At 65.8% G+C, this 57,210-nt stretch carries 50 protein-coding genes (2 of these 50 cut by a window edge); 24 read left to right on the top strand and 26 right to left on the bottom strand.

Going from position 1 to position 57,210, the window contains the following annotated elements:
- The 6 genes from U8330_RS02165 to U8330_RS02140 form a co-directional block, all read left to right on the top strand.
- On the top strand, positions 1–363 hold the 3' portion of the coding sequence (locus U8330_RS02165; RefSeq protein WP_323103527.1) for a CYTH domain-containing protein. It extends 111 nt beyond the left edge of the window; the window shows 363 of its 474 coding nt (coding positions 112–474); its start codon lies beyond the left edge, outside the window; its stop codon occupies positions 361–363.
- Positions 364–378: 15 nt separating this feature from the next.
- The gene (locus U8330_RS02160) at positions 379–1,278 is read left to right on the top strand and encodes a CHAD domain-containing protein (protein WP_323103526.1); all 900 of its coding nucleotides are present in this window, start codon (positions 379–381) and stop codon (positions 1,276–1,278) included.
- A 107-nt stretch (positions 1,279–1,385) separates the two neighbouring features.
- On the top strand, positions 1,386–2,075 hold the full coding sequence (locus U8330_RS02155) for a YafY family protein (RefSeq protein WP_323103524.1): 690 nt from the start codon (positions 1,386–1,388) through the stop codon (positions 2,073–2,075).
- 67 nt (positions 2,076–2,142) lie between these two features.
- Complete coding sequence (locus tag U8330_RS02150; RefSeq protein ID WP_323103523.1) at positions 2,143–2,511, top strand: VOC family protein; 369 nt, start codon at positions 2,143–2,145, stop codon at positions 2,509–2,511.
- A 72-nt stretch (positions 2,512–2,583) separates the two neighbouring features.
- Positions 2,584–3,525, top strand: a complete 942-nt coding sequence (locus U8330_RS02145) for a rhodanese-related sulfurtransferase (protein WP_323107095.1) — start codon at positions 2,584–2,586, stop codon at positions 3,523–3,525.
- 5 nt (positions 3,526–3,530) lie between these two features.
- A complete protein-coding gene (locus U8330_RS02140; RefSeq protein ID WP_323103522.1) occupies positions 3,531–4,007 on the top strand; it encodes a GNAT family N-acetyltransferase in 477 nt (158 codons plus the stop codon).
- Between the two features lie 9 nt (positions 4,008–4,016).
- Here U8330_RS02140 and U8330_RS02135 read toward each other — a convergent pair whose 3' ends face one another.
- The 15 genes from U8330_RS02135 to U8330_RS02065 all read right to left on the bottom strand — a co-directional run bounded on the left by U8330_RS02135 (position 4,017) and on the right by U8330_RS02065 (position 24,069).
- On the bottom strand, positions 4,017–4,796 hold the full coding sequence (locus tag U8330_RS02135) for an ArsR/SmtB family transcription factor (RefSeq protein WP_323103520.1): 780 nt from the start codon (positions 4,794–4,796) through the stop codon (positions 4,017–4,019).
- A 42-nt stretch (positions 4,797–4,838) separates the two neighbouring features.
- Entirely contained in the window at positions 4,839–5,696 is an 858-nt protein-coding gene (locus U8330_RS02130) for a CPBP family intramembrane glutamic endopeptidase (RefSeq protein ID WP_323103519.1), read from the bottom strand.
- Positions 5,697–5,822: 126 nt separating this feature from the next.
- The gene (locus tag U8330_RS02125; protein WP_323103518.1) at positions 5,823–7,232 is read right to left on the bottom strand and encodes a GH1 family beta-glucosidase; all 1,410 of its coding nucleotides are present in this window, start codon (positions 7,230–7,232) and stop codon (positions 5,823–5,825) included.
- Positions 7,233–7,721: 489 nt separating this feature from the next.
- Complete coding sequence (locus tag U8330_RS02120) at positions 7,722–8,906, bottom strand: Gfo/Idh/MocA family oxidoreductase (RefSeq protein WP_323103517.1); 1,185 nt, start codon at positions 8,904–8,906, stop codon at positions 7,722–7,724.
- 208 nt (positions 8,907–9,114) lie between these two features.
- On the bottom strand, positions 9,115–10,170 hold the full coding sequence (locus U8330_RS02115) for a sugar phosphate isomerase/epimerase (RefSeq protein ID WP_323103515.1): 1,056 nt from the start codon (positions 10,168–10,170) through the stop codon (positions 9,115–9,117).
- Positions 10,171–10,319: 149 nt separating this feature from the next.
- Positions 10,320–11,261: a substrate-binding domain-containing protein gene (locus U8330_RS02110; RefSeq protein ID WP_323103514.1), complete on the bottom strand. Its 942-nt coding sequence runs from the start codon at positions 11,259–11,261 to the stop codon at positions 10,320–10,322.
- A 78-nt stretch (positions 11,262–11,339) separates the two neighbouring features.
- Positions 11,340–12,344: an ABC transporter permease gene (locus U8330_RS02105; RefSeq protein ID WP_323103513.1), complete on the bottom strand. Its 1,005-nt coding sequence runs from the start codon at positions 12,342–12,344 to the stop codon at positions 11,340–11,342.
- Positions 12,341–13,876 carry a sugar ABC transporter ATP-binding protein gene (locus U8330_RS02100; protein WP_323103511.1) on the bottom strand — a complete coding sequence of 512 codons (1,536 nt, stop codon included), beginning with the start codon at positions 13,874–13,876 and terminating at the stop codon, positions 12,341–12,343. Before U8330_RS02100 ends, U8330_RS02105 begins: the two co-directional genes overlap by 4 nt.
- 223 nt (positions 13,877–14,099) lie before the next feature.
- Positions 14,100–15,602 carry a globin-coupled sensor protein gene (locus U8330_RS02095; RefSeq protein ID WP_323103509.1) on the bottom strand — a complete coding sequence of 501 codons (1,503 nt, stop codon included), beginning with the start codon at positions 15,600–15,602 and terminating at the stop codon, positions 14,100–14,102.
- Positions 15,603–15,853: 251 nt separating this feature from the next.
- On the bottom strand, positions 15,854–17,161 hold the full coding sequence (gene xylA, locus U8330_RS02090; RefSeq protein ID WP_323103508.1) for a xylose isomerase: 1,308 nt from the start codon (positions 17,159–17,161) through the stop codon (positions 15,854–15,856).
- Positions 17,162–17,205: 44 nt separating this feature from the next.
- Positions 17,206–18,663, bottom strand: coding sequence for a xylulokinase (xylB, locus tag U8330_RS02085; RefSeq protein ID WP_323103507.1), 1,458 nt, complete (start codon positions 18,661–18,663; stop codon positions 17,206–17,208).
- Between the two features lie 12 nt (positions 18,664–18,675).
- Complete coding sequence (locus tag U8330_RS02080) at positions 18,676–19,743, bottom strand: LacI family DNA-binding transcriptional regulator (protein WP_323103506.1); 1,068 nt, start codon at positions 19,741–19,743, stop codon at positions 18,676–18,678.
- 94 nt (positions 19,744–19,837) lie between these two features.
- On the bottom strand, positions 19,838–20,995 hold the full coding sequence (locus tag U8330_RS02075) for a Fic family protein (RefSeq protein ID WP_323103505.1): 1,158 nt from the start codon (positions 20,993–20,995) through the stop codon (positions 19,838–19,840).
- Positions 20,996–21,106: 111 nt separating this feature from the next.
- Positions 21,107–22,714: a DHA2 family efflux MFS transporter permease subunit gene (locus U8330_RS02070; RefSeq protein ID WP_323103504.1), complete on the bottom strand. Its 1,608-nt coding sequence runs from the start codon at positions 22,712–22,714 to the stop codon at positions 21,107–21,109.
- 113 nt (positions 22,715–22,827) lie between these two features.
- Positions 22,828–24,069, bottom strand: coding sequence for an HlyD family secretion protein (locus U8330_RS02065; RefSeq protein ID WP_323103503.1), 1,242 nt, complete (start codon positions 24,067–24,069; stop codon positions 22,828–22,830).
- A 145-nt stretch (positions 24,070–24,214) separates the two neighbouring features.
- Here U8330_RS02065 and U8330_RS02060 point away from each other — a divergent pair, with 145 nt between their 5' ends.
- The 4 genes from U8330_RS02060 (at position 24,215) to lysS (ending at position 29,068) form a co-directional block, all read left to right on the top strand.
- A complete protein-coding gene (locus U8330_RS02060; protein ID WP_323103502.1) occupies positions 24,215–24,922 on the top strand; it encodes a TetR/AcrR family transcriptional regulator in 708 nt (235 codons plus the stop codon).
- Positions 24,923–25,105: 183 nt separating this feature from the next.
- Entirely contained in the window at positions 25,106–25,885 is a 780-nt protein-coding gene (locus U8330_RS02055; protein WP_323103501.1) for a TerC family protein, read from the top strand.
- Positions 25,886–26,100: 215 nt separating this feature from the next.
- Entirely contained in the window at positions 26,101–27,558 is a 1,458-nt protein-coding gene (gene gltX / locus U8330_RS02050; protein WP_323103500.1) for a glutamate--tRNA ligase, read from the top strand.
- 16 nt (positions 27,559–27,574) lie between these two features.
- Positions 27,575–29,068: a lysine--tRNA ligase gene (gene lysS / locus U8330_RS02045; protein WP_323103499.1), complete on the top strand. Its 1,494-nt coding sequence runs from the start codon at positions 27,575–27,577 to the stop codon at positions 29,066–29,068.
- Between the two features lie 142 nt (positions 29,069–29,210).
- Here lysS and U8330_RS02040 read toward each other — a convergent pair whose 3' ends face one another.
- A complete protein-coding gene (locus U8330_RS02040) occupies positions 29,211–30,704 on the bottom strand; it encodes a hypothetical protein (RefSeq protein ID WP_323103498.1) in 1,494 nt (497 codons plus the stop codon).
- Between the two features lie 162 nt (positions 30,705–30,866).
- Between U8330_RS02040 and U8330_RS02035 the strand changes: the two genes are divergently transcribed.
- The 6 genes from U8330_RS02035 to U8330_RS02010 all read left to right on the top strand — a co-directional run bounded on the left by U8330_RS02035 (position 30,867) and on the right by U8330_RS02010 (position 40,194).
- Positions 30,867–32,117, top strand: coding sequence for an FAD-binding oxidoreductase (locus U8330_RS02035; RefSeq protein ID WP_323103497.1), 1,251 nt, complete (start codon positions 30,867–30,869; stop codon positions 32,115–32,117).
- Positions 32,118–32,133: 16 nt separating this feature from the next.
- Positions 32,134–33,090 (top strand): nucleoside hydrolase, encoded by a 957-nt coding sequence (locus U8330_RS02030; protein WP_323103496.1) that lies wholly within the window; start codon positions 32,134–32,136, stop codon positions 33,088–33,090.
- A 94-nt stretch (positions 33,091–33,184) separates the two neighbouring features.
- Positions 33,185–34,195, top strand: a complete 1,011-nt coding sequence (locus tag U8330_RS02025) for a ligase-associated DNA damage response exonuclease (protein ID WP_323103495.1) — start codon at positions 33,185–33,187, stop codon at positions 34,193–34,195.
- Positions 34,196–34,198: 3 nt separating this feature from the next.
- Positions 34,199–35,827 (top strand): cisplatin damage response ATP-dependent DNA ligase, encoded by a 1,629-nt coding sequence (locus tag U8330_RS02020; protein ID WP_323103494.1) that lies wholly within the window; start codon positions 34,199–34,201, stop codon positions 35,825–35,827.
- Positions 35,828–35,900: 73 nt separating this feature from the next.
- Positions 35,901–38,546 carry an EAL domain-containing protein gene (locus tag U8330_RS02015; protein ID WP_416236798.1) on the top strand — a complete coding sequence of 882 codons (2,646 nt, stop codon included), beginning with the start codon at positions 35,901–35,903 and terminating at the stop codon, positions 38,544–38,546.
- A gap of 235 nt (positions 38,547–38,781) precedes the next feature.
- On the top strand, positions 38,782–40,194 hold the full coding sequence (locus U8330_RS02010; protein ID WP_323103492.1) for an efflux transporter outer membrane subunit: 1,413 nt from the start codon (positions 38,782–38,784) through the stop codon (positions 40,192–40,194).
- Positions 40,195–40,285: 91 nt separating this feature from the next.
- Here the strand turns inward: U8330_RS02010 and U8330_RS02005 are convergent, their stop codons facing one another.
- From U8330_RS02005 to U8330_RS01995, 3 genes are all read right to left on the bottom strand, one after another.
- Positions 40,286–40,702: a DUF3830 family protein gene (locus U8330_RS02005; protein ID WP_323103491.1), complete on the bottom strand. Its 417-nt coding sequence runs from the start codon at positions 40,700–40,702 to the stop codon at positions 40,286–40,288.
- 198 nt (positions 40,703–40,900) lie between these two features.
- Positions 40,901–42,163 carry an ATP-binding protein gene (locus U8330_RS02000; RefSeq protein WP_323103490.1) on the bottom strand — a complete coding sequence of 421 codons (1,263 nt, stop codon included), beginning with the start codon at positions 42,161–42,163 and terminating at the stop codon, positions 40,901–40,903.
- A 1-nt stretch (position 42,164) separates the two neighbouring features.
- Entirely contained in the window at positions 42,165–42,878 is a 714-nt protein-coding gene (locus U8330_RS01995; RefSeq protein WP_323103489.1) for a response regulator transcription factor, read from the bottom strand.
- A 300-nt stretch (positions 42,879–43,178) separates the two neighbouring features.
- On the opposite strand from U8330_RS01995, the gene U8330_RS01990 reads away from it, so the two are divergent.
- The 6 genes from U8330_RS01990 to mnhG are packed head-to-tail and all read left to right on the top strand — an operon-like array spanning position 43,179 to position 49,203.
- Entirely contained in the window at positions 43,179–46,100 is a 2,922-nt protein-coding gene (locus tag U8330_RS01990; RefSeq protein ID WP_323107093.1) for a monovalent cation/H+ antiporter subunit A, read from the top strand.
- On the top strand, positions 46,100–46,441 hold the full coding sequence (locus tag U8330_RS01985) for a Na+/H+ antiporter subunit C (protein ID WP_323103488.1): 342 nt from the start codon (positions 46,100–46,102) through the stop codon (positions 46,439–46,441). The genes U8330_RS01990 and U8330_RS01985 overlap by 1 nt, the downstream gene beginning before the upstream one ends.
- Positions 46,438–48,051: a monovalent cation/H+ antiporter subunit D gene (locus U8330_RS01980; protein ID WP_323103487.1), complete on the top strand. Its 1,614-nt coding sequence runs from the start codon at positions 46,438–46,440 to the stop codon at positions 48,049–48,051. Before U8330_RS01985 ends, U8330_RS01980 begins: the two co-directional genes overlap by 4 nt.
- Complete coding sequence (locus U8330_RS01975) at positions 48,051–48,539, top strand: Na+/H+ antiporter subunit E (RefSeq protein WP_323103485.1); 489 nt, start codon at positions 48,051–48,053, stop codon at positions 48,537–48,539. Before U8330_RS01980 ends, U8330_RS01975 begins: the two co-directional genes overlap by 1 nt.
- The gene (locus U8330_RS01970; protein ID WP_323103484.1) at positions 48,536–48,817 is read left to right on the top strand and encodes a K+/H+ antiporter subunit F; all 282 of its coding nucleotides are present in this window, start codon (positions 48,536–48,538) and stop codon (positions 48,815–48,817) included. Before U8330_RS01975 ends, U8330_RS01970 begins: the two co-directional genes overlap by 4 nt.
- Positions 48,814–49,203, top strand: a complete 390-nt coding sequence (mnhG, locus tag U8330_RS01965; protein ID WP_323103483.1) for a monovalent cation/H(+) antiporter subunit G — start codon at positions 48,814–48,816, stop codon at positions 49,201–49,203. The genes U8330_RS01970 and mnhG overlap by 4 nt, the downstream gene beginning before the upstream one ends.
- Before the next feature lie 20 nt (positions 49,204–49,223).
- Here mnhG and cobM read toward each other — a convergent pair whose 3' ends face one another.
- Positions 49,224–49,988 carry a precorrin-4 C(11)-methyltransferase gene (cobM, locus tag U8330_RS01960; RefSeq protein WP_323103482.1) on the bottom strand — a complete coding sequence of 255 codons (765 nt, stop codon included), beginning with the start codon at positions 49,986–49,988 and terminating at the stop codon, positions 49,224–49,226.
- Positions 49,985–51,241: a precorrin-6y C5,15-methyltransferase (decarboxylating) subunit CbiE gene (gene cbiE, locus U8330_RS01955; protein WP_323103480.1), complete on the bottom strand. Its 1,257-nt coding sequence runs from the start codon at positions 51,239–51,241 to the stop codon at positions 49,985–49,987. Before cbiE ends, cobM begins: the two co-directional genes overlap by 4 nt.
- Between cbiE and U8330_RS01950 the strand changes: the two genes are divergently transcribed.
- Positions 51,240–51,995, top strand: coding sequence for a cobalt-precorrin-6A reductase (locus U8330_RS01950; RefSeq protein ID WP_323103479.1), 756 nt, complete (start codon positions 51,240–51,242; stop codon positions 51,993–51,995). The two genes, cbiE and U8330_RS01950, sit on opposite strands and share 2 nt — an antisense overlap.
- Here the strand turns inward: U8330_RS01950 and U8330_RS01945 are convergent.
- The 5 genes from U8330_RS01945 to cobF all read right to left on the bottom strand — a co-directional run bounded on the left by U8330_RS01945 (position 51,974) and on the right by cobF (position 56,513).
- The gene (locus tag U8330_RS01945; protein ID WP_323103477.1) at positions 51,974–52,750 is read right to left on the bottom strand and encodes a precorrin-3B C(17)-methyltransferase; all 777 of its coding nucleotides are present in this window, start codon (positions 52,748–52,750) and stop codon (positions 51,974–51,976) included. The genes U8330_RS01950 and U8330_RS01945 overlap by 22 nt on opposite strands.
- Entirely contained in the window at positions 52,747–53,604 is an 858-nt protein-coding gene (locus tag U8330_RS01940; protein WP_323103476.1) for a precorrin-2 C(20)-methyltransferase, read from the bottom strand. The genes U8330_RS01945 and U8330_RS01940 overlap by 4 nt, the downstream gene beginning before the upstream one ends.
- Entirely contained in the window at positions 53,601–54,248 is a 648-nt protein-coding gene (locus U8330_RS01935; RefSeq protein WP_323103475.1) for a precorrin-8X methylmutase, read from the bottom strand. Before U8330_RS01935 ends, U8330_RS01940 begins: the two co-directional genes overlap by 4 nt.
- Positions 54,249–54,250: 2 nt before the next feature.
- A complete protein-coding gene (gene cobG, locus U8330_RS01930) occupies positions 54,251–55,657 on the bottom strand; it encodes a precorrin-3B synthase (RefSeq protein WP_323103473.1) in 1,407 nt (468 codons plus the stop codon).
- 79 nt (positions 55,658–55,736) lie between these two features.
- The gene (gene cobF, locus U8330_RS01925; RefSeq protein WP_323103472.1) at positions 55,737–56,513 is read right to left on the bottom strand and encodes a precorrin-6A synthase (deacetylating); all 777 of its coding nucleotides are present in this window, start codon (positions 56,511–56,513) and stop codon (positions 55,737–55,739) included.
- A 304-nt stretch (positions 56,514–56,817) separates the two neighbouring features.
- On the opposite strand from cobF, the gene U8330_RS01920 reads away from it, so the two are divergent.
- On the top strand, positions 56,818–57,210 hold the start of the coding sequence (locus tag U8330_RS01920) for a type I secretion system permease/ATPase (protein ID WP_323103471.1). The gene runs 1,377 nt beyond the window's last position; only the first 393 of its 1,770 coding nucleotides appear in the window; its start codon is at positions 56,818–56,820; its stop codon lies beyond the right edge, outside the window.

Raw genomic sequence — 57,210 nt, 5'->3', positions numbered from 1 at the left:
AGCGTGCGCCTGCGCATTCTCGACGGCACGAGCGCCCGGCTGACGATCAAGGTCGGCACGGGCATGCTGGTGCGCGACGAGTTCGAGTTCGAGGTGCCGCTGTCGGAGGCGGAGGACATGCTGTCTGCCGCGCTCGGAACGGTGATCGAGAAGACCCGCTATCGCGTGCCCGGCGGCGCCCATGTCTGGGAAGTCGATGTCTTTTCCGGTGCCCATGCCGGGCTGATCGTCGCCGAAGTGGAGATGCGCAGCGAGGCGGACGAGCCGGAACTGCCGGATTGGCTGGGCGTGGAGGTGACCGAGGACGGGCGCTATTCCAACTTCGCCCTTTCCACCCACGGGCAGCCGCCCGAAGAGGCATGAACAGCGAGCAGGCGCATGGCTTTCAAACTTTCGACCAGACGATCCTTCACCGCCGAGTTCCACCGGCTGGCAACAGCGCAGCTCGATCGGGCGATCGACCAGCTGGAGCAGCGGCCGGGCGGGCCGATGGAGGCGATCCATAGGGCCCGAAAGGCGGTGAAGAAGGTGCGGGGCCTCTACCGCTTCGCAGGCAGCGCGGCGGGCAAGGCGCGCACGGCGGAGAACAGACGGCTGCGCGACGCCTCGAGGCAGGTGGCACAGCTGCGCGACGCCGAGGCGCTGGTGGACACGGCCGAGCTGTTGCGTGCACGTCTGGCGGACGAGGAAGAGGATGCGGCCCTGCGCGCCGTGGATGCGTTGAAAGCGCGGCGCGGCTGGATGATCGAGGCCGCGACCGATCTCGACGGTCGCCTTGCGCAGTTTGCCGAAGCGCTGAAGGACGCCCGCACGGCCGCCACGAGCCTTGCCTTCGACGATAGAAGCAAGGCGACGCGGCGGCTCGTCGAGAAAGCCTGGCGCAAGAGCCTCGGGCGCGTGAAAGCGGCGCTTGAGGAGGCCCGCGCCAGCCGCACGCCGGAGGCCTTCCATACACTGCGCAAACGCTGCCAGGACGACCGTTTCCACCACCTCCTCATGATGCGGCTTTGGCCGTCATTGCTCCAGGAGCGCGAGCGGACCATCAAGGCGCTGATCGACCGGCTGGGCGTGCTGCATGATTTTGCGGTGCTGCTCGCGGTGCTGGAGGCGGAACCGGAACTCATTTCGCCCGAGGATCAGGTGATCCTGCGCCATGCGCTCGAGGTGGAGATCGGCGCGGAGGGGCGGCGGGCTCTGGATGAGGCCGATGCGCTCTACCGGATCGACCCCGGGCAGGAAGCCCGGCGCATCGCCTGCCTTTGGAAACTCGCGACATAGCACAGGCAGCAGGGATGCACGGAGCGGCGCAGCCGCGGACGGAGCAATGGCCGGACTGCGGCGGACCACCGTTTTCTTTCCGCTGGTAATCCCTATGCTCATGCGCCATGTCCCGCTCCGCCCGCCTTCTCGACCTCATCCAGCTTCTGCGCGCCCATCGGCGCCCCGTTTCGGGGGCGGCGCTTGCAGGCGCCTTGGGCGTCAGCCTGCGCACGCTGTATCGCGACATCGCCACGCTGCAGGCCCAGGGGGCCGATATCGATGGTGCACCGGGGGTCGGCTACAAGCTGAAACCGGGCTTCCTGCTGCCGCCGATCATGCTGCGGGAGGAGGAGATCGAGGCGCTGGTGCTCGGCATGCGCTGGGTAGCGTCCCGCACGGATCCGACCCTGGAAGCGGCGGCGAGCCATGCCCTTGCCAAGATCGCTGCCGTGCTGCCGCCGGAGCTGCGCCGCGAGCTGGAGCGCACCGCTCTCCTCGTTCCCCGCCCCCTGCCCGGCCAGAGCCGGCCGCCGGACCTGACCCCCTTGCGCGCTGCCATCCGCGCCGGGCTGAAACTGGATCTGACCTATCGCGATCAGACGGGCGCCACCACGATGCGGCGGGTCTGGCCCTTTGCGCTCGGCTATTTCGAGGATGTCCGCGTGCTGATTGCCTGGTGCGAACTGCGCAACGGCCATCGGCATTTCCGGGTCGACCGGATCGTCGCCCTGCAGCCGACGGAGGAGCGCAGCCCACGGCGGCCGGAGGTTCTGATGGCCGAATGGAAGCGGGACCAGGGGCTGCCGGCCGGCTGACAGCATGCTGACGGAAACTGGCAGCATGTCCGGCTAAACCGTCTCCGGCCAACACAGGAGACCCGCCATGAATGCCCAGTTCATCATCCTCACCGTCAGCGATCCACTGGCGAGTGCCGATTTCTACGAGCGTCTGCTCGGTCGCCCGGCGATCGACCGCGCCCCGACCTTCTCGCTCTTCGCACTCAACGATGCCACTCGCCTCGGGCTCTGGTCGTCGAAAACGATCAAGCCTCCGGCAACCGGGGCGCCGGGCAGCGCGGAGTTGACCTTCGTCCTGCCGGATCGCTCCGCCGTCGATGCCTGCCATGCCGACTGGCAGGAGAAAGGCATCACGATCCTGCAGGCGCCGGAGCAGGCCGATTTCGGCTATACCGTTTGCGGCACCGATCCGGACGGGCACCGGCTGCGCGCCTTCGTGCCGAACCCGCACTGAGAGCAGGCCCTGCGGAGGACGTGCCTGCCGCAGGGCGTTGCATGGGAGCGGCGAAGCCTGTATTTGACGGGCATGACCGACAGCGCCACCGCCGTGTCGCCGGAAACCGCGCCGTTTCTGGTGGCAGCCCTTTATCACTTCACCCCCTTTTCGCGGGCCGCCGAGTTCCGGCAGCCGCTGCAGGCGGCCTGCGAGGCCGAAGGCGTCAAGGGCACGCTGCTGCTTGCGCATGAAGGCATTAATGGCACGATCGCGGGGCCCGATGCCGGCATCCACGCCGTGCTGTCGCTGCTGCGCGCTCAGCCGGAATTCGCCACGCTGACGCACAAGGAAAGCCGCGCCTCGGCGATGCCGTTCCTGCGCATGAAGGTGCGGCTGAAGAAAGAGATCGTGACCATGGGGGTCGAGGATATCGACCCCTTGCGCTCGGTCGGCACCTATGTCGATCCGCAGGATTGGAACGCGCTGATTTCGGACCCGAACACGGTGGTGATCGACACGCGCAACGATTACGAGACCGCAATCGGCACCTTCCGCGGCGCTCTCGACCCGAAGACGAAAACCTTCCGCGAATTCCCCGACTGGGTGAAGGCCAACCCCGCGCTGCACGACAAGCCGAAGATCGCCATGTACTGCACCGGCGGCATCCGCTGCGAAAAGGCGACGGCCTTCATGAAGGCCCAGGGGTTCGAGGAGGTCTACCACCTCAAGGGCGGCATCCTCAAATATCTCGAGGAGACGCCGGCCGAGGAGAGCCTGTGGGATGGCGCCTGCTTCGTCTTCGACGACCGCGTGTCGGTGACCCATGGGCTGGCGGAGGGAGATCATACGCTCTGCCATGCCTGCCGCCAGCCGCTGACGGCCGAGGACCGCGCCTCGCCGCTGCATGAAGAGGGCGTCGCCTGCGTCCACTGCCACGACAGCCGCAGCGAGGAGGATCGCCTGCGCTATCGCCAGAGGCAGCATCAGATGCAGCTTGCCCGCGCCCGCGGCACCCGCCATCTCGGAAGCTGACCGGCATGGATGCCGTCACCATCTCGCCGCTCGCCGTGGTGGCGCAGTTTCGTCCGATCGTCACCGATCGGATCTTCACGGCCTGGGGAGAGGCGGAAGGCTTCACCCTCGACGAGCTCGACCGGGACATGGCCCGCAACATGCTCTGCGAAGCCATCCCCTTTACCCTTGTCGCGCATGAGGGCGAGGCCTTTCTCGGCACGGTCTCGGTGATCGATGACGACCTGCCGCTGCGCCCGGCCATCTGGCCCTGGCTCGCCTCGCTCTGGGTGGAGCCGGAGGCCAGAGCCCGGGGCATCGGCGCCCGGCTGATTGCGGCCGCACTGTCCCGCGCGGCGCCGCATGCGAGCGATCTCCACCTCCACGCGGTGCCGGACGTTGCCGGCTTCTACGAGTCGCGTGGCTGGACCGCGGTCGAGCGCGATGTATCCGGCGTCACGATCTTCCGGCACCCGACCCGGCAGGGACCGGCCGGGGCCTGAACGGCCCGATCAGGCCGCCGCCGGACCGGGCAGCAGGAAGGGAACACCGGTTTCCGCCAGCGTCTTCAACCGGGACAGAGCCTCCGGCCAACCACCGACGACCGCCTTGCTCGTCTCGGTCTCGCCGCCGAAATCATCGTGGATCAGCGTCAGCTTGCAGGCTGCATCGCCCACCGGCTCCAGAAGCCAGGTAACGCGCGAAGCCGGGTCGGCCGCCACCGCCGGCGACCATTGCGCGCGGAAGGTGTGCACAAAGCGATGCGGCGGCTCCACGGCCAGAACCTCGCCCACGATCATCGCCGCGTCGCCGACGCGATAGGTGATGGCGCCGCCGACGGCCCAGTCGGTCACGGAGCTCATGTTGAAATGTTGCCAGAGCGGCGTCTTCTCGTCATCGGTCAGAATTGTCCACACCGCAAGCGGCGTGGCGCGAATGAAGAGTTCCCAGACATGCTGCGGTGCTGCGGGGGCCATGGCGGCGTCCTTTCCTTCGACAGCGGTTTTGAGGTCGCTCATCGTCCGCAGAAAAGGCTGGGCATAGCGCGCGATCCAGCGATCCGCGATTTCCTGAATGGGGAGCGGATTGAGATAGTGGCGCTTCTCCCGGCCGATCCGGCGCGTGACGATCAGATGGGCGTTCTCCAGCACGCCAAGGTGCTTCATCACCCCAAAGCGGGTGATGGGCTGGCTCCGCTCGAGCTCGCTCAAGGTTTGCCCGTCCTGTGCGTGCAGGCGGTCCAGGAGCGCGCGCCGGAGCGGATGGGCCAAGGCGGCGAAGACATCGTCCATGAGCAGAGTTTTATATTCAGAATCATGCATGTGTCAAGGTGGTCACGTGACGTATTCGTCACCTATCGCCATCGCCCGCCCGCGCTTCACGAGGAGCGCGAAGACAACAAGGCCCGCGACCGTGACGAGCGCCCCCACCCGCATGGCAACCGCCGGCGGCCCCAGGAAGGCGATGTCCATCGTGGCATGGAAGATCGCCACGACAAGCACGCTGCCGCCGCTGGCGTTGAAGAGAAAGGTGAGAAGGAAGGCACCGGTGACAAGGCTTGCGAACCACCCGGCCATCCCCGTCGGATCGAGCACGGAAAGCCCGGGGGAAAACAGGAAGAGCGGCCAGTGCCAGACGGCCCAGATGAGTGAGAGCAGCAGCGTAGCGACGACGGGGTGAAAGCGGGACTGGAGCAAAGGCAAAGCGAAGCCGCGCCAGCCGATCTCCTCGCCGAACCCGTAGAAGACCAGCACGGCCAGCCAATAGAGCCAGACCGGCAGTCCGGGAAACTCATCGCTTGGGGAGAGAACGCCGGGCTGAACCGCCGCACCCGCCTCCTGGGCAAGAACCTGCGCGACGAAGAGCACCACAAACGGCCCAAGCCAGGCAATGCCATGCCAGACGACCGCGCCGGGCCCGCCACCGGCCTGCCAATCGAACACCCGCTCCAGCAACCGGCGCAGGCCAGCGCGACCGCCGGCCGCGGTCGCCATGCACAGCCCCGCCACCGCCGGCCCGAGACTTCCCAGAAGATGCAGCAGGCCGAGCCGAGGGTCGTTGGGGAACGCGTCCCGCATCAGCACCTGGAGCAGCCAGAAGGACCAGGAGACGGCATAGGCCATGACGACAAAGCCCACGAGGCGGATCAGCGGCGAAGGCCGCTTCTTCGAACCGAACTCCATGACCATCATGATCCCCATCGCAGCCCGAACACCAGCGCCCGGGCAGGCAAGAACATGAAGAGTACCTAATATGAATTCATGCCGTCCGCCAGAGAGAAGGATGATCGGTATGGAAATGACATCTGGGGCGTCGGATCAGGATGAGCGGTCCTCCGCGCCGACAGAACCACCGTGATTGCCCTTGGGAAAGCTGCGCGCCAGCGACTGGTACCAGAGACCGCTCTTCTTGATCGTGCGCGCCTGCGTGTCGTAATCGACGTGGACGATGCCGAAGCGCATGCGATAGCCCTCCGCCCATTCGAAATTGTCCATCAGGCTCCAGGCGAAATAGCCGCGCATCGGGTAGCCTTCGGCAATCAGGTCGGCCGTGACCGACAAGTGATCGGCGATGTAGTCCAGCCGCGGCTGGTCATCGACCGCCCCGTCCTCGACGCCCATATTGTAGCAGGCGCCGTTCTCGGTGATGTAGCAGTCGGGCAGCGTGTAGCGGGCATTCACAGTGCGGATCAGATCGCCCAGCGCCTGCGGAAAGATCTCCCAGCCGATATCCGTCGTCTCCTGATTGACGAAGGGGGCCGGCTTCGTTGCCGGAAACTCCGCGCCCTCGGTCGGATCATCCGCCACGCGCATCGGGGTGTAGTAGTTGACGCCCCACCAGTCGAGCGGTTGGCTGATCAGCGCAAGGTCGCCGTCCTCGATCGGAGGCATCCGCTCTCCGAGCGCGGAGAGGACGGTGTCCGGATAGGCGCCCTTGAAGATCGGTCCGAAGAAGACGCCGTTGTGGAAGTCGAAGGCGCGTTCGGCGGCGGCCTGATCGGCCGGGGTATCGCTGCCGGCATAGACATGCATGGGATTGATGACGATGCCGACGGGCAGCTTCGGCCGCTCTTCGCGAATGGCGGACACGGCAAGGCCATGGGCGAGGTTGGTGGTGTGCAGCGCATGGAGCGCTGCCTCCATGTTCCGCTCGCCGGGCGCGTGAATGCCGTAGAGATGGCTGAGCCAGACGGAGCACCAAGGCTCGTTGAAGGTCGCCACCGCATCCAGCCGGTCGCCGAGGCGGGCGATCGTGGTGCGGGCATAGCGCTGGAAGGCATAGGCCGTGGAGCGCGCCGTCCAGCCGCCGTCGCCGGCCAGCATCAGCGGCAGGTCCCAATGGTAGAGCGTGGCGAAGGCCTTGATGCCGCGGGCCTGCAGCCCGTCGACCAGACGATCGTAGAAATCCAGGCCCTTCTCGTTGATCGGCCCCGTTCCATCCGGATAGACGCGTGGCCAGGCGATCGAAAACCGGTAGGCCTGGACGCCGAGCGAGGCGATCAGGTCGAGGTCCTGTTCGAGCCGGTGATAGTGATCGCAGGCGACATCGCCATTGTGCCGGCCGAAAACCCGGCCCGGCATGTTCGAAAAGGCATCCCAGATCGAGGGCTTGCGGCCGTCCGCCTTGGCCGCTCCCTCGATCTGGAAGGCGGCTGTCGCGACACCGAACAGGAAATCGCCCGGAAAGCGATCGGCAAGCAGCGCGGGATCGGGGATGCGGTCGGTCATGGCTCAGGTCCTGGTTCGTGGAACTGAAACGTTGCAGTAAATCCACCAGCGGAAAAGTCAACGTGCCGCCTGCAGATGAGAGGAATGTGGGCTGCAGGACGAGAGCGAGAGCCTGGCTCGAAACCGGAGAAGAAGCGCGGCTGATCAGGCTCTTCCCGGCAACAACCGCGTCTGCCGCGCTTGGCAGAACCCCGACGGGCCCGAGGGCACCATCGCCGGGATCCTTGCGACGAGCCATTGCTGTGCGCCGATCCGCCCGAGAGGAGGGCGATGCAACGCCGCAGGGACGCCCATCCGCCGGGCACCGCAGCGCCGACCGCAGCGGCAAATGATGGATGGTTTACCTCAGCGTCGCAAACACAACGAGGATCTGCGCCTGGTTGCCCCCAGACGCAGACCGGCTCGTCATGAACCATTTACCTAAAAATACCTTTAGGCATCTCTACTTTAGGTGATTCGACTTTAGGATCAAGTTGTTTTTCGATCTGTTTAGACTTTCACCCAGCCGCCGTTCTTCTTGGACGAACGAACGCAGGCATCGACAAAAATCATGCCCTTCATCCCGTCGTCCACCGTCGGATAGGTGACGGCCGGATCGAGCGCGGCGCCCGATTGCTTGGCGCGGATCGCCTCTGCAGCTTCGGTGTAGATGGTGGCGAAACCCTCAAGATAGCCCTCCGGATGGCCGGGCGGAATGCGCGAGACGCGGTTGGCCTCGGCGAGTGCGCCGGCGCCCATGCGGGTGATCAACTGCTTGGGCTCTCCATGGCGGGTATACCAGAGATAGTTCGGGTCCTTCTGCGTCCATTCCAGTCCGCCCTTGGTGCCGTAGACCCGCACCTGCAGGCCGTTTTCATGGCCTGGCGCCACCTGGCTGCACCAGAGCATGCCCTTGGCCCGCACACCGTCCTTTTCCTTGAAGCGCAGCAGGACATGGGCGTTGTCGTCCAGCGCCCGGCCTTCGACGAAGCTGTCGAGATCGGCGGCGAGCTCGTCGAGTTCGAGGCCTGAAACGAAGGCGCCGAGATTGTAGCCATGGGTGCCGATGTCGCCGGTGGAGCCGCCGGCGCCGGAGCGCGCCGGGTCGGTGCGCCACTCGGCCTGCTTGGAGCCGGTCTTCTCCACCGCATCGGTCAGCCAGTCCTGCGGATATTCGATCTGCACCAGCCGCACCGTGCCGATATCGCCGCGGGCCACCATGGCACGCGCCTGACGCACCATCGGATAGCCGGTATAATTGTGGGTGAGGATGAAGAGCGCGTCGCTCTCGGCCGCCAGCGCCTGCAGCTTGCGGGCGTCGCTCAAGGTCGAGGTCAGCGGCTTGTCGCAGATCACATGGATGCCGCGCTTGAGGAACTCACGCGCCGCTTCGAAATGGACATGGTTGGGCGTGACGATCGCCACCGCCTCGATGCCGTCCTTCAGCTTGGCCTCGCGGATCGCCATCTGGCGATAATCGGAATAGATGCGCGCGGGGTCGAGGCCCAGATCGCGCCCCGAGGCCTGCGCCTTTTCAGGCGTCGAGGACAGCGCCCCGGCCACCAGCGTGAAGCGATCGTCGAGCCGCGCCGCCATGCGGTGGACCGCGCCGATAAAGGCGCCCGCGCCACCGCCCACCATGCCGAGCCGGATCCGCCCGTGCTTGACCCCATCCGCCTTGCCTTCGATTGCCATCCTGCTCTCCCTTGTTCCTGTCTCGGCCCGCCGCGGCCTCGACCGCTGGCCTAGAGCATTTCCGGCGATGACGGGATCACCTCCAATGCTCTATGTCTTTGTTTTGGCCGCATTGTCCGACGCCGAAGCGATCACGCTTCGGCTGGAAATGCTCTAGTGGCCTGCGCTCCCCTTCGGCAAGGGCGCAGGCCAGTCTTCGTCCGTCTGCTCAGGAAATCCCCAGCATGCGGCGGTTGGCAGCCTCGTCCGTGCCGCCGCCGGCAAAATCGTCGAAGGCCTTTTCGGTCACGCGAATGATGTGATGCTTGACGAATTCGGCGCCCTCGACCGCACCGTCTTCCGGGTGCTTGAGCGCGCATTCCCATTCCACGACCGCCCAGCCGTCGAAATCATTGGCGGTGAGCTTGGAGAAGACGGCGCCGAAATCCACCTGGCCGTCGCCCGGAGAGCGGAAGCGGCCTGCCCGGTTCACCCAGCTCTGGAAGCCGCCATAGACGCCCTGGCGCCCGGTCGGATTGAACTCCGCATCCTTGACGTGGAACATGCGGATCCTGTCCTTGTAGATGTCGAGGTTCTCCAGATAGTCGAGGCACTGGAGGATGTAGTGCGACGGATCGTAGAGCATGCAGGCGCGGGCATGATTGCCGGTGCGCTCCAGGAACATCTCATAGGTGATGCCATCGTGCAGATCTTCGCCGGGATGGATCTCGTAGCAGATATCGACGCCGCACTCTTCGGCATGGTCGAGGATCGGCATCCAGCGGCGGGCGAGTTCGTCGAAGGCGGTTTCCACTAGGCCGGCGGGGCGCTGCGGCCAGGGATAGAGGAAAGGCCAGGCCAGTGCGCCGGAGAAGCTTGCCATGGCATTCAGGCCGAGATTCTTGGACGCGGTCAGCGCCAGCTTGACCTGCTCGACCGCCCATTCCTGCCGCGCCTTCGGGTTGCCGCGCACCTCCGGCGCCGCAAAGCCATCAAAGCCTTCGTCATAGGCCGGATGAACGGCAACCAGCTGGCCCTGCAGATGGGTCGAAAGCTCGGTAATGACGACGCCATTGTCGCGGGCCTTGCCGGCCAGCTCGTCGCAATAGGTCTTGGACGTCGCGGCCTGCTTGAGGTCGATCAGCCGGGAGTCCCAGGTTGGCAGCTGAACGCCGATATAGCCGCAATCGGCGGCCCATTTGGTGATGGAATCCCAGGAATTGAAGGGGGCGGCATCGCCGGCGAATTGCGCGAGAAACAGGCCCGGTCCCTTGATCGTCTTCATCTGTCGTCTCCTTCAAGCTGTCGGCGCCGCGCATCGGCGGGTCGATCCGTCTTCACGCGCCGCCGGCCTCCAGGGGTCCACAATCAGCGACACGGGTGTCAGCCGAAGGCCGCCCGCGGCGGGCGCGGGCGGCCTTCGTGGTCGTGGGATCAGAACGGCGAGTCGGGGAAATAGAAGTTCTTCGCGTTCTCGGGCGTGACGAGCGTCGCGTCCAGCGTATAGGTGCCGCTGACCGGAACCTGGTCGTAGAGCGCCGAGGCGGTCAGTTCCATGGCTGTACCGACCATCGCCGGCGGATAGAGCACATCGACCGGCACCATCTTGTCGCCATCCATGACGCGCTTGATCATGTCCTTGGAACCGGCGCCGGCCACGACATACTGGATGTCCTTGCGGCCGGCCTGTTCGATCGCCTGCAGCACGCCGACGGCCATGTCGTCGTCCTGGCACCAGACCACATCGATCTTCTGATATTTGGTCAGGAAGTCCTGCATGACCTTGAAGGCGTCGTCGCGGTTCCAGTTGCCGTACTGGCGGTCGAGAACCTTGACGTTCGAGCCGGCGATGCCCTTGTCGAACCCGTCCTGGCGCTGCTGGTCGATCGGGATCGGCAGGCCGCGAATGACGACGACTTCGGCGTCCGGCGTCTTCTCGGCAATGTACTTGCCGGCGACTTCGCCGAGCGCCGGGTTGTTGCCGGCGACATAGAGATCACGGATGGTATTGTCGTTCACGCTCGGCGCGCGGTCGACGATCGTCACGAACTTGCCCTTGTCCTTGACTTCCTTGATGGCGTTGACCAGCGGATCCGGGTCGGACGGCAGGATGACCAGTGCGTCGATGCCCTGGACCGAAAGATCCTGCACGGCATTGGCCTGGGTGGCGGCATCCGGCGAGGTCTTGACGATGACGTTCAGGCCCGGATGTTCGGCCATCAGCAGCTTGGCGACGCGCTCGGCATGGAAGACCACGCCCGATGTCCAGCCATGGTCAGCGGCCGGGATCGAGACGCCGATCGTCTTCGTTTCCTGCGCAAACGCGGTAGCGGACATCAGCGCCGCGAGCGCCAGTCCCAGTAGTGTCGTCTTCATGGTTATCTCCTCCCATTGTCGTAAAGGGTCTCTCGGCCTTTTGCCGGGGTGCCCTGCGAACCCTTATTCCTGACCGTTTCAGCCCTTGCGCATCAACGAGCGCTGCACGAGCATGGCGATGATGATGATCGCGCCCTGGATGGCGCTCAGCAGATATTCGCTGACGAAGTTCGACAGCAGCATGATGTTGCCGACGATTTCCAGAATGAAGGCGCCGCAGATCGTGCCCCAGATGCGCCCGACGCCGCCGCGCAACGCCGTGCCGCCGACGACGACGGCGGTGATCGCCTGCAGTTCCCAGAGGATGCCGGTCGTGGCCGAGGTGGAGCCGAGGCGCGGGACATAGATCAGCACGGCGATCGCCACGCACAGGCCCTGGATCACATAGGCGATGGTGCGCACCCGGTTGACATGGATGCCGGAGTAACGCGCGACATCCTCGTTCGAGCCGACCGCCACCACATGGCGGCCATAGCGCGTGCGATAGAGCAGGAAGGCGCCGATGAGGGCGGTGACGAGAATGACGACGATCGGCACCGGCACGCCGAGAATGGTGCCGAAATAGGCGGGACGATAGAGCGACTGGACCGCCGGATCGCGCAGCGTGATGGCGCCGCCCTGGGAAAGCCAGGTGGTGAGGCCGCGATAGATGCCCATGGCGCCGAGTGTCGCGATGAAGGGCTCGATACGCCCGACCGTCGTCACCAGGCCATTGGCGAGCCCGCAGGCAGCCCCGACCAGGATCGCGAGCACCACGCCGCAGGCCAGCGTCAGCGTGGGATCGCCCGTCAGACCGGAGTTCAGGAACAGGATCATCACGCTCGCCACGAAGGCGACCATGGCGCCGACCGACAGATCGAGCCCGCCGGAGGTGATGACGAAGGTGGCGCCGACCGCAATGACCGCAATGAAGGCCGAACGCGTGATGACGTTCGTCATATTGTCGATGCTCAGGAAATTCGGATGCGCGAAGGCGCCCAGCACCAGCAGCAGCGCCAGCGCGATGAAGGGCGCGACGGCGGCAAGATCGAGGTCCTTGAGAGAGCGTGTCGGCTTTGGCCCCTCGGCGGCGAGATTGGTCATGATGCAGTCCTCAAAGCAGCCTCTTGCGTAACGCCGGTGGCGAGCACGACGATCTCGTTCTCCGTCATGGCGGCGCCGGACAGCTCTCCGGCGATCTCGCCGTTGCGCATGACCAGGATCCGGTCGCAAATGCCGATCAGCTCCGGCATTTCAGAGGAGACGACGATGATCGAGCGCCCTTCCGCGGCAAGTTTCGCAATGAAGGCGTAGATCTGTTCCTTGGTGCCGATGTCGATACCGCGCGTGGGCTCGTCGATGATGACGATCCGTGGCTCGAGCATCATCATCTTGGCAAGCAGCAGCTTCTGCTGGTTGCCGCCCGAAAGCTGGGCGGCCAGCAGGTCCTTGCGCCGGGTGCGGATGTCGAAATCGCGGATGGCGGTGTCGAGCGCCTCGTCCTCGCGCTTGCGATCCACCTGGCCCCCGCGGGAAAAGCGGCCGAGGGCGGCGAGCGTGAGGTTGACGCGCAGATCCTTGGTGAGCAGCAGGCCCTTGCCCTTGCGATCCTCGCTCAGATAGACGATGCCCGCCCGGAGACTCGCCTTCACGTCGGCAAACCGCACCGGACGGCCATCCATCAGGATCGTGCCCTTGGATGGCCGAAGGCCGACCATGCCCTCCATCAGTTCCGTACGACCGGCGCCGATCAAACCGGCAAAACCGAGGATCTCGCCCTTGCGCAGCGTGAAGGACGCATGGCGGGCATAGCCGGGCACGGTGAGATCGGAAACCTCGAGCACGGCCTCGCGCGAGGCCGCCTCGTGACGGTCGGGATAGAGCTTGGCGACATCGCGGCCGACCATCAGCCGCGCCATGTCGGACGGCTCGAGCGTGCGTGCTTCATGCGAGGCGACCAGGCGCCCGTCGCGCAGCACCGTCACCCGGTCGGCGATCTCCTTCACTTCCGGCAGACGGTGGGAAATGTAGAGAACGGCCACGCCGCGCGCGCGGATATCGCGGATGAGCTGCAGCAGGGCCGCTGTTTCATGCGGGGTCAAGGATGCAGTCGGCTCATCGAAAATGACAAGACGGTGCGGCACGAGGAGGACGCGCGCGATCTGCACCAGCTGGCGCTGGGCGATCGACAGCCGGCCGACGATGGCCTTGGGATCGAGATCGGCCCCGAGCGCGCGAATGGCCGCGCGCGCGCCATCGTTCATGGCCCGGTCGTCCAGCGTCAGACCGCGCCCGATCTCGCGGCCGAGATAGACATTCTGCGCCACGGTGAGATCCGGCGCGAGGAGGATTTCCTGGTGGACGAGGACAATGCCCTTCTGCTCGGCATCCACCGGCCCGCTGAAGGTGACGGGCGCTCCATCGATCAGGATTTCGCCCCGCGTCGGCTGGTGATTGCCGGCGAGAATCTTCATGAGCGTGGATTTGCCGGCGCCGTTCTCGCCGATGATCGCATGGACCTGGCCCGCCTCGACGGTCAGGTCGATGCCCTTCAGCACTTCGACCATGCCAAAGCTCTTGGACAGCCCGCTGGCGCGCAGCAAGGGTTCGCCCGCGGGCGAAACAACATGGCTCATCGAGGCGCCCCCACCCGCAGCAGAAATGGGACGGGTCGCACGCGCACACAGGCATGGCTCAAGGCGCCGACAAGGACCGGCGCCTCAGCCGTTCGGGCTGATCGTATCGTCAAGCTAAAGTCTCCTCCGGGGAGAAAAGCTAGCCGAAACGATGAGGTACGTAAAGCAGAAAGACGATGATCACGCTTACGTTAAACAGCGACTTGCTTGAGAGTTCAATTATTTAAGCTGTGCGATATCTATGCCGGCTTTGCTGGCTTTCCTGCGTCGAAATCACGAAGCGGCCGGTGAGTTCCCGCATCGTCTGGCTGATGCGCAGCAGCTCCTGCGTGGCGGCATTGGTCTCTTCCACCATGGCCGCATTCTGCTGGGTGATCTGGTCCATATTGTTGACGGCGCTGTTGATTTCGGAGAGCCCCGTTGCCTGCTCGCGGGCGGAACCGGAGATGGCATCGATATGGCCGTTGATCGACACGACATGGTCGCCGATGCTTTTCAAGGCCTCGCCGGTGCGGTTCACGAGCGAAACGCCGGTCAGCACATCGGCAAAGGACTTGTCGATCAGCCCCTTGATTTCGCGGGCTGCCTCGGCGGATTTCTGGGCGAGATCGCGCACCTCCTGCGCCACGACCGCGAAGCCCTTGCCGGCCTCCCCGGCCCGCGCCGCCTCGACGCCTGCATTGAGCGCCAGGAGATTGGTCTGGAACGAGATCTGGTCGATGACGCCGATGATCTGGGTGATGCGGCGTGAGGACTCCTCGATCGCGCTCATGGCACTGATCGCCTCCCGGACTACTTCGCCGGACCGCTGCGCCTCGCTCGTGGCCGTGACCACGATCCGTCGCGCCTCCTCGGTGCGGGCAGCGGCACTTCTGGCCGTGGTGGTCAGCTCCTCGAGCGCCGCCGCCGTCTCTTCCAGCGCCGCTGCCTGCTTCTCGGTGCGCCGGGCCGTATCGTCGGTCGCCCGCGAGAGTTCGGCCGCATTGTCGGCGGTCTGCTCGGCCGCCCCGACGATGGCGCTGATCGTTCCGTCCAGCGTGGAGACGGCGGAGTTGAAATGATCGCGCATCGGCGCGAACTGGCTGGCGAGACCGGTATTGACCGCAGCCGTCAGATCGCCGCCGGAAAGCAGCTTCAGCGCCTGTTCGAGCGCGCCGAGCGCCGCCACCTGTTCGGCGGCCAGCGCCGCGCGCTGGTCTTCGGAGCGCTTGCGCTCCTCCTGCAACGCGTCGAGATAGACGCTGATCGCGAAGTCCATATCCAGAAAGGCCGCCTTGGCGACGGCGGCGATCTCCGTGCTCAGCTGCTTGCTCTTCTTGCGCTGGAAACGGCCGCCAAGATGCTTTTCGACGACGGCATGGATGATGCCTTCGATGATCAGCGCGTAACCGCCGATGTACCAGCGCGGCTCCAGCCCGAGACGGGCATGGGTCATGCCGATGGCGGTGACGGCCGAGACATAGTCCTGGTCGAACTTGCCTTCGGCAAGCCGGTCCCAGTGCCGGACCTGGCGCGCCTTGGCGCTGTCGGCATGCGCCTTGCCGGAGAAGAAGCGTGCCGTTTCGGGGTTGCGGGTGGCCTTGGCGTAGAAGGCGTCCAGCGCGCCGTCAAGCGAGGCGGCAATGGTCGGTCGCGCTTCACGAAGCGCGTCCCGGTCGGCTTGTCCGATACCGATGAAATCGAGACGTTCGGAGAGGCTCTGCGAGGCAGATGATGCTGTGGTCATTTCGGGCTCCTGACCGGACGGCAACCCAGCCGTGCATGCCCCCATGCCGATCCGTGCCGCCACGCCCTCAGCAATGCCGGAGCGGCCCTAATGAATATTAAATGAAACTCTCAACGAACTCAGTTTGCGGTTGTCGAAGCTGCGCAACTAGCAGAATTAGCGATATGCCTCGATGCCGCGCGGGGAGGAACGGTCAGAAACTGACCAAGGGGACGCGGCGCTCCGCGCCCCCTTGGGAGAAGGCTGGCCGATCAGACGTAGCGGTTGACGATGTTTTCGAGCAGCTCCTGGCGGCCCGACTTCGGCTGCGGGTTGAGATCGGTCGCCTCGACATGGGCGGCAAGCTCTTCCAGCGACATCGCCGTCAGGCGCTTCTGGCCTTCCGCACTCTTCCAGCCGGCATAGCGCTCGTCGAGCGGGCCGGAGAGCGCCTTGTCCTCGATCATCCGGGCGGCGGCCTTCAGGCCGCGGGCGCAGCAATCCATGCCGCCGATATGGCCGATCAGCAGATCCTGCGGGTCGAGCGACTGGCGGCGCAGCTTGGCATCGAAGTTGGTGCCGCCGGTGGTGAAGCCGCCGCCTGCCAGGACCTGGTAATAGGCGAGCGCCATTTCCGGAACATTGTTGGGGAACTGGTCCGTATCCCAGCCCGACTGGTAGTCGTTGCGGTTCATGTCGATCGAGCCGAAGATGCCGAGCGCATTGGCGAGCGCCAGCTCGTGCTCGAAGGAATGGCCGGCAAGGATCGCATGGCCCTGCTCGATGTTGACCTTGACCTCGTTTTCCAGCCCGTAGGACTTGAGGAAGCCATAGACCGTGGCGACGTCATAATCGTACTGATGCTTGGTCGGCTCCTGCGGCTTGGGCTCGATCAGGATCGCGCCCTTGAAGCCGATCTTGTGCTTGTACTCGACCACCATGTTGACGAAGCGGCCGAGCTGGTCGAGCTCCTGCTTCAAATTGGTGTTGAGCAGCGTTTCGTAGCCCTCGCGCCCGCCCCAGAGCACATAGTTCTCACCGCCGAGCTTAAGCGTCGCATCCATGCAGGTCTTCACGGTCGCCGCCGCAAAGGCGAAGACATCCGGATCGGGATTGGTGGCGGCACCCGACATGTAGCGGCGGTGCGAGAAGAGGTTCGCCGTGCCCCAGAGCAGCTTGACGCCGGTTTCCGCCTGCTTGCCGGCGAAATAATCGACGATCTCGTTCAGGTTCCGGGTGTTTTCCTTGAAGCTGGCGCCTTCCGGCCGCACGTCGGCATCGTGGAAGCAATAATAGGGCGCGCCAAGCAGGGAGAAGAATTCGAAGGCCACATCGGCCTTCATCTTCGCGGCCTCCATCGTATCCTTGAACCAGGGACGCTCGAAGGTCTGGCCGCCAAAGGGGTCGCCGCCCGGCCAGACGAAGGTATGCCAATAGGCGACGGCAAAGCGCAGATGGTCTTCCATCCGCTTGCCCATCACCACCTCGTCGGGATTGTAATGGCGGAAGGCCAGCGGATTGGTGCTGTCCGGCCCTTCATAGCCGATCTTCTGGATGTCGCCGAAAAAGCCGGTGCTCATGAGTGGTTTCCTCTGTGTGTTGTGTGTTGTCGTTGGATGATGGGTCAGCCGGCCATGGCCGTGCGGACGGCCGGATAGAGCCGGCGGTAGCGCTGGTAGGCTTCCTCATAGGCGCCGGTCAGCGCCTGTTCGGGATCGATGGTGGCGGCCGTGCGCGGTGCGGTGAAGACGGACAGCGGGTCGGCCCCCGTCGCCGCGACAAGGCCCAGACGCGCGGCCCCGAAGGCTGCGCCGAAATCGCCATCGGCGGGGAGATCGACCGGAATATCGAGCGCGGTGGCGATCGAGGACAGCCAGGTCCGCGACCGCGAGCCGCCGCCGATGGCTGTGACCCGCTTCAGTTCGGTGCCGGCACTTTTCAGCGCTTCCAGACTGTCGCGGATCGCAAAGCTGACGCCTTCCAGCACGGCCTGGGTCAGGACGACGCGGCTGCTCTCGTGGCCGAGGCCGGCAAAGACGGCGCGGATCGCGGCATCATTGTGCGGCGTGCGCTCGCCGGAGAGATAGGGCAGGAAGGTGACGCCGGTCGGCGCCTTCAGCCCCTCGCCGAGCTCGGCGGTCAGTTCCGCGGCGCTACGGCCGGTCACACCCGCATGCCAGTTCAGCGCGTCGGTTGCCGACAGGATGACGCCCATCTGATGCCAGGTGTTCGGCAAGGCGTGGCAGAAGGCATGGACCGCACTCTCCGGATTGGGCAGGTAGCGGGCATTGGCGGCGAAGAGCACGCCCGAGGTGCCGAGCGAGACGAAGGCATGGCCTTCGCCGATCGTGCCCATGCCGCAGGCGGAGGCCGCATTGTCGCCGGCGCCACCGGCCACGACCACGCCCTCGCCCATGCCCCATTCGGCCGCAAGCGCGGCCTTCAGCCGGCCGGCCGCCTCCGTGCCTTCGACCAGCTGCGGCATCTGCCGCTCCTCGAGGTCCGTCGCGGCGAGAAGATCGGAAGACCAGGCGCGCTTGCCGGTATCGAGCCAGGAGGTTCCGGCCGAATCCGACATTTCCGACATATGCTCGCCGGTCAGCCAGAGGCGCAGATAATCCTTGGGCAGCAGCACCCAGCGAACCTTGGCGAAGATTTCCGGCTCGTGCCGGGCGACCCAGGCGAGCTTGGGCGCGGTGAAGCCCGGAAAAACAATATTGCCGGTCAGCGCCCGGAAGCGCGGATCGGCGTCGAGGGCCGCCGCCTCCGCAAAGGAGCGCGTGTCATTCCACAGGATGCAGGGCCTCAGCACGGCATCGGCGTCGTCGAGCAGCGTGGCACCATGCATCTGGCCGGAGAGGCCGATGCCGCGCACGGCGGCAAGCTCGGCCGGGTGGGCGGCCTTGAGCGCCGCAATGGCCTCCTTCGTCGCCGCGATCCAGTCGGCCGGGTCCTGCTCCGACCAGCCGGCATGGGGGCGCGAGACCTCAAGCGCGCCTGAGCCGGACCCGACGATCCGCTGGTCGTCGTCCATCAGGAGCGCCTTGACGCCCGAAGTTCCAAGATCGATGCCGAGATACATGCCTGCCGTCTCCTATGCCGCGTCCGGCGATCGCGCCGGCGCCTCTGCCTCGCCTTCGGCGAAGGGCAGATTGTCCTTCAAGAAAATGTCGATGCGGATCCGCTCCTGCGCCTCGATGACTGCGACGCCGTCCGCCCGCGCCTTGAGGACGCGGATCGCGCTGCGCACCTCGTGTCCCGCATCCTGGTTCAGCACGGCATCGATCAAGCCCGCTTCGAGCGCCAAGCGCGTATGGGCCGTCAGTTCATGGGCGATAACCGCGCGCGGGCGGAACGAGGGCTGCCCGCGCAAGGCAGCGATGAGGCCGCGGTTGCCGGCGCCCAGGCTGTAGATGCCGGAAATCTCCCGCGACTGCGACAGCAGCGCCCCGACCAGCCGTTCGGCCTCGGCCGGATCGTCCTGGGCTTCCAGAACCGGCAGGATCTCGTGGCCCGCCTCACCCATCGCCGCGCGGAATCCTTCCAGCCGCTCGCGATGGTCGATCACGCGCATGGAGCCTGCCAGCACGGCGACGCGTCCCCTGCCGGGACCGATGAACCGACGCATGAGCCCACCCGCCGTGCGCCCGGCCGCGATATTGTCGATGCCCGCAAAATGGCTGCGGCAATGGGCGGGAAGGTCAGAGACCAGCGTGACCAGAGGAACGCCGGCATCCTTCAGGCGCAGCGCCGCCGCCTCGACTTCGGGCGCATCGACGGCGACGACCGCCACGCCCGCCGGCCGCGCCTGCTCCGCGGCATCGAGCGCTTCGGCGAGCGCCGCAGGATCGAAAGGAGGAACGGTGACAAGCGAGATCGCCACGCGATCGACCGCCGCGCGCTGCATGGCTTCCCGTACCCGCGCCTCGAGCCCGCGCATGAAGGAATTGTCGCCAGACGGCAAAATGAAGAGAAAGGAATAGACGCGGCCCTTGGCAAGGTTGGCGGCCGCCATGTCGCGCTCATAGCCGATATCGCTGATCGCGGCTTCGACGCGGGCGCGCGTGGCCGCCTTGACGCCCGGCCGCCGGTTCAAGACCCGGTCCACCGTCGCCAGGCTCACCCCCGCCGCCGCCGCAATGTCATGAACCGTTGGCCGCATGCTCTCCTCCGGCCAGAAGGCTTAGAGGATTTTCTGATGTACGTAAATCAGAAATTTTTCGAGGCCTCTCTGCAGCTGATCTTGAAGGCCTGCTCTACTGGAAGAGGTCGATGTAATCTCCGTAGCGAAATGCTCGGTTTCGGGTGCGGCCGGTCATTTCCGTGAGGATTCCGATCTGTTCCATCCGTCCGACGATCTGATTAGCACCGGCATGCGTCACGTTCAGTCGGCGGGCAACATCATTCACGCTGACGACAGGGTGGCTGAACAGATGTTCGAGAAGAAGGAGGCCGTTGCCTGCAGAGCGTCCAAGTCGCTCAACGATGACCTGCCGGTGTCGCTTTCTGAGGGAGACGATCTGACGCGACGTAAGGGTTGCTTCTCCGCTCACCTCTGCGACACCACGGAGAAAGAACTTCAGCCATGCCTCCCACGACCCATCGTCTCTGACTGCCTGTAGGTGCTCATAGTAAGCGGCACGATGCCGCTTGAAGTAATGGGAGATATACAAGACAGGTTGACTGAGAATTCCCCTTGCACAGAGCAGCAGGGTGATCAGCAAGCGACCGACCCGCCCGTTTCCGTCTAGAAAAGGATGGATTGTCTCGAACTGCACGTGAATCAAGCCAATCTTGATCAGATCGGGAAGAGGGCTCTCCGAGAGAACAAACTTTTCGAGGTCTGAGAGTGCCGACGGGACTTCATGCGGAGGCGGGGGAACGAAGCTCGCATCGCTCAAGTTACAACCACCGTGCCCGATCCAGTTTTGAGACCGCCGGACTTCGCCCGGATTGCGCTCTTGTCCACGAACCTCCCGCATCAGTTCAGCATGCAATTCTGTAATGAGTCGCGTGCAAACTGGAAGGTCGGCAAGTCTCGCAAGCCCGTGATGCATCGCGCGGATGTAGTTAATCACCTCGCGAACATCATTTGGCCGGTTCGGCTCAAAGAGATGAGCTTCGGCTTTCAGAATGTCTGCAAGAGAGGATTGCGTTCCCTCGATCTGGCTGGAGAGAACAGCTTCTTTCCTGACATACATCAACACAAACAGGTCAGGATTGGGTAGCGTCTGGATCGATCCGTCCAAGCGGCCGAGTGCCCGATCCGCGTCGGACAGCAGCGCCTGCATGTCGGCATCGATCTGCAGATCGGGCGCATGCGGTGGAAGGCCGTTCGGGATGAAGGCCTTGTATCCTGTCGGTTGGGTAACGTAGTGGCCGGCTCGTCCACTCGCTTTCAGCCGCAAGTTCATGTCGAGTTATCCAACGCTGGCAGAGATAAGACGCGGATCAACCTCGTATATCATACGCAGCGTTTTACAAGGCAGGAGCCTCCGCTCATATCCAACGCGGCCGCCGCTGCCTCAATGCCCGCCGCCTCCGCCTCCGCGGGCCTGCATTTGCGGGCGTTTGATCAGGGAGACGCAGAGGATGAGGGCCGTGAAGAGGGCGGTGAGGATGAGGAAGACGTCGGCGAAGGAGAGGATCGTCGCCTGCTGCTGGACGATGCCCGCCACCCGCTGGAGCGCGATGGTCGAGCCATCCATGCCATGGGCCGTGTAGTTGCCGGCAATGTTTCTCAGCATGTCGAGCGCTTCCGGATTGCTCCAGGTCACATGTTCGGACAGCTGCGCATAATGCATGTCCTCGCGCCGGGTGAGGATGGTGTTGATGGCGGCGAGCCCGACTGCGCCGCCGAGGTTGCGGGTCAGGTTGAAGACGCCGGAGGCGCCGCGGATCCGGTCGGGCGACAGCGTGCCGAGTGCGACATTGTTGATCGGCACCATGCACATCATCATCCCGAAGCCGCGCAGCACCTGCGGGATCAGGAGCTCGTAGAAATCCCAGTCGGTGGTGATGCCGCTCATGATCCAGGTGCCGAGCGAGAAGGAGGCGAACCCCATGACCATCATCACCCGCGGATCGAGCTTGCCGGACAGGACACCGGCGATGGGCGCGGTGACGAACATGGCGAGGCCGGAGACGAACATGGTCTCGCCGATCATCAGCGAATCGTAATGACGGATCTGCCCGAGATAGAGCGGGTAGAGATAGGTGAGCCCATAGAGGCCGATGCCCATGATGAAGGAGAAGAGCGAGCCGAAGGCGAAGTTCCGGTTGGTGAAGGCGCGCAGATCCACCACGGGGAAATCCACGGTGAAGACGCGGTAGAAGAACACGACCGCCGCCACCACGCTCGCCACGGCGCCGAGCACGATGTGGCTGTCGCTGAACCAGTCGTTAGTGTTGCCTTCCTCCAGCACATATTCGAGCGCGCCGAGGAAGACGCCCATGGAGATCAGGCCCCACCAGTCGAACTTGCGAATGAGCGACAATTCCGGCTTGTCGAAGTCGATATAGTTCCAGGTCACGATCGCCACCACGATGCCCGGCGGAATATTGACCAGGAACAGCCAGTGCCAGGAGAAGGCATGGCTGAGATAGCCGCCGACGGTCGGGCCGATGGTGGGTGCGAGCGTCGCGATGAGGCCGATGATCGGCGAGACGATGGTGCGCTTGGACGGCGGGAAGATGGTAAAGGCAGCCGCGAAGACGGACGGGATCATGCCGCCGCCGATGAAACCCTGCAGCGCACGATAGATGATCATCTGGTCGATGCTGGTGGCCGTGGCGGCGAGCGCACTGGCAATCGTGAAGCCGGTGGCCGAGGCGGCGAAGAGCACGCGCGTCGACACGATGCGCGCCAGCGTGCCCGACAGCGGGATCATGATGACTTCGGCGATCAGATAGGACGTCTGCACCCAGCCGATCTCGTCGGAGCCGGCGGAGATGCCGGCCTGGATCTCGGCCAGCGAAGCCGAGACGATCTGGATGTCGAGGATCGACATGAACATGCCGACCACCATGGCGAAGAAGGCGATCAGCCGCTTGCGGTCCATCGTCTCCGCGGGTGCCGCGGGCGCGCCGGCGCGCCCCATGCTGCCGGCCGTTGCTGCTGCTGTCTGGGCCATGGCTTGCTCCCAAAGCGTCGCCTTGCCGGCCGGTTGCCGGGGTTCAAGGCCTGCGGATTGCTTGGATGAGGATGGGCCGAAGGGGGCGCCGGCTCTCCGACGCCCGGTGCGGCTTAGCGGGCGGCCGTCTGCGCTGCGGCAGGCGCCGTGCGGGTGTCGACATCGACGACGACACTCAGGCCCGCGCGCAGGCGTCCGCTGTTCAGCGCCTCCTTCGGCAGAGCGATGCGCACCGGCACGCGCTGGATGACCTTGGTAAAGTTGCCCGTCGCATTTTCCGGCGGCAGCAGAGAGAAGACCGAGCCGGAGGCCGGCGCGATCGACTGGACGGTCGCCTCGATCGGGTGATCGTCATAGGCGTCGACATGGACCATGACCTTGGACCCAGGCACGAGGCCGGCAATCTGGGTTTCCTTGAAGTTGGCGTCGATATAGAGCGCGTTGACCGGAACAAGCGCAGCCAGGCGCTGGCCGGCCGAAACGAGATCGCCCGCCTGAACGGCGAGATTGCCAACGACGCCATCATAGGGCGCCTTCAGCACGGTGAAGGAGAGGTCGCGCTCGGCCTTGTCGCGCGCAAGCTCCAGCGAACGGATGGTGCTTTCCGCCTCGGCGCGCTGGGCCTCGAGAACGGAGATATTGGCGGAGGCCGCCTGGATGGTCGCATCGGCTGCGAGGAGGTTGGCGCGGGCCTGGTCAAGCGCGACATTGGCCTGATCGAGAGAGGCGACCGTGCCGACCTCCTTCGACTGCAGCGTGCTGGCCCGCTTCTGGGTGATCTCGGCGCCGCGCACGGCGGCGGTCAGCGCCCCCTTCTGCGCCTCGGCTTGGGCAAGGCTTGCCCGCGCGCCGGTGATCTGGGCATCGAAGCGCTTGAGCGACAGCCGCTCGGTGGCGATCTGCGCTTCGGCCTGGTCGGCCGCGATGCGATAATCGCCGTTGTCGAGGGTCACCAGCGGATCGCCCGCCTTGACGGTCTGATTGGCCACGACATTGACCGTCTCGACATAGCCCGAGACCTTGGGCGAGATCGAGGTGAGGTCGCCCTCGATATAGGCGTCATCGGTGGAGATCATGAAGCGGCCGGTGGTCCACCACTCATAGCCGAACCAGCCCGCCGCACCGAGAACCGCCAGACCGATGATCGGCAGCAGGATGCGCTTGCGCTTCGGCTTCGCCGGGGCTTCCGCCGTTGCCGGCGCGGGGGTGGCGACGGGTGCCTCGCTCTGTCGGGCTTCGACTGGCGCGACCTCGGGCCGTGCTTGCGCCGCCGGCTCGCCGGCTGCGGCAGTCTCTGCCTCGAAGCGTTCGTCGACCGGGCGCACACGCGCCGCCTTGCTGCTTGATCCTGCCATGGCGGAACCCTGTTTCAGGAGAATTGAAATTAAACCGAACGGTTCGGTTCGAATTGACATAGTCGCCTTCTTCGCCCATATCAAGGGGAAATCGAACCGAGCGGTTCGAAATGTAATCGCGTCGTTAAGAAAGGTCCGGCATCCCATGACGTCCCCTGCCCGCTCCGGCCGTACCAAGACCGCAGCCGCCGCATCGTCAGCCCCCGCAAGCGCGCTTTCCGGAGCCACAGGTGGCGGCCGGAAGGCGGCCGGCGAGGATCCGGTCAAACGCGAGCAGATCATCGACGGCGCCAAGCGGGTGTTCATGGCCGGCGGCTTCGATGCGGCCAGCATGAACGACATCACCCGCGAGGCCGGCGTTTCGAAGGGCACGATCTATGTGTATTTCGACAGCAAGGACGATCTGTTCATTGCCATGATCGAGCGGGAGCGGGCCCGCATCGTTGCGACGGTGAAGTCGGTTCTGCATGTCAACGGGCCGGTGGAGCAGGCGCTGCGCGATTTCGGCATCGCCTTCGTCACCCATATGTGCTCGGACCAGACGGTGCGCGGCATGAAGATGGTGCTGGGGGTCAGCGAGCGCATGCCGGCGCTCTGCCAGCGCTTCTTCTCGAGCTCACCGGAAAACGGCTATACGATCCTGAAGGCCTTTCTGGAGAAGAAGGTCGCCGAAGGCGTGCTCGAGGTCGAGGATCCCGACCTTGCCGCCCGCCAGTTCATCGAGCTCTGCATGCCGGGTCTCTTCAAGCGCCGCATCTTCGGCTTCATGGCAACGCCGCCGGAGCAGGCGGAGGTGGAACGCATGGTCTCATCCGCCGTCTCGATGTTCCTCAAGAGCTACAAACGCGGCTGAACGCGAAAAAGTGACCGGATAACGCAGCTTTTGCTGGTAGCGGCGCGCTTGCCCTTCCCTTTGCGAATCATAGATTAGCCATCGGTTGTCCGGCTCATCCGGTCCGACCGATCTCGCCCGCGCGCTTCGTCCATCGTCGACGAGGCCGTTTCCACCTTTTCCATCGAGGAAGGACCCTCCCCGATGCAGGATTTCCTGCTGATCTTCCAGGACCCCACCGCCTGGGTCGCTCTCGTCACCCTCGTCGTCATGGAAGTCGTGCTCGGCATCGACAACCTGATCTTCATCTCCATCCTGACCAACAAGCTTCCGGCCGAGATGCGCGAGCGGGCCCGCAAGATCGGGATCGGACTGGCGCTGGTCATGCGGCTCGGACTGCTCTTCACCATCGCCTGGATCGTCCAGCTGACCCAGCCGGTCTTCACCGCCTTTGGCCATGACTTTTCGTGGAAGGATCTGATCCTCATCGCCGGCGGCCTGTTCCTCGTCTACAAGGCGACCAAGGAGATCCACCATTCGGTCGACGTGACCGACAGCAAGGAAGACCTGGTCGGCGCCGGCAAGAATGCCGCGCAGGTCACCTTCGCTTCGGCCATCGGCCAGATCCTGGTGCTCGACCTGGTCTTCTCGATCGACAGCATCATCACCGCCGTCGGCATGACGCCGCATGTGCCGATCATGTTCATCGCCGTCATCGCCGCCGTCAGCGTCATGCTGCTGGCCGCAACGCCACTTGCCAACTTCATCGAGAAGAACCCGACCATCGTCATGCTGGCGCTCGCCTTCCTGCTGATGATCGGCGGCACGCTGATCGTCGAAGGCTTCGGGGTGCATGTGCCGAAGGGCTATATCTACGCCGCCATGGCCTTCTCCGCCGGCGTGGAAGCGCTCAACATGTTCTCCCGCCGCCGGCGCGACCGCATCAAGGCTGCCCAAGGCGGCGTGCCGCCCACCCGCCATTGAGAGTGATCGGCGCGCCGGGCCCCTTTCGTCCAGCGCGCCTTTCGCAACAGGGTGCGAAGACCGGCCTCGTCTTGACGGGGACGGGTTAATATGGTCTCACGGCCGCCGACCTGGAGCCGGCCCCGGCCGGCCGCCTTTGCGCGGCCAGAACGGCGCTGCCTCCGCCGACCGTCCCCTCTCCGTTTCGCCCCGTTACCGGGGCTACAGGCCAGATCATGACCGACAGACCAGTCCGGGTGCGCATCGCCCCTTCCCCCACCGGCGAGCCGCATGTCGGCACGGCCTATATCGCACTGTTCAACTATCTCTTCGCCAAGAAGAACAACGGCACCTTCATCCTGCGCATCGAGGATACGGACGCGACCCGGTCCACGCCGGAATTCGAACAGAAGGTGTTGGACGCCTTGAAATGGTGCGGGCTCGACTGGGCGGAAGGCCCCGATATCGGCGGCCCCTTTGGCCCCTATCGCCAGTCCGACCGCAAGGACATCTACAAGCCCTATGTGGAGAAGATCGTCGAGGCCGGCCACGGCTTCCGCTGTTTCTGCACGCCGGCCAGGCTGGAGGAGATGCGCGAGGCGCAGCGCGCCGCCGGAAAGCCGCCGAAATATGACGGGCTCTGCCTGCACCTGTCCGCCGAGGAGGTGACGACCCGCGTCGAGGCCGGCGAACCGCATGTGGTGCGCATGAAGATCCCGACGGAGGGCGTCTGCTCCTTCGTCGACGGCGTCTATGGCCCGGTGGAAATCCCCTGGGATGCGGTGGACATGCAGGTTCTGCTCAAGGCGGACGGCATGCCGACCTATCACATGGCCAATGTGGTCGACGACCATCTGATGCAGATCACCCATGTGGCCCGCGGCGAGGAATGGCTCGCCTCCGTGCCGAAGCATATCCTGCTCTATCGCTATCTCGGCCTTGAGCCGCCGGTGTTCATGCATCTCTCGCTGATGCGCAATGCAGACAAGTCGAAGCTGTCCAAGCGCAAGAACCCGACCTCGATCTCCTATTACTCCGCGCTCGGCTATCTGCCGGAAGCGCTGATGAACTTCCTCGGCCTGTTCTTCATCCAGATCGCCGAAGGCGAAGAGATGCTGACCATGGACGAACTGTCCGCCAAGTTCGACCCCGACAACCTCTCCAAGGCCGGCGCGATCTTCGACGTTCAGAAGCTCGACTGGCTGAACGGCCGCTGGCTGCGCGAGGGCCTCACCGAAGAACAGTTCATCGCCCGCGTGCTGGACTGGGCAATGGAGAACGACCGCATCCGCGAAGGCCTGCGCCTGTCGCAGTCGCGCATTTCCAAGCTCGGCGAACTGCCGGATCTGGCGGGATTCCTTCTGAAGTCCGATCTCAATCTCGATGCCTCAGCTTTCGCCAAGATCAAGTCCTCGCCCGAAGAGCTCAACGAGATCTTCAAGACCGTGCAGGCCGATCTCGAAAAGATCGTCGAGTGGAACGCCGCGTCGGTGGAAGCCGAGCTGCGCGCCATCGCCGACCGGATGGGCAAGAAGCTCAAGGTGGTGCTGGCACCGCTGTTCGTGGCAGTCTCCGGCTCGCAGCGCTCGCTGCCGCTTTTCGATTCCATGGCCATTCTCGGCCGCTCGGTCGTGCGCCAGCGCCTGAAGATGGCCGGCCAGATCGCGGCCTCCATGGCCGGCAGTGGCAAGTAGAACAAGGCTGAAGACCATGACCGAGAAGACCGAAACGGCGCTTTCCTCCGACGTGACCGAGGTCCGCGCGCAGAAGCTGAAACTGCTGCGCGACCAGATCGGCGATGTCTATCCCGCCCATTTCCACCGCACGATCACCAATGGCGAGCTTGCGGAAAAGTACGCCGATCTCGCGCCTGATACCGAGTCCGGCGACGAGGTGACGGTCGCGGGCCGAGTCTATTCCTCGCGCAATTCCGGCATGTTCATGGATATCCATGACGCCTCGGGCAAGATCCAGGTCTTCTCGCACAAGGACACGACGCCGGAGGCGGCCCGTGCCCTGTTGCCGATGATCGATATCGGCGACATCATCGGCGTCACCGGCAAGGTGCGGCGTACCAAGCGCGGCGAGCTGACGATCAATGCCGAGGCGATCACCATGCTCACCAAGGCGCTGCTGCCCATGCCGGAAAAATGGCATGGCGTGTCCGATATCGAGCTGCGCTACCGCAAGCGCCATCTCGACATCATGACCAATGAGGAGTCCAAGCTCCGCTTCCGCCAGCGCTCGCAGATCGTCTCCGCCATCCGCCGCTTCATGGAAACGGACGGATTCATGGAAGTCGAGACGCCGATGCTGCAGTCGATCTATGGCGGCGCGACGGCCGAGCCCTTCAAGACGCACCACAACACGCTGAAGCTCGACATGTATCTGCGCATCGCGCCGGAACTGTTCTTGAAGCGCACGCTGGTCTCGGGCCTCTCGGACAAGGTCTTCGAGATCAACCGCAACTTCCGCAATGAGGGCGTGTCGACGCGGCACAATCCGGAATTCACGATGATGGAGTGCTACTGGGCCTATGCCGATTACGAGGACATGATGGACCTCGTGGAGCGGCTCTTCTCCACACTCGCCACCACCATTCACGGCACGACGGACGTGACCTTCGGCGACAAGCAGATCTCCTTCGCCGGCCCCTTTCGCCGCGTCCCCATGCCCGACGCGGTCAAGCAAGCGACGGGCATCGACTTCCTGGCGATCAAGACCGACGAGGAGGCGCGCGCGGCTGCCAAGGCCGCCGGCTTCGCGGTGGAGAAGGACGCGACCTGGGGCGAGTGCCTGGCCTTCATCTTCGAGGAAAAGGTGGAAGGCACGCTGATCCAGCCCTCGCATGTCACGCATTTCCCGAAGGACATTTCGCCCTTCGCCAAGGAGGTGCCGGGCGAGCCGCGGCTCGTTGAGCGCTTCGAGACCTATTGCAATGCCTGGGAACTCGGCAATGCCTTCTCCGAGCTCAACGACCCGGAGGAGCAGCGGGCCCGCATGGTGGAACAGCTGCAGCAGGCCCATGCGCGCGGCGAGAAGGACAAGCAGCTCGACGACGAGTTCCTGGACGCCATCGACCAGGGCATGCCGCCGGCAGGGGGATTGGGCATCGGCGTCGATCGCCTCATCATGCTGCTTACCAACGCCCCCTCGATCCGCGACGTCATCCTCTTCCCCGCCCGCCGCGCCAAGGCCGACTAAGCAGGCTTCCATCCGCCTCATCCTCGGCCCCGTGCCGAGGAGGGGCGCGCGAGCAACTCCCGTTCCCTCCTGCACACTGATCACTGATCACTGATCACTGATCACTATTTACTGCTCGCTCCTCGCCAAGCCACCCCTGCCCTCAGTGCGTCGCCGTCGTGGCATGCGGATCGACGGCCGGGTGTTCGGTGGAGGCTGGATGGTCGGCGGGCGCCGCCTGCGCCTCTGCCTGCCCTGCGGCCGCATCATGCGCGTCGCTTGGAACGGTGACCGCAGGCGCGGCATCGGCCGCATGGGCGGGCGTGGTGGGATGATCGGCCACTTCCGCTGCGTGGTCCTCTGCCGGAGCGGCTACGGCCGGTCGGGCAGAGGCGGCCTCCGGCGCGGCGTGATCCGCGGACGGGGCGGAATGCGCGGCATCCGCCGCAGCCTGCCCGTCCGGAAGTGCCGCAGGAGCCGCATGGTCGGCTGAAGCCTCGGCGGAACTCTCCCCTTCACCAACCGTGTCGCTGGCAGCATGCACGTCGCCCGACCCATGAGCCTCGCTGTTCGCCGTAGCGTCACCCTGCGCTGCGACAGGCGCGTGCGCGCTTGCCGCCTCTTCGGTCTCTGCTCCGCCCATGAAGGGGATCTTGTCCATCAGCGAAGAGAGGAGCCCTTTCTCGGCCGGTACGGAATGGGCATCGGCCGCGGCATCATGCGGCGCGGATGACGCATCGCCGGCTGCCGGATGAGCGCCTTCGGCCGGCTGATGGGCTTCGTTCGATGCGGTTTCGCCGCCGCCGAGGCCGGGGATCATCGACAGGACGGAGGAGAGGAAGCCGGGCTTGGCCTCTGCAGCCGCGCTCTCGTGGCTGCCCTCGGCCGGCGATTCGCCGTGGCCCGTGTCCGCCGCCGCTTCGCCCTGAGAGTCGCCATGCGCATCGCCGGACGTCTCTCCATGGCCCTCGGCAGGAGCAGAGCCATGACCTTCGGCCGGCGCCTCGCCATGGCCTTCCGCAGGCTTGGCGTGGCCGCCGCCATGGCCTTCCGCGGCATCGGCCGCCGCGACTGCGGCATTCGGGTCGAGACAGTCGCTGCGATCGGTCATCCTGGTCAGCGTTGTCCGCACATCCTCGGGCGAGAGGACGACTTCCTCCCCGAAGAACAGGCCGGCCTCGTTGGCCGTCGCATTGACATAGCGTGCCTCGAAGGGCGCCGTCATCTCCGGCAGGCGGTCGGGATGGGGCGCGAAGAGCACCTCGGCGCCAATGGCAGGGCCGCGCCGCTCGGCGCGCGTGGTCGGGCCCGCCTGGTCGAGCACCATGACCTGATAGAGATCGGCCTTCTCGCTCTTGGCCATCACGCCGGCAACGCGCAGGGCGGTGCGAACCCGCTCCACGCCATCGGCTCCGCTCGTGGTCACGATCTTTCTCAGCCAGCGCTGGCCGTTGCGCTGCAGCTTGATCACGTCCAGCGTGGTGCAGGCGACACCCGCCACCTCCACCGCGTCGTCGTGGCCCTTGTCCTCAGTGCCGATCGGCAGATAGCCGAGATAGACGGCCCCACCGGCGCCGGCGCCGCCGACAAGCAGCAGTCCGGCGAGCGACAGCAGCACCGTCTTGGGAAGTCGGATCTTGAACGACAGTTTTTTCACGCCCGCTCCCCGCCTGTTTCCCGGCCCGGTTCAGCCCCGTTTCATGGTCGCGAAGGGTAAAGGAACAGCGTTGAGGAAGGTTTAATCCGCGGCGGGGCTTGATCGGACAGGCGGTGTTGACGCAAGAGACGCAGAGCGATGAGAGACGGAGCGAACGCGACAATGGCAAGCATCGGGATTGCGGGCGGCGGGATCATCGGCTGCGCCATCGCGGCCACGCTCGCCGCGCGCGGCCATGCCGTCACCCTGTTCGAGCCGGACCTTGCCGGCCTGCCGGCCTCCGCCGGCAATGCCGGCATTCTCGCCGTGCCGGAGGTCGATCCGATCGCCCGGCCGGACATGCTGACCCAGGTGCCCCGCTGGCTGATCGATCCGCTCGGCCCCCTGACCCTGCGCTGGCGCGATCTGGCGGCACTGACACCCTGGCTCACCGCCTTCCTGCGCTCGGCAAGCCCCGCGCGCGCCGCCGCCACCCGTGCCGCCCTTCTTGGCCTGATGCGGCGGGTGGAGGCAGATCACGAGGCCCTGTCTGCTTTGGCCGGCATGACCGACCCCTTGCGCGCCACCGGTGCACTGACGCTGTTCGACCGCGATGCCGGCCTCGAGACTGCCTTCCGGCATGAGAGCAAGACCGCGCGCGAGCTTGGTTTCACTCTCGAGCGGCTGGGCCCGTCGGAGGTGCGCGCCCGCATCCCCGCGCTCGACGGACGCTTTGCCGGCGGCATCGTTTCGTCCGGCTACAAGACCTTCCGCCACCCGACCACCTTCCTGCGCGCGCTCCAGACCCATGTGGGCCGCACGGCCACCATGGTGGACGAAGCGGTGACGGCGGTGCGGCCGGAGGCGCGCGCCGTCGCGCTGGTCAGCGGCGACGGCGCGAGCCACCGCTTCGACAAGGTGGTGATCGCCGCCGGCGTCTGGTCGCGCAGTCTTGTCCGTGGCCTCGGGCTGAGGGTGCTGCTGGAAACCGAGCGCGGCTACAACACCACCTATGCGACGCCGCCGTTCGAGCTCGCCATGCCGATCTTCTTTGCCGATCACGGCTTCGTCGCCAGCCCCTTCGAGGGTGCCTTGCGGATCGGCGGGGCGGTGGAACTCGCACGGCCGGAGGCGCCGCCGAACTTCGCGCGTGCCCGCGCCATGCGCACCAAGATGCGCCGCTATGTCTCGGCCCTGCCGGAGGAAGGCGGGATCGAGTGGATGGGCCGGCGCCCATCCACGCCGGATTCGCTGCCCGTCATCAGCCTCAGCCCGACGGATCCGCGGATCGCCTTCGCCTTCGGCCACGGCCATCTGGGCCTGACGCTCTCCGCCACGACGGGGCGGCTGATCGCCGATCTCCTCGACGGCAACGACCCCGAGACGGCGCGGGGCATGGCCCCCTTTTCCCTGAACCGGTTCCAGCACGGCTGAGCACAAGGACGTCCCCATGCACAAGGTGATTTTCGATACGGATCCCGGCGTCGACGATGCCATGGCGTTGCTTTTCCTCCATCAGCATCCCGAGATCGCGCTTCTCGGCATCACCACGGTGTTCGGCAATGCCTCGGTCGAGACGACGACGCGCAACGCGCTCTATCTGAAAGACAGGTGGCAGATCCCTGCCCCGGTGTCGCAGGGAGTTGGCGAGACGATCGATCCCGCACGCCCCCCTGTGGGCTGGCCGACCTTCATCCATGGCGATGACGGACTCGGCAATATCGGCGTGCCGGAGATGGTTGCCGGAAGGCCCGATCCGCGGCCGGCGCACCGGTTCCTGATCGAGACGATCCGCGCAAATCCCGGCGAGATCACGCTGGTGGCCGTCGGCCGCATGACCAATCTCGCCCGCGCGCTGAAGGACGATCCGGACATTGCCGGCCTCGTAAAGCAGGTGGTGATCATGGGCGGCGCCTTCGACGTGCCGGGCAACATCACGCCCGCTGCGGAAGCCAATATCCATGGCGACCCGGAGGCCGCCGACATCGTCTTCGGCGCGTCGTGGCCGGTCGTGGCGGTCGGTCTGGACGTGACGATGCAGACGGTCATGACCCGCAGCCAGCTCGCCGCCATCGCGGAGCGGGGCGGAGAGCGCGCCGGGCTGCTGGCCCGGATCTCGGATTTCTACATCGATTTCTACGCCCGCCATGTCGAAGACGGCATGGTGGTCCATGATAGCTGCGCCTGCGTCTATGTCGTGGCGCCGGAGCTTTTCACGCTCCGCCACGGCGCGATCCGCACCGTCTGCGGCGGCATTGCCGACGGGCAGACGATCCAGAAGCCGGACAGCCGCAGCTTTCCGCCGAGCGCCTGGGATGGACGGCCGAGCCAGGCGGTCTGCACCGGGATCGATGCCGACGCCGTTCTGGCGCTGATCGACAAGACGCTGTCCCGACCCGCGGGCTGAGCCGGTTCAGAGCCGGAGGCGGCAGCGCGGACCGAGCGAAAGAATCCGGCGGGCCGCTCTGGCGCGCCGGCCTGCATCGGCTATGTCTCGTTGCATGAGACCGGACACGCTGCTTTATCCGACGCCCAAGGGCCTGTTCTGCGAAGCCGGCGGCTTCTATGTCGATCCGGTGCAGCCGGTCGAGCGGGCGCTGATCACCCACGGCCATGCCGACCATGCGCGCTCCGGCCATGCTCATGTCATGGCGACACGCCAGACGCTCGACATCATGGCCATCCGCTACGGCGCGGACTTCTGCGGCAGCGCCGAGGCGGCGGAGTTGGGCGCGACGACGGCGATCGGCCCTGTGCGGGTCAGCTTCCACCCGGCCGGCCATTGCTTGGGCTCGGCGCAGATCGCGGTCGAGGCCGGCGGCACGCGCATCGTGGTATCAGGCGATTACAAGCGCCGGCGCGACCTCACCTGCCTGCCGTTCGAGCCGGTGCCCTGCGATGTCTTCATCACCGAGGCGACCTTCGGCCTACCGGTCTTCCACCATCCCGACGACCGCGACGAAGTGGCCAAGCTGCTCACCTCGCTGCGCCAGTTTCCCGAGCGCGCCCACCTCGTCGGCGCCTATGCCCTGGGCAAGGCGCAACGGGTGATCGCGCTTCTGCGCGAGGCGAGCTATCACGAGCCGATCTACATTCATGGCGCGCTCGCCAAGCTCTGCGACTACTATGTGTCGCAAGGGATCGCGCTCGGCGAGCTCCGGCCGGCGACGATCAAGGCCGGCGAGAAGGCGGCCTTCGCCGGCGCGGTGGTCATCGGCCCGCCCTCTGCCTTTGCCGACAAATGGGCGCGACGCTTCCCGGATCCGGTCTCGATCTTTGCCTCCGGCTGGATGCTGGTGCGCCAGCGCGCCCGCCAGCGCGGCGTCGAGCTGCCGATGATCATCTCCGACCATTGCGACTGGGCGGAGCTGACGGACACGATCCGCGAAATCCGCCCCGGCGAAGTCTGGGTGACGCATGGACGGGAAGAGGCGCTGGTGCGCTGGTGCGAACTGGAGGGGATCCGCGCCAAGCCCCTGCACCTCGTCGGTTATGATGACGAGGGGGAGTGAGCCATGCACGCCTTTGCCGAGCTTATCGACCGCCTCGTTCTGACCCCGCAGCGCAATGCCAAGATCCGCCTGCTGACGGACTATTTCCGCACCACGCCGGACCCGGACCGCGGCTATGCGCTGGCGGCGCTGGCCGGTGGCCTGAGCCTGTCGACCGTCAAGCCGAACCTGCTACGCCAGTTGATGCTGGAGCGGATGGACCCGGTTCTCTTCCAATATTCCTATGACTATGTCGGCGATCTCGCCGAAACCATCTCGCTCGTCTGGGAGGGCACGGAGCCGGACGATGCCGCGCTCGGCGATCTCTCGCTCGGCACGATCGTCAAGCAGCTTCAGTCGGTCGGGCGCGCCGACGTGCGCAGCCTGGTGCGCGGCCTGCTCGACCGGCTCGACGGCTCCTCGCGCTTCGCGTTCCTCAAGCTCATCACCGGCTCGATGCGCATCGGCGTTTCGGCCCGCCTCGTCAAGCAGGCGCTGGCCGAGCTCGGCGGCGTCGACGTGGCGGAGATCGAGACGCTCTGGCATGGCATGTTGCCACCCTATGTCGAACTCTTTGCCTGGCTGGAGGGACATACCGGGCGGCCAGCGCTGACCATGCCCGCCGTCTTCCACTCCGTCATGCTTGCCACACCCGTCGGCGACAAGGATCTCGACGGCCTTGACCCCGCTGATTTCGTCGCGGAATGGAAGTGGGACGGCATCCGCGTACAGCTGGCCAATCTCGCCGGCACCCGCCGGCTCTACTCCCGCAGCGGCGACGACATTTCCGGCGCCTTTCCCGATGTTCTGGAAGCGATCGATTTCGAGGGTGTCATCGATGGCGAGCTGCTGGTCGGCGGCACCTTGCGATCGAACCAGGTGACGCGCACCTTCTCCGACCTGCAGCAGCGGCTGAACCGCAAGGCGGTGACGCGCAAGACGATCGAGGAGTATCCGGCCTTCGTGCGCGGCTACGACCTGCTGTTCGAGGGCGACCGCGACATGCGGCCCGAACCCTTCGACACCCGCCGCGCCGCTCTGACACGACTGATCGAAACCACTTCGCCCCGCCATTTCGATCTGTCGCCGCTCGTGCCCTTCACCTCCTGGGACGAGCTCGACCGGCTGCGCGCCAGCCCGCCCGATCCGGTGATCGAGGGCATCATGCTCAAGCGCCGCGACAGCGCCTATACGGCCGGGCGCATGAAGGGGCCGTGGTTCAAGTGGAAGCGCGAGCCTTACAATATCGATGCGGTTCTGATGTATGCCCAGCGCGGCCACGGCAAACGGTCGAGCTATTATTCGGACTTCACCTTTGGCGTTTGGACCGAGGGCGAGAAGGGCGAGATGCTGGTTCCGGTCGGCAAGGCCTATTTCGGCTTTACCGATGCCGAGCTGGAAGTGCTGGACCGCTATGTCCGCAACAACACGACCGAACGCTTCGGCCCGGTGCGCGCGGTCCGGGCAGAGGCGGAGCATGGCTTCGTCGTCGAGGTCGCCTTCGAGGGCATTGCCTTTTCAACCCGCCACAAGTCCGGCGTCGCCATGCGCTTTCCCCGCATTGCCCGGCTTCGCCAGGACAAGATCCCGCGCGAGGCCGACCGGCTGGAAACGCTCGTTTCGATGATCTCCAGCCCCGAACCGGTGGATTGAGTAGCCGCGCAAGAGGAAATCTTAAGATCCCTTTGTCAGGATCCGCGAACATTTTGACGCGGACGGGATAAGAATGGACAAGGGTTCCGCACAAAAGGGTGAGGGAGAACCAACGCCCCGCGGGCTCGCGGCGGCGTTTTTGCCGACCCTTCTCGTGTTGCTCATCGTCATCGCGGCCGCGGTCCTGGCAGACCGGCAGAACCACGCGCTGTTCCGCAGCCAGCTGCGTGCTGCCGTTGCTGCCGATCTTGAACCGATCCGCTCCGCGCTCGAGATCGCCATCAACACCGACATCCAGCTCCTGCGCGGCATCGCCGCCGCCGTCAGCGCCGAACCGGAAGCCAAGCCCGACCATTTCGCCCGCCTCGCGGAATCGGTCTTTCGGGATGGCGCCCATCTGCGTTCGCTCGCCTATGCGCCGGGATTCGTCGTCTCCGAGGTGTTTCCGCAGGCGGGCAACACGGCGGCGCTCGGGCTCGACTACCGCACCGATCCCAAGCAGAGCGCCGCCGCCATGCGGGTGCGCGACGAGAAGCGGCTGGTCGTTGCCGGCCCCCTGCCCCTCAAGCAGGGCGGCATCGGTCTGGTCGCCCGCTATCCGATCTTCGCCGAAGATGCAGCCGGCAACCGTGCGGTGACCGGCATCCTCTCCGGCGTCCTCGATATCGAGGCAATCTATCGCGATGCCGGGCTGCTCAGCGCTGACGCGATCGAAATCGCCATCTCCGGCCGCAACGGTGATCCCGCCGATACCTTCTTCGGCGAGCCGGCGCTGCTGAAGCGGGATCCGGTGGCCATGACCATCGATCTTCCGGGCGGCAATTGGACGATCCGCGCGACGCCAGCCTCCGGCTGGGAAACCGCGCCGCCCAACCAGCCGATCGTGCGGATGCTGCTGGGGCTCGCCGGTCTTCTGGTCATCGTCCCCACCTTCGTCACAAGCCTGCTTCTGCAGAACCGACAGACCACGCTCGCAGTGCTCAGCGTCAGCCAGGCAAGGCTCCAGGCGCTGTCCCACCGCCTCGGCCTGGCGCTCGCCAGCTCGCAGACCGGCATCTGGGAGCTCGATGTCGATCGCGGCAGCGTGCTGTGGGACGAGAAGATGTACGAGCTCTACGGCAAGCAGAAGAGCTTCCAGCCCTCGCGCGGCGGCTGGGAGACGGCACTGCATCCCGAGGATGCGCCGGCCACGCTGGCGGCTTTGACCGATGCGCTGGAGACCAACACCACCTTCCAGGCCCGCTTCCGTATCCGCCTGGACGATGGTGGAACCCGCCATATCCGTGCCGTGGGAACGCTCGATCCGAGTGCAGGCCGCCGCGTCATGGTCGGCGTCAACTGGGACGTGACTGCCGAAACGGAAAAGAACGAGCGGCTGGATGCGGCGCGACGCCGGGCCGTGGCGCAGAGCGAGGAGATCGAGCGCGCCCGCCGGCAGATGGAATACAATGCCCTGCATGATTCCCTGACGGGCCTTGCCAATCGGCGGGCGCTTGATCAGGCGCTGGCGCAGATGCCGGCCGAGGGCGCGCCGCTGACGCTGCTTCACATCGACCTCGACCGGTTCAAGGAGATCAACGACACGGGCGGCCATGCCGCAGGCGATGCCGTACTCTGCCACACGGCCCGCATCCTCGACCGGCTCGCCGGGCCGCACGACACGGTGGGGCGGATCGGGGGCGACGAATTCCTCATCCTGCGGCGCGGCGCCGATGCGAAAGACAGCGAAGCGCTGGCGGCCGAAATACTGTCCGCCATGAGCGAGCCGATGGTCTTCGAAGGGCAGGAGATCCGCCTTGCCGTATCGATCGGCCTTGCCCATCATCAGCAGGGGCAGCCGCTGGACCAGTTGCTGGTCGAGGCCGATCTTGCCCTTTACGAGGCCAAGCGGCGCGGGCGGAGCCGGGCGGAAACCTTCAGCCCGACGCTGAAGACCGCCGCTCTTACCACGCGACGCACCGCCGACGATATTCTCCGCGGGCTGGAGAACGACGACTTCATCGCCTACTACCAGCCGCAATTCTGCCCGCAGACCCTTGCCCTGACCGGCGTCGAGGCCCTCGCCCGGTGGAAGCATCCGACCCGCGGCCTGCTGACCCCGCAATCCTTCCTGAAGACGGCGGAAAGCATCAATGTCGTCGCGCGGATCGACCAGCGCATCCTGGAACAGACGCTCACCCAGGCAAGGCTCTGGGATGCCGCCGGGCTGCATGTTCCGAAGATTTCCGTCAACATCTCCCGTGCCCGCCTCGGCGACGAGCAGCTCAAAGACCGGCTTTCGGCACTCTCCATTCCGAAAGGGCGGCTGTCCTTCGAATTGCTGGAATCGATCTTCTTCGACGAGGACGACCGGCTGCTCTTCGACAATGTGCTCGCGATCAAGGAGCTGGGGATCGATATCGAGATCGACGATTTCGGCAGCGGCTATGCTTCGATCACCAGCCTCCTGAAGCTGACGCCGCGTCGACTGAAGATCGACCGGAAATTGGTGACACCAATGCTCGAATCCCCCCGCCAGCGCCGCCTCGTTTCTTCGATCGTCGACATCGGCAAGTCGCTCGGTATCGAGGTGATCGCCGAAGGCGTCGAAACGCCGGCCCATGTGCAGCTGTTGCGCACGCTCGGCTGCGACGCGCTGCAGGGCTATGCGCTTGCCGAGCCGATGAGCGCGGACGCTTTTCTCGCCTACGCCCAGACCGAGCATGCACGATCCGCCTGACCTGCGACAGAACCTGATTCGCAAGCAGGCTTAAGTTAATTTTTAACAAAGATTTGAGGGGTTTTCTTAGGGTCTTAGGCTAGTCAACCGTGGCAGAGAGGAAACACTCTCCACGTCATGTTGCGGATGGCCCTCATTTCTTTCATCCAAGGCTCGCTTAGCGACACGAACCTGATAAGACGGCATGGTGAATCACTTGTTACCGACCGGGTGGCACGGTTGGATGGGGACTGTCATGAAGATCGCGAACGCGCTCCTGCCTTTGAGTATGCTTCTCTTGTCTGGTTGCGTCGTCGGACCGAACTATCAGACACCACCGCCGATGGTACCGGCCAAGTTCTCCAAGGCGGAAAAGCCAGCTGGCGATGTCACGCTCAATCCCTGGTGGCAGGCCTTCCGCGACAAGCGGCTCGACAGCCTTGTCGCCCAGGGCATGAACCAGAACCTGGACGTGCTGCAGTCGCTCGAGCGAATCAACGAAGCGCGCGCCAATGTCATTCTTGCCGGCGCCGGCGGCCTGCCGCAGATCAACGGTTCGGGCAGCGCCAATGCGCAAGGCTCCGACGGATCCTACCTGCGCCGCCAGTCCGGCGTCAGCCATTCGGAGACCAAGTCGCTCTCCGCCGGCGCCGATGCCTCCTGGCTGCTCGACCTGTTCGGCCAGTACCGCCGTGCCCGCGAATCGGCGAACGCCTCGCTCGATGCCGCCTATAACGACATCAATGTCGCCCGCCTGGTCTTTCTCTCGGACCTCGTGACCTCCTATGTCGATGCCCGCTATAACCAGGAGGCGCTGGCGCTGGCCAAGCTCAGCCTGTCCTCGCGCCGCGAAACCCTGAAGCTGACCAACGACATCCGCGCCGCAGGCGCCGCCTCCAGCCTCGACGTCGTCCAGGCCGAAGGTCTCGTCAATTCGACACTTGCTGAACTTCCGGCTTACGAAACCGGCTTCCGCCAGGCGGCCAACCACATCGCCACGCTGCTGGGCCTGCCGGCCAACTCGATCACCGCGGAGCTGACGCGCGGTGCCTCGCAGCCCTGGCCGCGATACGACACCAAGATCGGCATTCCGGCCGACCTCGTGCGCAACCGTCCGGACATTCGCGCCGCCGAGCGCCGGCTTGCCGCTGCCACCGCCCAGATCGGCGTGGCCGAGGCGCAGCTTTATCCGAGCCTGTCGCTCAGCGGGTCGATCAGCGCATCGCGCACCTTCGGCGAAGCGGCAACCGGCAACCTGACCAGCTGGGGCTTCGGTCCGGCGCTCGATATCCCGATCTTCAACGGCGGCGCACGCCGCGCCCAGGTGGACATCAACCGCTCTGCCGCCCAGCAGCAGTACCTGACCTGGAAGCAGACGGTGCTCGACGCCGTCGAGGACGTCGAGAACGCGCTGATTGCCCTGCGCAAGAACTACGAGACCGTCGCCGCCCTGCGCCGCGTCGTTGCATCCTACGAGCAGGCCCTGGGCCTCGCCCGCGAAAGCTATCGCGGCGGCGCGACCTCGCTGCTCGACGTGCTCGACGCCGAACGCACACTTTCCTCCTCGCGCATCCAGCTGGCCGCGGCGATCCGCAGCCTGGCTGCCAACTATGTCGCGCTCAACGTCGCCATCGGCGGCGGCTCCTCTGTCGAGGTTGCCAGCAAGTAAGCGCGCCTCGCGCCGACAAAGAACGAAGCGCCGGCTGCCTGTGCAGACCGGCGCTTTTTCATGTCGTGATTCTATTCGGAATGAACGGCGCCTACTCTGCCGAAAGCAGAATCGGCTGCGCGCCTTCCCACAGGGTCATCCTGCCGAGCTTCGGCAGGTCCTCGAGGTTCGAGGTGATGGTCAGGAAATGGTTGCCGGCCAGTTGTCCGACCTTGGACGCAAAATGCACGCCGCCATAGGCAAGCAGCATCTCCGTTTCGCTGACGCTGCCGGGATGCAGCAACATTTGCCCGGGCGCCGGAAAGCTCGTCGCATTCTCGTAGCCGACCCCGAAATCCTCCTCACCGAGCGGGATCCACAGCCCCTCTCCGCTCCAGCGCACATGAATGATCTTCTGGCGGTAGGGCAGGATCCGCCGGATCGCAGCGACTGTCTTCGGGGCGGCCTGCGTTTCGAGCCGTGCCTCGAAGCGGAACGGCCCCGCGGTTAGAATGATCCGGTCGCTCACGCTCAGTCCTCCAGCCTTTTCTACCGCAGGGTTTGCGCGGCGGGCCCCTCTTAGAGGAGTTCGATCGCAAGGGCGATGGGTTTCCGAAGGGAATGGGCGGCCTTGGTCTGGTGCGAGGTATTTTGGATGATGCGAGGGCGATACGCGACGCTTCGGTTTGTGTCGCATTCGACGCTGCAGCGCTTCGGCGGACAGGCGTCAGGCAGCCTGCACGATCCGGCGCAGGCGCACGGTCTGCTGCAGGCCGCCGCCGGGTCGATTGGCAATCGAGACCCGGCCGAACTGGTTGTCGATGATCTCGCGCGCAATCGCGAGGCCGAGGCCGGCTCCCGGCAGGAGCTTGCGCCGTGCCCCATCGACGCGGAAAAACGGTTCAAAGACGCGGCCGAGCAGATGCTCCGGAATGCCCGGCCCCTGATCGGCGATCGACAGCACCGCCTCGTCGCCATCCGTGAGAAGCGAGACCTCCGCTTCGCCGCCATGGGTGGCCGCGTTGACGATCAGATTGCGCAGCGCCCGTTTGAGGGCAAAGGGCGCCGCCAGCAGCCGAACCGCCTCGATTTGGCCAAGGCGCACCGGCAGGCCGATCTCCACGAGCTCATGGACGAGGTCCTTCAGCAGCGGATCGAGCGCGATCGCCTCGCTCAGGCTCGGCCCCACCTCCTCCCGCAAAAGCCGGATGGCGCTGTCGGCGATCTGGTCGAGTTCCTCCAGATCCTTGAGCCAGAGCGCCCGTTCCTCGGGATCGGACACGAATTCCGCCCGCAGCCGCATGCGCGTCAGCGGTGTGCGCATATCGTGGCCTGCCGCCGCCACCAGCCGCATGCGGCTGGAGATTGCGGCATTGAGCCGGGCGGCCAGACGATTGATGGTGCGCGCCGTGGTCCTCAGCTCGATCGGACCGGTCTCGCGGATCTTCGGGATCTTGCCATCGGCGCTGATGGCGGCCGTCGTCTCCTCCAGCAGGCGGAGCGGGCGCAGCATGACCGCACTGGCATAGACCGCAACACCGACAACGCCGAGCGCGACCAGCGTCAGATAGGCGGTGAGCGGCTTGAGCGGAAAGGCCGCGCGGCCGGGATTGCCAAGCAGGGCCCAGCGCCCGTCCTTCAGCCGGATCGCCAGGTCGCGGCCGAGCGTATGACCGCTGCGCGCGATCAGAAGATCGACCGAATAGCCCCGGGCCTTGGCCTGGCGCTGAACGCGCTCGGTCAGTTCGCGGTCTTGCTGGCCGGAAGGCGGGGCGGCGCGGACGGGGATGGCAAGCCTCGTGGCGGCCGTCGGATCTGCGTCCAGCAGGATGCGCGCCATCTCCGCCTTTTCCGCCGTCGCCAAATCGAAGAGCGCCTCCGGCGGCTTGGCCAGAATCGACGCGGTGACGAAGGCGGCGACCACCATCACGAACAACACGGCCGCGACCAGCAGGGCGGTAAAGCGGGTACGCAGCGACAGCATCGGCATGTCAGGCGCCCCGCTCGACCGGAACGGACAGCTGGTAACCCTTGTTGCGGATCGTCTTCAGGATGTTGAAGGCGCTGTCATCGCCGAGCTTGCGGCGCAGGCGGCTGACCAGAATGTCGATCGAGCGATCAAAGGGGTCGGCCGAGCGGCCTTGGGTGAGGTCGAGCAAGGCCTCGCGCGAGAGAATGCGGCCGGGGCGCTGCAGCAGGACGAGAAGCAGCTCGAACTCTCCGCCCGTCAGATCGACGAGGCGACCATCCGGGGCCGCCACGGTCCGGGTTTCGATGTCGGCGACATAGCCTGCGAAGGCATAGCGGCGATCCGCTGTGGGCTGCGGCTCGCTGCGCCCGCGGCGCAGCACGGCGCGAATGCGGGCCGCAAGCTCACGTGGGTTGAACGGCTTGCCGAGATAATCGTCCGCGCCAAATTCCAGGCCCAGGATCCGGTCCACATCCTCCTTCAGCGCCGTCAGCAGGATGACGGACAGCTGGGGCATTCGGTCGCGCAGGGTCCGGCAGAGATCGAGGCCGGACCCGTCCGGCAGCATGACATCGAGCACGAGAAGATCGACCCGCGAGTCGGCAAGGCGCGTTTCGCACTCCGCCCGGCTTCCGGCCAGGCTGACGCGAAATCCCTGCCCATCGAGATATTTGCCGAGCAGGCGGCGGATTTCAGGATCGTCGTCGACGACGAGGATGTGCGGCATCGGGTCCATGAGGCGACCATACTGCGCCGTCCAACAAAAACACAGCGGCCGCGCGCGCCCGATGCGTATCGAAACATGTCCGAACCTTGGTCAAGACCCGTCTTTGTTTCAGTCACGTCGAATGTGAGACTGGATCTAAGAAACATGGCGTCTATATGGGGCTTTGCGGGTTGGCAGGTGCCTCGAAAGCCTTCATAAACCACAACAGGCGCCCTCGACCGGGGTGGATCCACCCTGCGCAGCAGAGCCTCCCCCTCCCTGCCTCTACCGGGCAGGACCAGACCCGATTGAACAGCAGGATCCAGACCGATCGACATCGCGCAGACCCTTCTCGTGCTTCTCGTGCTCGCACCCTTTGCGGGAAGCCTCGTCGCCATCTTCATTCCGAGAGAGAAGGGCAATGCCTCGGCCTGGTTTGCAGGCATCGTCGCCTTTCTCTGCCTGGCGATCACCGCCGCGCTCTACGTCTTCGTCATCGAAGGGCGAGTGCTCAAGGTCGAGCTGGCCTGGATGCCGGAAGCGGGACTGAACCTGACCTTCCGCATGGATGGGTTTGCCTGGCTCTTCAGCGGCCTGATCAGCGCCATCGCCCTGCTCGTCGTCGTCTATGCCCGCTACTACATGTCGGCAAGCGACCCCGTTCCGCGTTTCTTCTCGCTGTTCCTGGCCTTCATGGGCGCCATGCTTGGCCTGGTCGTTTCCGGAAACCTGATCCTGCTCGCCATCTTCTGGGAGCTGACCAGCATCGTTTCCTTCCTGCTGATCGGCTACTGGCACCAGAACGCCGCCGCACGCGAAGGCGCGCGCATGGCGCTGACCATCACCGGCACGGGCGGCCTCTGCCTTCTGGTCGGGCTCATGCTGATCGGCCATGTCGTCGGCAGCTACGACCTCGACGTGGTGCTGGCCTCCGGCGATACGATCCGCACCCATCCGCTCTACCTGCCGATCCTCGTGCTGATCCTGCTCGGAGCGCTGACCAAGAGCGCGCAGTTCCCCTTCCACTTCTGGCTGCCACAAGCCATGGCGGCGCCGACCCCGGTTTCGGCCTTCCTTCATTCCGCCACGCTGGTCAAAGCCGGCATCTTCCTTCTGACCCGGTTCTGGCCGGTGATGGCGGGCACGGAATCCTGGTTCTGGATCGTAGGACTTGCGGGGCTCAGCACGTTGCTGCTCGGCGCCTTCTTCGCCATCTTCCAGCAGGACCTCAAAGGCCTTCTCGCCTATTCGACCATCAGCCATCTCGGCCTCATCGTCACGCTGCTCAGCCTCGGCAGCCCGCTCGCCGCCGTTGCCGCCATCTTCCACACGCTCAACCACGCGACCTTCAAGGCCTCGCTGTTCATGGCGGCCGGCATTATCGACCACGAGACCGGAACGCGCGACATGCGGCGGCTAAGCGGCTTGCTCAAACACATGCCGATCACCGCCACGCTCGCCATGGTGGCGAGTGCCGCCATGGCCGGCGTACCGCTGCTCAACGGCTTCCTGTCCAAGGAAATGTTCTTCGCCGAGGCGATCGAGACCCATCAGGTCAATCTGCTCGACACGATCACCCCTTATGTGGCGACGCTCGCCAGCCTGTTCTCGGTCACCTATTCGCTGCGCTTCATCTATGCGGTCTTCTTCGGGCCGGAAGCGACGGATCTGCCGAAGAGCCCGCACGAGCCGCCGCATTTCATGCGCGCGCCGGTCGAATTCCTGGTTTTCGCCTGCCTTCTGGTCGGCGTCATCCCGGGGCTGACGGTCGGGCCCTTCCTTCACACGGCGGTCATCTCGGTCCTCGGTGCCCAGACGCCGCCCTATAGCCTGTCGGTCTGGCACGGCTGGAACCTGCCGCTGTTCATGAGCATCTTCGCGCTTATCGGCGGCATCGGGCTCTACATCCTCATGCGCGGCTATCTGAAGACCAGCGTCGAGGGCCCGCCCTATTTCCGCCGGCTGAAAGGGCAGCGCATCTTCGAGCGCGTGCTCGTCACCGTTTCCTGGAAATGGGCGCGCTGGATCGAATCCCATGCCGGCACGCGCCGGCTGCAGCCGCAACTGCGCGTCTTGCTCTTCGTGTCCGTGGCTGCCGGCGCGACGCCGCTCCTGATGCAGGGCTTCACGCCCGCCCCCTTCGTGGTGCGCAACATCGACCCCGGTTTCGCGCTGATCTGGGCGATCGGCATCGCCTGCGCCATCGGCGCGGCCTACCAGGCGAAGTTCCACCGGCTGGCGGCGCTCATCCTGCTCGGCGGTGCCGGGCTCGTCACCTGCATCACCTTCATCTGGCTTTCCGCGCCCGATCTTGCCGTCACGCAGCTCCTGGTCGAAATCGTCACCACCGTGCTCATCCTGCTCGGGCTTCGCTGGCTGCCGAAACGGTTCGAAACCGATGAGCCGGCCGACATGACCTTCGCCGTGCGGCTGCGCCGCCTGCGCGATCTCGGCGTTGCCGTCATCGCCGGTCTCGGCATGATGCTGATTTCCTACACGGTGATGACCCGGCCGCTGCCGGAGACCATCTCCAGCTTCTTCCTGGAGCGGGCCTATTCGGAGGGCGGCGGCACGAATGTGGTCAATGTGACGCTCGTCGATTTCCGCGGCTTCGACACGTTCGGCGAGATCGCCGTGCTGGCCATCGTCGCGCTCACTGTCTTCGCCCTGCTCCTGCGCTTCCGCCCCGCCGAGGAAAGTCTCGACGCGCCGGAGCAGCAGCGCATCCAGAATGCCTTCGACGACAAGCATCCCGACCGGGCAAGCGGCGAGAGCGTTGCGGAGTATCTGTTCGTCCCGAGCGTGGTCATGCGCTGGATGTTCCCGGTCATCGGCATGTTCGCCGCCTTCCTGTTCTTCCGCGGCCATGACCTGCCGGGAGGCGGCTTCGCGGCCGGGATCGCCATGTCGATCGGCTTCATCCTTCAATATATGGCGGGCGGCACGCGCTGGGTGGAGGAGCGGCTGCGCATCCATCCCCTGCGCTGGATGAGCATCGGCCTCCTGGTCTCCACCGCCACGGGCCTCGGCTCCTGGGCGTTCGGCTATCCCTTCCTCACCTCGCACTCGCACTATGCGGACCTGCCGATCGTCGGGAAAATTCCGCTCGCAAGCGCCATTCTCTTCGATCTCGGCGTCTTCTCGCTCGTGCTCGGCGCGACCGTGCTGATCCTGATCGCGCTCGCCCACCAATCGGTGCGCACCTCGCGCGCCAGCATGCGCAGCGCGCGCCTGGCCAAGGAGCTCCGCTGATGGAACTCGTTCTTTCCGCCGGGATCGGCGTTCTGACCGCTTCGGGCGTCTGGCTGCTCTTCCGCCCGCGCACCTACCAGGTCGTCATCGGCCTGGCGCTGCTTTCCTACGCGGTCAATCTCTTCATCTTCAGCATGGGGCGGCTGCGTGTCGATGCGGCGCCGGTTCTGGAAAAGGGCGGGGCCGGCGGGCTTCTGACGCATACGGACCCGCTGCCCCAGGCGCTAGTCCTGACCGCGATCGTCATCGGCTTCGCCATGACGGCGCTCTTCCTCGTCGTGCTGCTTGCCTCGCGCGGCCTGACCGGCAACGACCATGTCGACGGGCGGGAGGGGCGATGAGCTGGGCGAGCCATCTGATTATCGCGCCGATCCTGCTGCCGTTCATCACGGCTGCGGTTCTCATTCCGCTCAACGACCGGAACCGGATGATGAAGGGCACCATCGCCTTCGTCTCCAGCCTGATCCTGTTTCTCATCGCCATCACGCTGATGACGATTGCGGCCACGGCGGTCGACGGCAGCACACTCGTCTACCGCCTCGGCAACTGGCCGGCCCCCTATGGCATCGTTCTCGTTCTCGACCGGCTTTCGGCGGTCATGATCGCGCTGACGACGCTGATGGCGCTCGCAGCCCAGATGTTTTCCATGGCGCGCTGGCACAAGGCAGGGTTCCACTTCCATTCGCTGTTCCAGTTCATGCTGGTCGGGGTCAACGGCGCCTTTCTGACAGGCGATCTGTTCAACCTCTTCGTCTTCTTCGAGATCATGCTCGCCGCCTCCTATGGCCTTCTGCTGCATGGCTCGGGCCCGGCGCGCGTAAAGGCAGGGCTGCACTATATCGCCGTCAACCTTGCGGCCTCCTCGCTCTTCCTCATCGGCGTCTCGTTGATCTATGGCGCGGCGGGAACGCTGAACATGGCGGATCTCGCGCTGCGCATTCCTGACCTGAGTGCCGAAAACCGCATGCTGATGCAGACCGGCGCTGCCGTGCTCGGCGTCGCCTTCCTGGTCAAGGCCGGCATGTGGCCGCTCGGCTTCTGGCTGCCGGCCGCCTATTCGGCGGCCGTACCGCCCGTGGCCGCCATCTTCGCTATCCTGACGAAGGTCGGCGTCTATATTCTGCTCCGCCTCTCGGTGCTGCTGTTCGGCAATGCCGCCGGCGCCTCGCAGGGCTTCGGCCAAGACGTGCTGCTTTATGGCGGCTTTGCGACCATCACCTTCGGAACGATCGGCGTGCTCGCCTCCCAGGCGATGGGCCGGCTTGCCGGCTATTACGTGCTCGTCTCCTCCGGCTCGCTGATGGCGGCGATCGGGCTTGGCGAATCCGCCGTGCTGCCGGGCATGCTCTTCTATCTCCTCTCCTCCACCCTCGGCATTTCTGCCTTCTTCCTGCTGATCGAGCTGGTCGAGCGGGCGCGCGATGCCGGCGCGGACGTTCTGGCCGTAACGATGGAAGCCTATGGCGAGATCGACGAGGACCAGCTGGAGCAGGAAATCTCCACCGCCGTTCCGGGGACGCTGGCCGTGCTCGGCCTCTGCTTCGTCGCCTGTGCCATGCTGATGGCCGGCCTGCCGCCGCTGTCGGGCTTCCTTGCCAAATTCGCGCTGCTGCATGGCCTGTTTACCGGCGACGACACGAGCCGGCCGGTGCTGGCCGGGCAGGACTATGGCTTCACCGCGCTGATCATCCTCTCCGGCCTTGCGACCCTCATCGCCATGACCCGGGTCGGCATCCGCACCTTCTGGACCTCGATCGAAGGCACGATCCCCCGGGTGCGGCTGATCGAGATCACACCCGTCCTGGTGCTGCTCACGGCCTGCCTGTTCCTGACGCTCGAGGCCGGGCCGGTGCTGCGCTATCTGACCGCTACCGCCCGGGCGATCGATGTGCCTCAAGGCTATATCGAACGGGTGCTGGAACCGGCGACCCTGCCCGACGGAGGGTCGTGATGCGCTACTGGTTCCCCTTCCCGCTTCTCTCGCTGTCGCTGCTCGCCTTCTGGCTGCTGGTCAACCAGTCGGTCTCGCCCGGCGCGATCGTGCTGGGCAGCGTCCTTGCAATCTCGCTTGCCTGGGCGATGACCAACCTGACGCCGCACAAGTCGCGCCTGCGCCGGATCGGCGCTGCCTTCCGGCTGTTCGGCACGCTGCTCGTCGATATCGCGCAGTCGAACGTCACCGTGTTCCGTACGCTCGTCAGCCGACGCAAGCCGATCACCGAGCCGAGCTTCGTCACGCTGCGGCTGACGCTTGAAGACGAGAATGCCATCGCGCTCCTCTCCATCTTCCTCACCACCGCGCCGGGCACGGCCTGGATCGAGTATGATAGGCGCACCCACCTCCTGCTCATGCATGTGCTCGACACGCGCGACGGCAAGGATTGGCAATCGATCGTGACCGACCGCTATGAGCGGCTCCTGAAGGAGATCTTCGAATGACCGAGCTCTTCATCATCTGGTCGATCCTCCTGTCCCAGATCCTGATCGGCGCCGCCATGCTCTGCGCGCTGGTGCGCATGGTGCGCGGGCCGCGCGCGCAGGACCGGATCCTCGGCCTCGATGCGCTCTACATCACCGGCATGCTGATGCTCATCACCTTCGCGATCCGCACGGCCAACACGCTCTATTTCGAGGCGGCCTTGACCATCGGCCTGCTCGGCTTCGTTTCCACCATCGCCTTCGCCAAATTCCTGATGCGCGGCGAGGTGATCGAATGACCACGATCCTCGACCTGCCGCTCTGGGCAGCCGTTCCGGTCTGCCTCCTGCTTCTGGCCGGCGCGCTGATCAGCTTTGTCGGTGCGCTCGGGCTTATCCGCCTGCGCAGCTTCTACGAACGCATCCACGCTCCGACGCTCGCCACCAGCGGCGGCGTGGTGCTGATCGCGCTCGCCTCCATGCTCACCTTCCTGGTGCTGCAGAGCCGCTTCATCCTGCACGAAGTGCTGATCATCCTTTTCGTGGTGCTGACCACGCCGGTGTCATTGACCCTGCTCAGCCAGGCCGCGCTCTACCGGGATCGGGCCGAGGGCTCGACGGAGGTGCCGCGCAAGGCCCATACGGCCGAGGCGGATGTCGATATCGACCCGGACGCCGCGACCTGAGGTGGCGGTTGCGGGTCGTGCTACAGCCCGTCCCGGCCACGGAACCGTCGCTGATAGGCGGCGTCGTAGAGGGCGCTTTCGCGGAAGCCTTCGGCGGCGAGCGTCGGGCCGACCAGAATGAGCGCCGTGCGCTCGATCGGCTCGGCGGCCACCTGCGCCTCGATGCTCGACAGCGTGCCGCGCACCACCCGCTCGTCCGGCCAGCTTGCCTTGACGACGATGGCGACCGGACAGTCTGCGCCATAAAGCGGCGTCAGCTCCGCCACCACCTGCGGCAGCGCATGGATGGCGAGGTGGATCGCCAGCGTCGCACCGGTTGCGCCGAACCCGGCCAGCGTTTCCCCGGCCGGCATGGGCGAGGCACGGCCCGACACGCGGGTCAGCACGAGACTCTGGGCAAGGCCCGGAATGGTAAGTTCGCGCTGGAGCGCCGCCGCCGCAGCGGCGAAGGACGGAACGCCGGGGGTCAGCGTGTAGGCAATGCCTCTGGCCTCCAGCCGGCGGATCTGCTCGGCCACCGCACTCCAGACGGAAAGATCGCCGGAATGAAGCCGCGCCACGTCCTGGCCCTCGGCCTCGGCCCGTACATATTCCGCCTCGATCTCATCGAGCGACAGGGGTGCGGTGTCGACGATGCGGGCGCCTTCCGGGCAGAAGGCGAGCAGGTCCGGCGAGACGATGGAGCCCGCATAGAGGCAGACCGGCGAACGGGCGATGAGATCGCGGCCACGCAGGGTGATGAGGTCCGCGGCCCCCGGCCCAGCCCCGATGAAATGAACGGTCATGGGTGGCTGGCCTCCTCTGGCAATGGCTTGTCGTAGATCCATTGGGTGACCGGCATGGCGGGCCGCCAACCGGTCATGCTGCCGACGGGAGAAGCCCGGGCAAGATCGATGCGCAAGAGCGATCCGCCGAGGGCGGCATGGCGGGCGAGAAGCACGGCCTCCATCTCCAGCGTCACCGCATTGGCAACCAGCCGCCCGCCGGGCAAAAGAAGTGCCAGCGCGGCGTCCATCACGCCCGGCTCGCTGCCGCCGCCGCCGAGAAAGATCGTATCCGGTGCGGGGAGCCCGGCCAGCGCTTCCGGCGCCGTTCCCTCGACCACGCAGAGAGCAGGAACGCCGAACCGCTCCGCATTGCGGCGGATGCGGGAGGCACGCTCCGGCACCGCTTCGACGGCGATGGCCTTGAGACTGACATCCGCGAGCATCCACTCGATCGCGACTGAACCCGACCCGGCGCCGATATCGATCAGCAGTGCGCCGCGCCGCGGTCGCAGCGCCGACAGCGTCAGCGCCCGCACCTCGCGCTTGGTGATCTGACCGTCATGCTCGAACAGGCCATCGTCGAGACCAGGCGCCAGGCTGAGGACCGCAGCCCCTTGCCCGGCCACGACCTCCACCGCGCAGAGGTTCAGGGGGTCACAGTCGGGCAGAGAGTAAGAGCGGGCTTCGCTCCGCGTTATCCTTTCGCGCGCCCCGCCCAGCGCCTCCATTACCGTCAGACGGGAGTGGCCGAAGCCGGTATCCGTCAAAAGTGCGGCAAGGGCGGCCGGGCCGGTTTCATCGGAGGTCAGCGCCAGGATGCGGGTGCTGGGGTGAAGATGGGGACGGATGAGCGAGACCGGATGGCCATGGAGCGACAGGCAAACCGTATGCTGAAGCGCCCAGCCGAGCCGGGCCGCGGCCAGGCTGAAGGCGGAGGGCGCCGGAATCACGTGCATTTCGGCTGGGTCGATGCGTCGGGTGAGCGTGACGCCGACCCCATGGAGAAACGGATCGCCCGAGGCAAGCACGGTCACCGGCGTGCCGCGCAGCGCCGCCACCGCCTCCATGGACCGCTCGAAGGGGCTGAGCCAGGCTTCGGCCCTGCCGGTGATGAGATCACCTGCCAAGGTCAGGTGGCGGGCGCCGCCAAAGACGACGCTGGCCGCGGCAATCGCCTGCTTGGCCTCCGCGCCGAGACCCGCTAGACCGTTTTCCCCGAGCCCGACCACGGTCAGCCAGGGCTGCGGAGAGGATGCGGAGCGATCAGACATGGGTCCACACCCGGTGCTCATTCTGGGCGGCACGACGGAAAGCCGGGCAATTGCCGAGGCTCTTGCGGCACGTGCGGACTGTGCGCCGCTGCTCTCGCTCGCCGGCCGTACGCAATCGCCCCGGCCGCAGCCGACGCCGACCCGGATCGGCGGATTCGGCGGCGCGGAGGGACTGGCACGCTTCCTGGCGGAAAACAGGATCCGGCTGCTGATCGTTGCCACCCATCCCTTCGCCGCGCGGATTTCCGCCCATGCGGCAACGGCGGCGGCCGAGATCGGACTGCCCGCAATCCAGCTGACCCGCCCCGCCTGGCAGGCGCAGCCGGGCGACCGGTGGCAGGAGGTAGACATGGTGGTGCAGGCGGTGGAGGCACTCGGGTCTGCGAGAAAGCGCGTCTTTCTCGCGATCGGACGGCAGGAGGCCGCCGCCTTCGAGGCCGCGCCCCAGCATGCCTATCTGATCCGCAGCGTCGACCCGGTCGATCCGCCGCTGACCCTGCCCCGCGTCGAGACCCTGCTTGCGACCGGCCCCTTCGACGAGGCGGAGGAAGAGGCGCTGTTGCGCGTCCACGGCATCGACGTGGTGGTTGCCAAGAACAGCGGCGGGGCGGCGACCTATGGCAAGATCGCAGCCGCACGGCGGCTGGGCCTGCCGGTGATCCTGGTCCGCCGTCCGCCGCTGCCGGCGCTGCGCCAGGCGTCGAGCATCGCCGAAGTGCTGGCCTTTGCCGATCATGTGCTCGGGCCTGCGTAGAAGCGGGGCGTGTAGACGAGATCCGTCTGCCCCGGCCGGGCAACGCGCCGGGTTTCGGGCGAGCCGATGATGACACAGGTCGCCATGTCGGCCAGCGCCGGATCGGCCTCGCCGAGCGGCACGACGCGGATCGCCTCGTCCGGCCGCCCGGCCGCACGGCCGAAGATGACCGGCACGGACGGCGCCAGCTCGGCGCGCAGCACCTCGAAGGCCGCGCCAAGCTGCCAGGGCCGCGCGCGGCTGATCGGATTATAGAGGGCGATGACGAGCCCCGCCTCGGCCAGAAGCCGAAGCCGCCGCTCGATCACGGCCCAGGGCTTGAGATTGTCGGAGAGCGAGAGCGCGCAGAAATCATGGCCGAGTGGCGCGCCGATGCGCGCGGCGACCGCGAGCATGGCGGTGACGCCCGGCACGACCTCGAACCCGACCCCCTTCCAGGCCTCCGGCCCATGGTCGATCGCCTCGCACAGGGCAGCCGCCATGGCAAAGACCCCCGGATCGCCGCCGGAGACGACGCAGACCTCATGGCCGTGAAGCGCATCCTCGATCGCCGCCTTGGCGCGGTCGAGCTCCTCGCGGTTGTCGGAGGCGATGCGCAACTGGTCGGGCCGCAGGGTCAGCCGGTCGAGATAGGGGCCATAGCCGTAAAACCGCGTTGCCCGCGCCACGGCCTCGCCAGCCTCCGGCGTCATCTGCCGCGGATCGCCCGGCCCCGTACCGATGACGGTGACCCGGCCGGCTCCCTCCCCGCTCACGAGAGGGCTCCCGAAAGGCTCATCGTCTCGATCAGCGGCGCCGGCAGGGGCTTCTGCCGCCAGCCGGGGATGAGGACGAGCGAAAAATAGGGCGCGATATCATCGGCCTTTTCGGCCAGCGGCTGGGTGGCGGCGTTCTGCATGGTGCCGCGCTCCACATAGATCGCCTCGCCCAGCTTGCCGACAGCGGCAAGCGCGCGGCGGATCTTCGGCAGGTTGCGGCCGACCTTCATGATCACGGCCGCATCCGTATCGGCCAGCCGGCGAGCGAGCTCCGCCTCGACCATGGTGCCGGGCAGGACGGACAGCACATCATCCCCCTGCACGATCGGCAATCCAGCAAGCGACCAGCAGCCGGACATGGCGGTCACGCCCGGCACCACTTCCGCCGCATAGCGCGGCGCCAGCCGCACATGGAGATGCATGTAGGAGCCGTAGAACAGCGGATCGCCTTCGCTCAGCACCGCGATCGTCGCGCCCCGGTCGAGATGGGCGGCGAGGCGGGCGGCGGACTCGTCGTAGAAGGCGCCGATCTGCCCCTTGTAGTCGTCGTGGTCCTTGTCGATCTCGGTCGTCACCGGATAGTAGAGCGGCAGTTCCAGCCGCTCCTTGACGCGAAGCGGATCGGCGGAACCGGAGCCGGAGCCGGAGCCGGAGCCGAGGAAGGTGGCGAGTGTGCCCTCCCCGTCCAGACGGTCGAGGATCGTCCGGCCATTGCCGCGGCGGCCGGCCTTGGCGAAATAGGCCAGCACGTCGGCCTCGCGCAGGATGCGCAGGGCTTTGAGCGTCAGCAGTTCCGGATCGCCCGGCCCCGTGCCGACACCGTAGAGTTTTCCCGGCTGAACCCCGCTCACAGGCCCGGCCTCGCGAGAGAATTGAGCGCGGCGGCCGTGATGGCGCTGCCGCCCAGACGCCCGCGCACGATGGCGAAGGGCACGCCGTAGGACTGTTCGGCCAATGCATCCTTCGATTCCGCCGCACCGACGAAGCCGACCGGCATGCCGAGGATCGCCGCCGGCTTCGGCGCGCCGTCGCGCAGCATTTCGAGCAGGAAGAACAAGGCCGTCGGCGCATTGCCGATCGCCACGACCGCGCCCTCCAGCCGGTCGCCCCAGAGGGTGAGCGCCGCCGCCGTGCGCGTGTTGCCGATCTCGGCGGCACGCGCCGCCACCTCCGGCTCGCGCAGGGTGCAGAGCACCGGATTGTCGGCCGGCAGCCGCGCCCGCGTGACCCCCTGCGCCACCATGAAGGCATCGCAGAGAATGGGTGCGCCCTTGGCAAGGGCCCCGCGCGCCGCCGCGACGAAGCCCGGCGAGAAGACGAAATCGCGCGCGGCCTCCACAAGCCCGCAGGCATGGATCATGCGCACCGCGAGATCGGCCTCGTCCTCCGAAAAGCGCGACAGATCCGCCTCGGCCCGGATGATGGCAAAGGAGCGCTCGTAGATTGCGGCGCCATCCTTGATGTAGTCGTAACCGGGCTCAGTCGTCTCGGGCATTCTCAATCCTGTCTCGGAGGGCCGCTCGCCGACGCTCCTCTGGAAAACACGGCCGCGATCTGCGCCGGATCCAGCCGTTTAAGGCAGGCCGCAACCGATTCGCCAACCTGTTTCTCCACCTCCACCAGCCGGGCGAGCGCGGATGCCGCCGCGCCGAGCCCTGCCTCGTCTTGATAGGCGAGCGGGAGGCTGGAGGCCGTTCCACCGACGACGAGACCCGGGCCGGAAGGCGTCGCGACCAGGACAAGCGTGGCGGATGCAGGATGGGCGCAGCCCTTCTGGCAGCCCGAGAGATGGAGATCGACCGACCCGTCGAAGAGCGACGGCGCGGCCGCGAGCAGGCGCCGCGCGGCGCCCTGCGTGTCGAGACCGCCCGATGCGCAGCCGACCCGGCCGGTACAGGCCGCGATCCGATGCACCGGATCGGCGGGATCAGCACTGAAGCCGAGCGAGACGGCACGCTCGGCAAGCGCTGTGATCGCATCGCTGGACATTCCCGTGAAGAGCAGAGCCCGCCCCGGCGCCGGGCGCAGCGCATCCGCACCGCACGCTTCCGCCGCCTCCGCAAGCGTTTCGAGCCCCTCGGCGCGGACCTGCCCGAAGGCCGGCGCGACGCCAAGCACCGGACAGCCCGGGATATCGAGGTGTCCGATCGGTGCCAACGAAATGTGCGCCTCTCCCAGCCGATCAAAAGCCTTCGCCGCCCGGACCGGCCCCGCCTCGGCCAGACCGTTGTCGAGCAACAGGGTACGCAGCAGGCCGGGGTCGAGATCCCGGCCGCGCGCGGACGGACCGCGTGCCGCGAGCGCGGCGAAGATCAAACGTCCCGCTTCGGAAATCGCCGAGGCCTCAACAGTAGCGACTTCGGCAGCACGCATCACTGAGCCACCCAGGGCCAGACGCCAGCGTGTCTGGTCGAGTGCATTGAACCGGAGATCGGCCGATTGGCCGGCCAGGGACAATTGCCCGCCGCCATCGACGATCACGGTGAATTTCGGGGCGAGCACATGCTCTTTCGCGAGCGCGCGCAGCTGCGCGGCCAGCGGGCGCGGATCGGCATATTCGGTGCGATCGAGCCCCGCCAGCGGCGGGACCTCGACGGCCGTCCCGCTTTCCACGACGGTCCCTGCCTCGGCGAGAGCGGCGGCGAAAGGGGCGACCGTTTCGTCGCGCAACCCGCGAACCTGAAGGTTGCCCCGTGCCGTGACGTCCAGCCGACCATTGCCGTAACGCGCAGCCGCGCTTGCAAGCGCCTGAACCTCGCGCATCGACAAGGCCCCGCCGACCGGCCGCAACCGCACCAGCAGCCCGTCGCCCGTCGCCATGGGCGCGGCAAGGCTTGGGCATGCGCCGCGGCGAAGGGCGGAAACAGGCGACGGCGCAAGGGGGCGTGGAATCGTGGCGTCCATGGGTCTCGATCGGGCGGCATCAGGGCCTCGTGCCGTCACCGTTTCTGGTCTTACGCCATTGCGGGCCCAACGTGCAAATTCAGGCCTCGTCGCCACGCTCCGCATCGGTTCGGCGAAGCAGGTAGATATCCATGATCCAGCCATGGTCGGCGCGCAACGCGGCACGCCGTGCGGCGATCTCCTCGCGCACGAGGCCGAGCTTGCCGGCGATGATGACCTGTTGCGGCAGGCCGAGATAGGCGCCCCAGTAGATCGTCACCTCCGGATCGGTGAGCGCCAGGAAGGCCTGTTCGCCATCCAGCATGACCACCGCCGTTCCGGCCGGGTCCGGGAAAGTCTCCGTCAGGCGGCGACCGGTGGTGATGGTGACTGGCTGGCCGATGGCGTTGAGGGGAATGGCGTGGGTGGCGGCCAGCGCCTGGATGCTGGTGATGCCGGGCACGACAGTGACCGCGAAGGAGACCGCATCGAGCCCCCGCACACGCTCCAGGATCCTCAGGGTGCTGTCATAGAGCATCGGATCGCCCCAGACGAGAAAGGCAGCCGCTTCGCTCTCTTCGAGCTGATCCCTCAACAGGCCGGCATAAAGGTCGGCGATTGCGGCATGCCATTCGGCGACACCCTCTTCATAGCCGATCCCCGTGCTGCGACGGCGCGGCAGGTCGAACTCGACGATGCGCTGGTCCTTCCGGCCGTGATGCCGGACCATCTCGCGCCGCACCTCGGCCAGCATCTCCTTCTCCTCTCCCTTGCGGGGAATGAAGACGACATCGGCGCCGGCAAGATGGTCGACCGCTTCCAGCGTGAGATGGCGCGGATCGCCTGTTCCGATTCCGATCACATAAACCTGCCGCATCCGCCGCCCTTTCGATTCGCAGTGCCCAGGCGATATGGAGATTCATGAAGGAAAGTCGCCACTTTCTTTCGAAGCGGCCGCTTTCGCCGAGATCATCCGCCCAAGCCTGCCTGTATGAGCCAGAAGACTGATAAAAAAGCCATGATTTCGTTTATGAGACCAGAGCACCGAGACCATTTCTCAACGCAGCGCACGGACCATCGAGACTTTGACCTCCCGGAAATGAGCATCGTTTTAGGGAAGCTTTTTAACGATCGGTGATGTATAGAGCCGACGACACGGGGTTACCGGGGCACGAGGAATCATGACGATCAGCCAGACGAAGAGTTCGGAGCCGGCAGAAGCGCTGCGCAGTTGCAAGGGCGCCTTCATCGGTGTCGCGATCGCCAGCGCGCTCGTGAACATCCTCTACCTCACCGGCTCCTTCTTCATGCTCGAGGTCTATGACCGCGTGCTGCCGAGCCGCAGCATCCCGACGCTGATCGCGCTCTGCGTACTGGCCCTGCTGCTCTATTGCTTCCAGGGCGCGTTCGAGACGGTGCGCGGGCGTATGCTGGTGCGCATCGGCGGCGCGCTGGACGAGGCGATGAGCGGGCGCATCTACCGCACGATCGTCCGCTCGCCCTTGAAGATGCGCAGCCATGGCGACGGCCTGCAGCCGCTGCGGGACTTCGACCAGGTCCGCTCCTTCCTGTCC

This window comes from Rhizobium sp. CC-YZS058, from assembly GCF_034720595.1.
In the GTDB taxonomy this organism is placed as follows: Bacteria; Pseudomonadota; Alphaproteobacteria; order Rhizobiales; family Rhizobiaceae; genus Ferranicluibacter.
Note: the sequence above shows the minus strand (reverse complement) of the source record. Positions and strands in the feature narration are given on the sequence as shown.

Excerpts from the sequence above, each read along its gene's own strand:
- U8330_RS02160 (WP_323103526.1), top strand. The coding sequence starts at position 379 with ATGGCTTTCAAACTTTCGACCAGACGATCCTTCACCGCCGAGTTCCAC.
- U8330_RS02155 (WP_323103524.1), top strand. The coding sequence starts at position 1,386 with ATGTCCCGCTCCGCCCGCCTTCTCGACCTCATCCAGCTTCTGCGCGCC.
- U8330_RS02150 (WP_323103523.1), top strand. The coding sequence starts at position 2,143 with ATGAATGCCCAGTTCATCATCCTCACCGTCAGCGATCCACTGGCGAGT.
- U8330_RS02145 (WP_323107095.1), top strand. The coding sequence starts at position 2,584 with ATGACCGACAGCGCCACCGCCGTGTCGCCGGAAACCGCGCCGTTTCTG.
- U8330_RS02140 (WP_323103522.1), top strand. The coding sequence starts at position 3,531 with ATGGATGCCGTCACCATCTCGCCGCTCGCCGTGGTGGCGCAGTTTCGT.
- U8330_RS02135 (WP_323103520.1), bottom strand. The coding sequence starts at position 4,796 with ATGGACGATGTCTTCGCCGCCTTGGCCCATCCGCTCCGGCGCGCGCTC.
- U8330_RS02130 (WP_323103519.1), bottom strand. The coding sequence starts at position 5,696 with ATGATGGTCATGGAGTTCGGTTCGAAGAAGCGGCCTTCGCCGCTGATC.
- U8330_RS02125 (WP_323103518.1), bottom strand. The coding sequence starts at position 7,232 with ATGACCGACCGCATCCCCGATCCCGCGCTGCTTGCCGATCGCTTTCCG.
- U8330_RS02120 (WP_323103517.1), bottom strand. The coding sequence starts at position 8,906 with ATGGCAATCGAAGGCAAGGCGGATGGGGTCAAGCACGGGCGGATCCGG.
- U8330_RS02115 (WP_323103515.1), bottom strand. The coding sequence starts at position 10,170 with ATGAAGACGATCAAGGGACCGGGCCTGTTTCTCGCGCAATTCGCCGGC.
- U8330_RS02110 (WP_323103514.1), bottom strand. The coding sequence starts at position 11,261 with ATGAAGACGACACTACTGGGACTGGCGCTCGCGGCGCTGATGTCCGCT.
- U8330_RS02105 (WP_323103513.1), bottom strand. The coding sequence starts at position 12,344 with ATGACCAATCTCGCCGCCGAGGGGCCAAAGCCGACACGCTCTCTCAAG.
- U8330_RS02100 (WP_323103511.1), bottom strand. The coding sequence starts at position 13,876 with ATGAGCCATGTTGTTTCGCCCGCGGGCGAACCCTTGCTGCGCGCCAGC.
- U8330_RS02095 (WP_323103509.1), bottom strand. The coding sequence starts at position 15,602 with ATGACCACAGCATCATCTGCCTCGCAGAGCCTCTCCGAACGTCTCGAT.
- xylA (WP_323103508.1), bottom strand. The coding sequence starts at position 17,161 with ATGAGCACCGGCTTTTTCGGCGACATCCAGAAGATCGGCTATGAAGGG.
- xylB (WP_323103507.1), bottom strand. The coding sequence starts at position 18,663 with ATGTATCTCGGCATCGATCTTGGAACTTCGGGCGTCAAGGCGCTCCTG.
- U8330_RS02080 (WP_323103506.1), bottom strand. The coding sequence starts at position 19,743 with ATGCGGCCAACGGTTCATGACATTGCGGCGGCGGCGGGGGTGAGCCTG.
- U8330_RS02075 (WP_323103505.1), bottom strand. The coding sequence starts at position 20,995 with ATGAACTTGCGGCTGAAAGCGAGTGGACGAGCCGGCCACTACGTTACC.
- U8330_RS02070 (WP_323103504.1), bottom strand. The coding sequence starts at position 22,714 with ATGGCCCAGACAGCAGCAGCAACGGCCGGCAGCATGGGGCGCGCCGGC.
- U8330_RS02065 (WP_323103503.1), bottom strand. The coding sequence starts at position 24,069 with ATGGCAGGATCAAGCAGCAAGGCGGCGCGTGTGCGCCCGGTCGACGAA.
- U8330_RS02060 (WP_323103502.1), top strand. The coding sequence starts at position 24,215 with ATGACGTCCCCTGCCCGCTCCGGCCGTACCAAGACCGCAGCCGCCGCA.
- U8330_RS02055 (WP_323103501.1), top strand. The coding sequence starts at position 25,106 with ATGCAGGATTTCCTGCTGATCTTCCAGGACCCCACCGCCTGGGTCGCT.
- gltX (WP_323103500.1), top strand. The coding sequence starts at position 26,101 with ATGACCGACAGACCAGTCCGGGTGCGCATCGCCCCTTCCCCCACCGGC.
- lysS (WP_323103499.1), top strand. The coding sequence starts at position 27,575 with ATGACCGAGAAGACCGAAACGGCGCTTTCCTCCGACGTGACCGAGGTC.
- U8330_RS02035 (WP_323103497.1), top strand. The coding sequence starts at position 30,867 with ATGGCAAGCATCGGGATTGCGGGCGGCGGGATCATCGGCTGCGCCATC.
- U8330_RS02030 (WP_323103496.1), top strand. The coding sequence starts at position 32,134 with ATGCACAAGGTGATTTTCGATACGGATCCCGGCGTCGACGATGCCATG.
- U8330_RS02025 (WP_323103495.1), top strand. The coding sequence starts at position 33,185 with ATGAGACCGGACACGCTGCTTTATCCGACGCCCAAGGGCCTGTTCTGC.
- U8330_RS02020 (WP_323103494.1), top strand. The coding sequence starts at position 34,199 with ATGCACGCCTTTGCCGAGCTTATCGACCGCCTCGTTCTGACCCCGCAG.
- U8330_RS02015 (WP_416236798.1), top strand. The coding sequence starts at position 35,901 with ATGGACAAGGGTTCCGCACAAAAGGGTGAGGGAGAACCAACGCCCCGC.
- U8330_RS02010 (WP_323103492.1), top strand. The coding sequence starts at position 38,782 with ATGAAGATCGCGAACGCGCTCCTGCCTTTGAGTATGCTTCTCTTGTCT.
- U8330_RS02000 (WP_323103490.1), bottom strand. The coding sequence starts at position 42,163 with ATGCCGATGCTGTCGCTGCGTACCCGCTTTACCGCCCTGCTGGTCGCG.
- U8330_RS01995 (WP_323103489.1), bottom strand. The coding sequence starts at position 42,878 with ATGGACCCGATGCCGCACATCCTCGTCGTCGACGACGATCCTGAAATC.
- U8330_RS01985 (WP_323103488.1), top strand. The coding sequence starts at position 46,100 with ATGGAACTCGTTCTTTCCGCCGGGATCGGCGTTCTGACCGCTTCGGGC.
- U8330_RS01980 (WP_323103487.1), top strand. The coding sequence starts at position 46,438 with ATGAGCTGGGCGAGCCATCTGATTATCGCGCCGATCCTGCTGCCGTTC.
- U8330_RS01975 (WP_323103485.1), top strand. The coding sequence starts at position 48,051 with ATGCGCTACTGGTTCCCCTTCCCGCTTCTCTCGCTGTCGCTGCTCGCC.
- U8330_RS01970 (WP_323103484.1), top strand. The coding sequence starts at position 48,536 with ATGACCGAGCTCTTCATCATCTGGTCGATCCTCCTGTCCCAGATCCTG.
- mnhG (WP_323103483.1), top strand. The coding sequence starts at position 48,814 with ATGACCACGATCCTCGACCTGCCGCTCTGGGCAGCCGTTCCGGTCTGC.
- cobM (WP_323103482.1), bottom strand. The coding sequence starts at position 49,988 with ATGACCGTTCATTTCATCGGGGCTGGGCCGGGGGCCGCGGACCTCATC.
- U8330_RS01950 (WP_323103479.1), top strand. The coding sequence starts at position 51,240 with ATGGGTCCACACCCGGTGCTCATTCTGGGCGGCACGACGGAAAGCCGG.
- cbiE (WP_323103480.1), bottom strand. The coding sequence starts at position 51,241 with ATGTCTGATCGCTCCGCATCCTCTCCGCAGCCCTGGCTGACCGTGGTC.
- U8330_RS01935 (WP_323103475.1), bottom strand. The coding sequence starts at position 54,248 with ATGCCCGAGACGACTGAGCCCGGTTACGACTACATCAAGGATGGCGCC.
- cobG (WP_323103473.1), bottom strand. The coding sequence starts at position 55,657 with ATGGACGCCACGATTCCACGCCCCCTTGCGCCGTCGCCTGTTTCCGCC.
- cobF (WP_323103472.1), bottom strand. The coding sequence starts at position 56,513 with ATGCGGCAGGTTTATGTGATCGGAATCGGAACAGGCGATCCGCGCCAT.